The 57,671-nt window shown below is 58.4% G+C and carries 49 protein-coding genes, 2 tRNA genes and 1 other RNA gene (1 of these 52 running past the window's edge); 21 read left to right on the top strand and 31 right to left on the bottom strand.

The features are described from left to right. From GIW48_RS20865 to GIW48_RS20815, 11 genes are all read left to right on the top strand, one after another. A protein-coding gene (locus GIW48_RS20865; RefSeq protein ID WP_017139235.1) for a sensor histidine kinase crosses the window boundary here: on the top strand, positions 1–1,045 show its final stretch. Its footprint begins 1,910 nt before the window's first position; only the last 1,045 of its 2,955 coding nucleotides appear in the window; its start codon lies beyond the left edge, outside the window; it ends in the stop codon at positions 1,043–1,045. 22 nt (positions 1,046–1,067) lie between these two features. Continuing rightward, on the top strand, positions 1,068–2,498 hold the full coding sequence (locus tag GIW48_RS20860; protein ID WP_017139236.1) for a sigma-54-dependent transcriptional regulator: 1,431 nt from the start codon (positions 1,068–1,070) through the stop codon (positions 2,496–2,498). 708 nt (positions 2,499–3,206) lie between these two features. Then, entirely contained in the window at positions 3,207–4,610 is a 1,404-nt protein-coding gene (locus tag GIW48_RS20855) for a polynucleotide adenylyltransferase PcnB (RefSeq protein WP_017139237.1), read from the top strand. Between the two features lie 2 nt (positions 4,611–4,612). Further along, positions 4,613–5,098, top strand: coding sequence for a 2-amino-4-hydroxy-6-hydroxymethyldihydropteridine diphosphokinase (gene folK, locus GIW48_RS20850; protein ID WP_017139238.1), 486 nt, complete (start codon positions 4,613–4,615; stop codon positions 5,096–5,098). A gap of 315 nt (positions 5,099–5,413) precedes the next feature. After that, positions 5,414–6,214, top strand: coding sequence for a 3-methyl-2-oxobutanoate hydroxymethyltransferase (gene panB / locus GIW48_RS20845; RefSeq protein WP_017139239.1), 801 nt, complete (start codon positions 5,414–5,416; stop codon positions 6,212–6,214). Continuing rightward, entirely contained in the window at positions 6,211–7,062 is an 852-nt protein-coding gene (gene panC / locus GIW48_RS20840; RefSeq protein ID WP_236460797.1) for a pantoate--beta-alanine ligase, read from the top strand. The genes panB and panC overlap by 4 nt, the downstream gene beginning before the upstream one ends. Before the next feature lie 224 nt (positions 7,063–7,286). Beyond that, positions 7,287–8,951 carry a glucose-6-phosphate isomerase gene (gene pgi / locus GIW48_RS20835; protein WP_017139241.1) on the top strand — a complete coding sequence of 555 codons (1,665 nt, stop codon included), beginning with the start codon at positions 7,287–7,289 and terminating at the stop codon, positions 8,949–8,951. Between the two features lie 105 nt (positions 8,952–9,056). Continuing rightward, the gene (acs, locus tag GIW48_RS20830) at positions 9,057–10,994 is read left to right on the top strand and encodes an acetate--CoA ligase (RefSeq protein WP_236460798.1); all 1,938 of its coding nucleotides are present in this window, start codon (positions 9,057–9,059) and stop codon (positions 10,992–10,994) included. Positions 10,995–11,012: 18 nt separating this feature from the next. Continuing rightward, positions 11,013–11,882 (top strand): oxygenase MpaB family protein, encoded by an 870-nt coding sequence (locus tag GIW48_RS20825; protein ID WP_099547641.1) that lies wholly within the window; start codon positions 11,013–11,015, stop codon positions 11,880–11,882. Between the two features lie 56 nt (positions 11,883–11,938). Next, entirely contained in the window at positions 11,939–12,955 is a 1,017-nt protein-coding gene (locus tag GIW48_RS20820; RefSeq protein WP_170038181.1) for a class I SAM-dependent rRNA methyltransferase, read from the top strand. Positions 12,956–13,042: 87 nt separating this feature from the next. Continuing rightward, positions 13,043–15,976 carry a DUF748 domain-containing protein gene (locus GIW48_RS20815; protein ID WP_236460800.1) on the top strand — a complete coding sequence of 978 codons (2,934 nt, stop codon included), beginning with the start codon at positions 13,043–13,045 and terminating at the stop codon, positions 15,974–15,976. Positions 15,977–16,313: 337 nt separating this feature from the next. Here the strand turns inward: GIW48_RS20815 and GIW48_RS20810 are convergent, their stop codons facing one another. From GIW48_RS20810 to rlmE, 16 genes are all read right to left on the bottom strand, one after another. Further along, positions 16,314–16,913: a BON domain-containing protein gene (locus GIW48_RS20810; RefSeq protein WP_017139246.1), complete on the bottom strand. Its 600-nt coding sequence runs from the start codon at positions 16,911–16,913 to the stop codon at positions 16,314–16,316. Positions 16,914–17,209: 296 nt separating this feature from the next. Continuing rightward, entirely contained in the window at positions 17,210–19,315 is a 2,106-nt protein-coding gene (pnp, locus tag GIW48_RS20805; protein ID WP_017139247.1) for a polyribonucleotide nucleotidyltransferase, read from the bottom strand. 195 nt (positions 19,316–19,510) lie between these two features. Further along, positions 19,511–19,780 (bottom strand): 30S ribosomal protein S15, encoded by a 270-nt coding sequence (rpsO, locus tag GIW48_RS20800; protein WP_003176135.1) that lies wholly within the window; start codon positions 19,778–19,780, stop codon positions 19,511–19,513. 115 nt (positions 19,781–19,895) lie between these two features. Beyond that, on the bottom strand, positions 19,896–20,813 hold the full coding sequence (gene truB / locus GIW48_RS20795) for a tRNA pseudouridine(55) synthase TruB (RefSeq protein ID WP_017139248.1): 918 nt from the start codon (positions 20,811–20,813) through the stop codon (positions 19,896–19,898). A 3-nt stretch (positions 20,814–20,816) separates the two neighbouring features. Next, complete coding sequence (gene rbfA, locus GIW48_RS20790; protein WP_003176137.1) at positions 20,817–21,212, bottom strand: 30S ribosome-binding factor RbfA; 396 nt, start codon at positions 21,210–21,212, stop codon at positions 20,817–20,819. A 159-nt stretch (positions 21,213–21,371) separates the two neighbouring features. Beyond that, entirely contained in the window at positions 21,372–23,891 is a 2,520-nt protein-coding gene (gene infB / locus GIW48_RS20785) for a translation initiation factor IF-2 (RefSeq protein ID WP_017139249.1), read from the bottom strand. Between the two features lie 27 nt (positions 23,892–23,918). Then, complete coding sequence (gene nusA, locus GIW48_RS20780; protein WP_017139250.1) at positions 23,919–25,400, bottom strand: transcription termination factor NusA; 1,482 nt, start codon at positions 25,398–25,400, stop codon at positions 23,919–23,921. Positions 25,401–25,447: 47 nt separating this feature from the next. Beyond that, a complete protein-coding gene (gene rimP, locus GIW48_RS20775; RefSeq protein ID WP_236460801.1) occupies positions 25,448–25,906 on the bottom strand; it encodes a ribosome maturation factor RimP in 459 nt (152 codons plus the stop codon). Between the two features lie 140 nt (positions 25,907–26,046). After that, positions 26,047–26,123, bottom strand: a tRNA-Met gene (locus GIW48_RS20770). Positions 26,124–26,219: 96 nt separating this feature from the next. Continuing rightward, positions 26,220–26,305 (bottom strand) — tRNA-Leu (locus GIW48_RS20765). Between the two features lie 22 nt (positions 26,306–26,327). Then, positions 26,328–26,711: a preprotein translocase subunit SecG gene (gene secG, locus GIW48_RS20760; RefSeq protein WP_010206600.1), complete on the bottom strand. Its 384-nt coding sequence runs from the start codon at positions 26,709–26,711 to the stop codon at positions 26,328–26,330. A gap of 4 nt (positions 26,712–26,715) precedes the next feature. Next, on the bottom strand, positions 26,716–27,471 hold the full coding sequence (tpiA, locus tag GIW48_RS20755; RefSeq protein ID WP_003194193.1) for a triose-phosphate isomerase: 756 nt from the start codon (positions 27,469–27,471) through the stop codon (positions 26,716–26,718). 66 nt (positions 27,472–27,537) lie between these two features. Continuing rightward, positions 27,538–28,875 carry a phosphoglucosamine mutase gene (gene glmM, locus GIW48_RS20750; protein ID WP_017139252.1) on the bottom strand — a complete coding sequence of 446 codons (1,338 nt, stop codon included), beginning with the start codon at positions 28,873–28,875 and terminating at the stop codon, positions 27,538–27,540. Positions 28,876–28,890: 15 nt separating this feature from the next. Next, positions 28,891–29,742, bottom strand: coding sequence for a dihydropteroate synthase (gene folP / locus GIW48_RS20745; protein ID WP_017139253.1), 852 nt, complete (start codon positions 29,740–29,742; stop codon positions 28,891–28,893). A gap of 8 nt (positions 29,743–29,750) precedes the next feature. Further along, the gene (gene ftsH / locus GIW48_RS20740) at positions 29,751–31,661 is read right to left on the bottom strand and encodes an ATP-dependent zinc metalloprotease FtsH (RefSeq protein WP_032865933.1); all 1,911 of its coding nucleotides are present in this window, start codon (positions 31,659–31,661) and stop codon (positions 29,751–29,753) included. A 200-nt stretch (positions 31,662–31,861) separates the two neighbouring features. Then, entirely contained in the window at positions 31,862–32,512 is a 651-nt protein-coding gene (gene rlmE / locus GIW48_RS20735) for a 23S rRNA (uridine(2552)-2'-O)-methyltransferase RlmE (protein WP_017139255.1), read from the bottom strand. 105 nt (positions 32,513–32,617) lie between these two features. On the opposite strand from rlmE, the gene GIW48_RS20730 reads away from it, so the two are divergent. Next, on the top strand, positions 32,618–32,926 hold the full coding sequence (locus GIW48_RS20730) for a YhbY family RNA-binding protein (protein WP_017139256.1): 309 nt from the start codon (positions 32,618–32,620) through the stop codon (positions 32,924–32,926). A gap of 8 nt (positions 32,927–32,934) precedes the next feature. On the opposite strand, the gene GIW48_RS20725 is transcribed toward GIW48_RS20730, so the two are convergent. From GIW48_RS20725 to grpE, 8 genes are all read right to left on the bottom strand, one after another. Further along, complete coding sequence (locus GIW48_RS20725) at positions 32,935–33,339, bottom strand: MFS transporter (RefSeq protein ID WP_170038177.1); 405 nt, start codon at positions 33,337–33,339, stop codon at positions 32,935–32,937. Between the two features lie 28 nt (positions 33,340–33,367). After that, complete coding sequence (gene greA, locus GIW48_RS20720; RefSeq protein WP_170038175.1) at positions 33,368–33,844, bottom strand: transcription elongation factor GreA; 477 nt, start codon at positions 33,842–33,844, stop codon at positions 33,368–33,370. Continuing rightward, positions 33,841–37,062 carry a carbamoyl-phosphate synthase large subunit gene (gene carB, locus GIW48_RS20715; RefSeq protein ID WP_017139259.1) on the bottom strand — a complete coding sequence of 1,074 codons (3,222 nt, stop codon included), beginning with the start codon at positions 37,060–37,062 and terminating at the stop codon, positions 33,841–33,843. The genes greA and carB overlap by 4 nt, the downstream gene beginning before the upstream one ends. Positions 37,063–37,167: 105 nt before the next feature. Beyond that, a complete protein-coding gene (carA, locus tag GIW48_RS20710; protein WP_017139260.1) occupies positions 37,168–38,304 on the bottom strand; it encodes a glutamine-hydrolyzing carbamoyl-phosphate synthase small subunit in 1,137 nt (378 codons plus the stop codon). A gap of 258 nt (positions 38,305–38,562) precedes the next feature. Next, positions 38,563–39,369 (bottom strand): 4-hydroxy-tetrahydrodipicolinate reductase, encoded by an 807-nt coding sequence (dapB, locus tag GIW48_RS20705; protein WP_170038173.1) that lies wholly within the window; start codon positions 39,367–39,369, stop codon positions 38,563–38,565. A gap of 10 nt (positions 39,370–39,379) precedes the next feature. Next, the gene (gene dnaJ, locus GIW48_RS20700) at positions 39,380–40,504 is read right to left on the bottom strand and encodes a molecular chaperone DnaJ (protein ID WP_170038171.1); all 1,125 of its coding nucleotides are present in this window, start codon (positions 40,502–40,504) and stop codon (positions 39,380–39,382) included. 318 nt (positions 40,505–40,822) lie between these two features. Further along, positions 40,823–42,739 (bottom strand): molecular chaperone DnaK, encoded by a 1,917-nt coding sequence (gene dnaK / locus GIW48_RS20695; RefSeq protein WP_236460802.1) that lies wholly within the window; start codon positions 42,737–42,739, stop codon positions 40,823–40,825. A gap of 102 nt (positions 42,740–42,841) precedes the next feature. Beyond that, positions 42,842–43,402 (bottom strand): nucleotide exchange factor GrpE, encoded by a 561-nt coding sequence (gene grpE / locus GIW48_RS20690; RefSeq protein WP_017139264.1) that lies wholly within the window; start codon positions 43,400–43,402, stop codon positions 42,842–42,844. Positions 43,403–43,656: 254 nt separating this feature from the next. Between grpE and recN the strand changes: the two genes are divergently transcribed. Next, positions 43,657–45,330, top strand: coding sequence for a DNA repair protein RecN (gene recN / locus GIW48_RS20685; protein WP_099547634.1), 1,674 nt, complete (start codon positions 43,657–43,659; stop codon positions 45,328–45,330). A 98-nt stretch (positions 45,331–45,428) separates the two neighbouring features. Here recN and fur read toward each other — a convergent pair whose 3' ends face one another. Then, on the bottom strand, positions 45,429–45,833 hold the full coding sequence (gene fur / locus GIW48_RS20680; protein ID WP_017139266.1) for a ferric iron uptake transcriptional regulator: 405 nt from the start codon (positions 45,831–45,833) through the stop codon (positions 45,429–45,431). Between the two features lie 98 nt (positions 45,834–45,931). Between fur and GIW48_RS20675 the strand changes: the two genes are divergently transcribed. Then, positions 45,932–46,459: an outer membrane protein assembly factor BamE gene (locus GIW48_RS20675; protein ID WP_017139267.1), complete on the top strand. Its 528-nt coding sequence runs from the start codon at positions 45,932–45,934 to the stop codon at positions 46,457–46,459. A gap of 63 nt (positions 46,460–46,522) precedes the next feature. Here the strand turns inward: GIW48_RS20675 and GIW48_RS20670 are convergent, their stop codons facing one another. Both GIW48_RS20670 and GIW48_RS20665 read right to left on the bottom strand, forming a co-directional pair. Then, positions 46,523–46,825 (bottom strand): RnfH family protein, encoded by a 303-nt coding sequence (locus GIW48_RS20670; RefSeq protein ID WP_186617072.1) that lies wholly within the window; start codon positions 46,823–46,825, stop codon positions 46,523–46,525. Continuing rightward, positions 46,818–47,252 carry a type II toxin-antitoxin system RatA family toxin gene (locus GIW48_RS20665; RefSeq protein WP_005791512.1) on the bottom strand — a complete coding sequence of 145 codons (435 nt, stop codon included), beginning with the start codon at positions 47,250–47,252 and terminating at the stop codon, positions 46,818–46,820. Before GIW48_RS20665 ends, GIW48_RS20670 begins: the two co-directional genes overlap by 8 nt. A gap of 167 nt (positions 47,253–47,419) precedes the next feature. Between GIW48_RS20665 and smpB the strand changes: the two genes are divergently transcribed. After that, the gene (smpB, locus tag GIW48_RS20660) at positions 47,420–47,902 is read left to right on the top strand and encodes an SsrA-binding protein SmpB (protein ID WP_003176160.1); all 483 of its coding nucleotides are present in this window, start codon (positions 47,420–47,422) and stop codon (positions 47,900–47,902) included. Positions 47,903–47,929: 27 nt separating this feature from the next. On the opposite strand, the gene GIW48_RS20655 is transcribed toward smpB, so the two are convergent. Beyond that, positions 47,930–48,697, bottom strand: a complete 768-nt coding sequence (locus GIW48_RS20655) for a GntR family transcriptional regulator (protein WP_017139269.1) — start codon at positions 48,695–48,697, stop codon at positions 47,930–47,932. A 252-nt stretch (positions 48,698–48,949) separates the two neighbouring features. Here GIW48_RS20655 and GIW48_RS20650 point away from each other — a divergent pair, with 252 nt between their 5' ends. The 5 genes from GIW48_RS20650 (at position 48,950) to GIW48_RS20630 (ending at position 55,076) form a co-directional block, all read left to right on the top strand. Beyond that, positions 48,950–50,644 carry a lactate permease LctP family transporter gene (locus GIW48_RS20650; protein WP_017139270.1) on the top strand — a complete coding sequence of 565 codons (1,695 nt, stop codon included), beginning with the start codon at positions 48,950–48,952 and terminating at the stop codon, positions 50,642–50,644. A gap of 70 nt (positions 50,645–50,714) precedes the next feature. Beyond that, entirely contained in the window at positions 50,715–53,537 is a 2,823-nt protein-coding gene (locus tag GIW48_RS20645; protein ID WP_236460803.1) for an FAD-binding and (Fe-S)-binding domain-containing protein, read from the top strand. A gap of 125 nt (positions 53,538–53,662) precedes the next feature. Continuing rightward, on the top strand, positions 53,663–53,941 hold the full coding sequence (locus tag GIW48_RS20640; RefSeq protein ID WP_138454159.1) for a hypothetical protein: 279 nt from the start codon (positions 53,663–53,665) through the stop codon (positions 53,939–53,941). 104 nt (positions 53,942–54,045) lie between these two features. Further along, positions 54,046–54,442: a transfer-messenger RNA gene (gene ssrA / locus GIW48_RS20635) on the top strand. A gap of 373 nt (positions 54,443–54,815) precedes the next feature. After that, positions 54,816–55,076, top strand: a complete 261-nt coding sequence (locus GIW48_RS20630; RefSeq protein WP_236460804.1) for a DUF6124 family protein — start codon at positions 54,816–54,818, stop codon at positions 55,074–55,076. Positions 55,077–55,333: 257 nt separating this feature from the next. Here GIW48_RS20630 and GIW48_RS20625 read toward each other — a convergent pair whose 3' ends face one another. Next, positions 55,334–55,774, bottom strand: coding sequence for an Lrp/AsnC family transcriptional regulator (locus GIW48_RS20625; RefSeq protein WP_236460805.1), 441 nt, complete (start codon positions 55,772–55,774; stop codon positions 55,334–55,336). A gap of 40 nt (positions 55,775–55,814) precedes the next feature. After that, a complete protein-coding gene (locus GIW48_RS20620) occupies positions 55,815–55,967 on the bottom strand; it encodes a hypothetical protein (RefSeq protein ID WP_236460806.1) in 153 nt (50 codons plus the stop codon). Between the two features lie 57 nt (positions 55,968–56,024). On the opposite strand from GIW48_RS20620, the gene GIW48_RS20615 reads away from it, so the two are divergent. Then, positions 56,025–56,387 carry an ASCH domain-containing protein gene (locus GIW48_RS20615; protein ID WP_099547629.1) on the top strand — a complete coding sequence of 121 codons (363 nt, stop codon included), beginning with the start codon at positions 56,025–56,027 and terminating at the stop codon, positions 56,385–56,387. A gap of 153 nt (positions 56,388–56,540) precedes the next feature. Here GIW48_RS20615 and GIW48_RS20610 read toward each other — a convergent pair whose 3' ends face one another. Further along, positions 56,541–57,170 carry a LysE/ArgO family amino acid transporter gene (locus tag GIW48_RS20610; RefSeq protein ID WP_236460807.1) on the bottom strand — a complete coding sequence of 210 codons (630 nt, stop codon included), beginning with the start codon at positions 57,168–57,170 and terminating at the stop codon, positions 56,541–56,543. Between the last annotated feature and the right edge of the window lie 501 nt (positions 57,171–57,671).

Here is a 57,671-nt window from a genome sequence, read left to right as displayed (position 1 = left end):
CCTTCAAGAACTGCCGATGGGCGTGTGTTCCCTGGCCAAGGATCAAGAGATCCTGATGTGGAACAAGGCGATGGAAGAACTCACCGGCATCGCCGCACAACGTGTTGTGGGTTCACGCCTGAACACCTTGGGCGACCCTTGGAAAGAACTGTTGCAAGGCTTTATCAACCTGCCCGACGAGCACTTGCACAAACAGCACCTGGCGCTGGACGGCCAGACCCGCTGGCTCAATCTGCACAAAGCGGCGATCGACGAGCCGCTGGCGCCGGGCAACAGTGGCCTGGTGCTGCTGGTGGAAGACCTGACCGAAACCCAGATGCTCGAAGACAAGCTGGTGCACTCCGAACGCCTGGCCAGCATCGGTCGCCTGGCTGCGGGTGTGGCCCATGAAATCGGCAACCCGATCACCGGTATCGCGTGCCTGGCGCAAAACCTGCGGGAAGAGCGCGAAGAAGACGCTGAAATCACCGAAATCAGCGGGCAGATCCTCGAGCAGACCAAGCGCGTGTCACGCATCGTGCAGTCGCTGATGAGCTTCGCCCACGCCGGCGCGCATCAGAACCATGACGAAGCGGTGTGCCTGGCGGAAGTGGCGCAGGATGCCATTGGGCTGCTGGCCTTGAACCGGCGCAATTTCGAAGTACAGTTTTTTAACCTGTGCGACCCGGACCACTGGGTTGACGGCGACTCCCAACGCTTGGCGCAGGTGCTGATCAACCTGCTTTCAAACGCCCGTGACGCAACGCCCGCCGGCAGTGCGGTACGCGTCAAGAGCGAGGCTTTCGAGCACACGGTCGACCTGATCGTGGAGGACGAAGGCAGCGGTATTCCACAGAACATCATGGATCGATTGTTCGAACCTTTCTTCACCACCAAGGACCCGGGTGAAGGTACCGGTCTGGGCCTTGCACTGGTCTATTCCATCGTTGAAGAGCATTATGGACAAATCACCATCGACAGCCCGGCTGACACCGAAAGCCAACGCGGCACCCGTATTCGGGTGACCTTGCCGCGTCATGTCGAAGCGACGTCCGCTGTGAACTGAGACCGTCGAGAGAATTGAATCAATGCCGCACATTTTGATCGTCGAAGACGAAACCATTATCCGCTCTGCCTTGCGTCGCCTGCTTGAACGTAATCAGTACCAGGTCAGCGAAGCCGGCTCGGTGCAGGAAGCCCAAGAGCGTTTCAGCATTCCCACGTTCGACCTGATTGTCAGCGACCTGCGCCTGCCGGGCGCGCCGGGGACCGAGCTGATCAAGCTTGGCCAGGGCACGCCCGTGCTGATCATGACCAGCTACGCCAGCCTGCGCTCGGCGGTGGACTCGATGAAGATGGGCGCGGTGGACTACATCGCCAAGCCTTTCGATCACGACGAAATGCTCCAGGCCGTGGCGCGCATTCTGCGTGACCGTCAGTCGGCTGGCAGTGCGCCGGCCGAACAGCGTCCTGCCGGCAAGGCTGCCGAGAAGCCGGGGGTCGACAACAGCAATGGCGAGATCGGCATCATCGGCTCCTGCCCACCGATGCAGGATCTGTACAGCAAGATCCGCAAAGTGGCGCCGACCGACTCCAATGTATTGATCCAGGGCGAGTCGGGCACCGGTAAAGAGCTGGTGGCCCGCGCCCTGCACAACCTGTCCAAACGTGCCAAAGCGCCGATGATTTCGGTGAACTGCGCGGCGATTCCCGAATCCCTGATCGAGTCCGAACTGTTCGGGCACGAGAAAGGCGCATTTACCGGCGCCAGCGCCGGGCGTGCGGGGTTGGTCGAAGCGGCGGACGGCGGCACCTTGTTCCTCGACGAAATTGGCGAACTGCCCCTGGAAGCCCAGGCGCGCTTGCTGCGCGTGTTGCAGGAAGGCGAGATTCGCCGTGTCGGTTCGGTGCAATCACAGAAGGTCGATGTGCGCCTGATCGCCGCGACCCACCGTGACCTCAAGAGCCTGGCCAAGATCGGCCAGTTCCGGGAAGACTTGTATTACCGCCTGCACGTAATCGCCCTCAAGCTGCCGGCCTTGCGCGAGCGTGGCGCCGACGTGAATGAGATCGCCAGCGCGTTTCTGCTGCGCCAGAGCGCGCGCATCAACCGTACCGACCTCAAGTTTGCCGCCGACGCCGAGCAGGCGATTCGGCATTACTCGTGGCCGGGTAACGTCCGCGAACTGGAGAACGCGGTCGAGCGTGCGGTGATTCTGTCGGAGAGCCCGGAAATTTCTGCCGAGCTGCTGGGTATCGATATCGAGCTGAGCGACCTGGAAGACGACGACTTCATCGGCCTGGCCCCGCAACAGGGCGGTGGCAGCAATACCAGCCATGAGCCGACCGAAGACCTGTCACTGGAAGACTACTTCCAGCACTTCGTGCTTGAGCATCAGGACCATATGACCGAGACCGAGCTGGCTCGCAAGCTGGGCGTAAGTCGCAAATGCCTGTGGGAACGGCGCCAACGCCTGGGCATTCCACGGCGCAAGACCGGGGTGGCCAGCGAAAGCTGAGGGCGCACCCCCACAGGTAACACCCTCAGATGTGAAAAAACTGTTACCGCAGCTTTTTCACGTAACAGAAGCCGGGGCTTACGGTAACGAAGCCCCGGCTTTTTTTCGCCCTTCCAAAAGCCAGAACCAGCTCAAACCCCCGGTTTTGCTGGGCGGCACAAAAGTTGGCACGCACCCTGCTATATGCTTAGTACAAAAACAATAACAAGCTTTGTACAAGACAATAAAAATAAGACGAATCGACTCACGCATAACAAAAACAACACGGCGGAGGCGCAGCTAACTGATTCTTTTGGAGAGGCGTTGCATTTGGGGCTTGCCCCGCAACCAGGCCGAGAACAACAAAAACTGCCCTAAGGCAGAGCCTGAACTGGTTGGATCGTAGATCAGCAACACAGCGACCAAAGCAATCCGTTTGCTCTTGGCTCCCTATTGGGAGTGTCATGAAGGTGAAACTTCATGGCGAGGGCGATCAACAAAAACAAAAAGCCCGCAACCATAATAAAAATAGAGCACGCAACTACTTCTGGGGGAGCTTCGGCTCCCCTTGTAGTTTCCGGCATTTGACCCGCTCACACCCTTCTTTAAGCTTCTGGCTCAAGCCTTGCAGCTTGTTCCTACACCATCCCTCGACTAAATGCTAGAATCCCGGCCCATCATGCGGTCATTCTTCGTTATGGCCGAACATTCCTTCAAACAGTGCATCCCATGCTGAAGAAGTTGTTCCAGTCATTCCGTTCCCCCTTGCGTCGTACGCAACACATTCGCAGCACGCCTGAAGTGCTTAACAGCAATCAGCATTCATTGCAGCGCGCTCAATTCAGCCGCTATGCAGTGAACATCGTCGAACGTTTGCAGAACGCCGGCTACCAGGCTTATCTGGTGGGCGGCTGCGTACGTGACATGCTGCTCAATATCACGCCCAAGGATTTCGACGTCGCCACCAGCGCCACGCCGGAGCAGGTGCGTGCCGAGTTTCGCAATGCGCGAATCATCGGTCGCCGCTTCAAGTTGGTGCATATCCACTTTGGTCGCGAAATCATCGAGGTCGCGACGTTCCGCGCAGGCCATCCGCAAAACGATGATGAGGAAGACACCAATCAGTCTTCCCGCAACGAGAGCGGCCGCATCCTGCGTGACAACGTGTACGGCACCTTGGAAGAAGACGCGCAGCGCCGCGACTTCACCATCAACGCCCTGTATTACGACCCGGTCAGCGAGCGCATTCTCGATTACGCCAACGGCGTACACGACATTCGCAACAACCTGATCCGCCTGATCGGCGACCCGACGCAGCGTTACCAGGAAGACCCGGTACGCATGCTGCGCGCCGTGCGCTTTGCCGCCAAGCTGAACTTCGGCATCGAGAAACACACCGCCGCGCCGATTCGCGAGCTGGCGCCGATGCTGCGGGAAATTCCTTCGGCACGCCTGTTCGAAGAAGTGCTGAAGTTGTTCCTCTCGGGTTATGCCGCCGATACGTTCGAAATGCTGGTCGACCTGCAACTGTTCGACCCGCTGTTCCCGGCCAGCGCCGAGGCACTGGAATACAACCCCACGTACACCCACACGCTGATCAGCGAAGCGTTGATCAACACCGACTTGCGCATCAAGCAGAACAAACCGGTAACGCCGGCGTTCCTGTTTGCCGCCCTGCTGTGGCCTGCCCTGCCCAAGCGCGTATTGCGCCTGCAAGACCGTGGCATGCCGCCGATTCCGGCCATGCAGGAAGCCGCACATGAGCTGATCGCCGAGCAGTGCCAGCGCATCGCCATTCCCAAACGCTTCACCATGCCGATCCGCGAGATCTGGGACATGCAGGAGCGCCTGCCACGCCGCAGTGGCAAGCGCGCCGACCTGTTGCTGGACAACCCGCGCTTCCGTGCCGGTTACGACTTCCTGCTGCTGCGCGAAAGCGCCGGCGAGCAGACCGACGGCCTGGGCGAATGGTGGACCGACTACCAGGATGCCAATGACAGCCAGCGCCGCGAGATGATTCGCGACCTCGGCAGCAAAGGCGATGGCGAAGGCACTGGCCCGAAAAAACGTCGTCGCAGCGGCACCAAGCGCAAACGCAGCGCGGCCGATGCCTCGGGCGCTGCGGGCGAATAAACGTGGAACGTGTCTACATTGGCATGGGCAGCAACCTGGCTGCCCCGGACCAGCAATTGCGCAGCGCTGTCGAAGCCCTGGCGCAATTGCCCGGCACGGCCCTCGTTGGCGTGTCGGCGTTCTATCAAAGTGACTCCCTGCTCCCGGGCCAACCGCGCTACACCAATGCGGTCGCCGCCCTGGACAGCGATCTTGCGCCACTGGATTTACTCGATGCCCTGCAAACCATCGAGAACGACCAGGGCCGCGAGCGCCTTGAACGCTGGGGCCCGCGCACCCTGGACCTGGATATCCTGTTGTTTGGCGACCGCCTGATCGACACGCCGCGGCTGAAGGTGCCGCACTATCAGATGCATTTGCGCGCGTTTGTGCTGTACCCGCTGGCAGAGCTGGCACCCGCCGACCTGCAACTGCCCAATGGCCAAACACTTAGCGACTTGCTGGCCGCCTGCCCGTTTGTTGGCCTGGAGCGCGTGCCCCGAGACTGACTCGGTCAATGTGGGACCCGGCTTGCCTGCGATGCGGGCAACTCGGTACACCCGCTATTGCGCGATGCTGCCATCGCAGGCACGCCAGCTCCCACCCGTAACAGGGGTAACACCCCACTCGTAACAATGCGGTAACACATCCAATTGACTTCCCGTGTCCTCATCACGACTATAGGCGTCCCGCTGCCGCCAACCCGGCGCTGAAGGGCGCAATCCAGGCCTTATAAGCACTGCTCTCAAGACAGTGCGCCTGTATAAACGAAGACTCACGCGCGTTACTCGCTGTTTCCAAGCGCCTGAACGAGGACCCTTTCCATGCCAGACATTACCCTGACCACCTTGCAGAGCCTGAAGCTCAAAGGTGAAAAAATCACCATGCTGACCTGCTATGACGCCACCTTCGCCCACGCCAGCTGTGAGGCCGGGGTTGAAGTGCTGTTGATTGGCGATTCACTGGGCATGGTTCTTCAAGGGAATGACAGCACCCTGCCGGTCACCACTGACGAACTTGCGTACCACACGGCCAGCGTCAAACGCGGTAACAACGGCGCCTTCATCATCGCTGACCTGCCGTTCATGGGTTACGCCACCCTTGAACAAACCTTCCAGAACGCCGGCAAGCTGATGCAAGCCGGTGCACACATGATCAAAGTCGAAGGCGCGGTATGGCTGGCGGAGTCGATCCGGCTGCTGGCTGAGCGCGGCGTTCCAGTGTGCGTGCACATGGGCCTGACACCGCAGTCGGTGAACATCTTCGGCGGCTACAAGGTGCAAGGCCGCAATGAAGCCCAGGCGCGCCAGATGCGTGCGGATGCCATTGCCCTGGAGCAAGCCGGCGCCGCGATGATCCTGCTCGAATGCGTGCCCAGCGAACTGGCGGCAGAAATTACCCAGGCAGTCAAAGTGCCGGTGATCGGCATTGGCGCAGGCTCGGCCACCGACGGCCAAGTGCTGGTGGTACACGACATGCTCGGCCTGTCGCTGACCGGCCGTGCGCCCAAATTCGTGAAAAACTTCATGGCAGGCCAGGACAGCATCCAGGCAGCCCTGGCCGCCTACGTGAGTGAAGTCAAAGCCGTGACGTTCCCTGGCGAAGAACATGGGTTCTCTGCATGAACACCGTTAAAACCGTAAGAGAACTACGCGCCGCCGTCGCCCACGCGCGCAGTGCCGGCAAACGCATTGGCTTTGTGCCCACCATGGGCAACCTGCACAGCGGCCACGCCACCTTGGTGACCAAGGCAGCACAGCAATCGGACTTTGTGGTGGCGAGCATTTTCGTCAACCCGTTGCAGTTCGGCGCTGGCGAAGACCTGGACAAGTACCCGCGCACGCTGGCGGCCGACCAGGAAAAGCTGCTGCAAGCCGGTTGCAACCTGTTGTTTGCGCCCACCGTTGACGAAATGTACCCCGGCGGCATGACCGGCCAAACCCGCGTCAGCGTTCCGCAACTGTCCGAGGGCCTGTGCGGTGCCAGCCGCCCCGGGCACTTCGAAGGTGTGGCGACGGTGGTGAGCAAGCTGTTCAACATGGTCCAGCCGGACATGGCCGTATTTGGCCAGAAGGACTACCAGCAACTGGCGGTCATCCGCGCCATGGTGCATGACTTGAACATGCCCATCCAGATCATCGGCGAGCCCACCGTGCGCGCCGCCGACGGCCTGGCGCTGTCGTCACGCAACGGCTACCTCAACGAAGAACAGCGCGCGATTGCGCCGGTGCTCTACCGCAGCCTCAGCCAGATTGCGGCGGCTATAAAAGGCGGCGAGCAGGATTTCGCCAAGCTGCGTACCGAGCAGATCGCGCAGATTGAAGCTGCCGGGCTGCGCATGGATTACCTGGAAGTGCGCCAAGGCGTGCACCTGCGTGCGGCCACGCCTGTGGATCGGGATATCGTCATCCTCGTGGCGGCCTATCTGGGTGCGACACGCCTGATCGACAACCTGCATTTGACCCTCAACTGACCCCGCCAGGCACTTCGCCTGTTGCCCTGATCGCTGTGCCGGTATAAAAAAGTACCGGCAACAGCGCAGACAAAGCCAAGACATATCGACACGCTAGGTTTAATGTAATCGCCCTGCGCCATTGTTGGCGCTGACCGGACTCAAACGCCTGATGAAAGACTCAACGTTCCGGATTTAGAAGTGTCCTAAAGGCAAGTCCCCGTAATAAAAGGAAACCCGCAGCGATGGCGTACTACCGCACTCCTCATGACGTTACCGCTCTGCCCGCTTGGCAAGCGCTCAATCAACATCGCCAAGCCATGCAGGATTTCAGCATGCGCGACGCGTTCAATGCCGATCCCCAGCGCTTTTCCCAGTTCACCTTGAGCAGCTGCGGGCTTTTCCTCGATTACTCGAAAAACCTGATCACCAGCGAAACCCGTGACCTGCTGGTGGGCCTGGCCAAAGAAGTCAACCTTAAAGCCGCGATTGACGCGCTGTACGCAGGCGAGCCGGTCAACTCTTCCGAAGGTCGCCCCGCCCTGCACACCGCGCTGCGCCGCCCAGTGGGCGACAAGCTGTCGGTCAACGGCGTAAACATCATGCCGGACGTGCACAAGGTGCTGAACCAGATCACTGACCTGGTCGGCCGCATCCACGACGGCCTGTGGCGTGGTTACACCGAGAAGCCGATCACTGACGTAGTGAATATCGGCATCGGTGGTTCGTTCCTCGGCCCGGAGCTGGTCTCCGAGGCATTGCTGTCCTACGCCCACAAAGGCGTGCGCTGCCACTACCTGGCAAACATCGACGGCAGCGAGTTCCACGAACTGACCCAGAAGCTGCGCGCCGAGACCACGCTGTTTATCGTTTCGTCCAAATCCTTCAACACCCTCGAAACCCTGAAAAACGCCCAGGCCGCCCGCGCCTGGTACCTGGCCCAGGGTGGCTCGGAAGCCGAACTGTACCGTCACTTTATCGCCGTATCGAGCAACAACGCGGCGGCCGTGGCGTTCGGTATCCGTGAAGAAAACATCTTCCCGATGTGGGACTGGGTCGGCGGCCGTTACTCGCTGTGGTCGGCCATTGGCTTGCCAATCGCCCTGGCCATCGGCATGTCCAACTTCAAAGAACTGTTGTCCGGTGCCTACACCATGGACCAGCACTTCCAGAACGCGCCGTTCGAGCAAAACATGCCGGTGCTGCTGGGCCTGCTGGGCGTGTGGTACGGCAACTTCTGGGGTGCGCAGAGCCATGCGATCCTGCCGTATGACCACTATCTGCGTAACATCACCAAACACTTGCAACAGCTGGACATGGAGTCCAACGGCAAAAGCGTGCGCCAGGACGGCACACCGGTGTCTACCGATACTGGCCCCGTTATCTGGGGCGGTGTCGGTTGCAACGGTCAGCATGCTTACCACCAGTTACTGCACCAGGGGACTCAACTGATCCCGGCCGACTTCATTGTGCCGATCGTCAGCTTCAACCCGGTGTCCGACCATCACCAGTGGCTGTACGCCAACTGCCTGTCCCAGAGCCAGGCACTGATGCTCGGCAAGACCCGCAGTGAAGCCGAGGCTGAGTTGCGCGAAAAAGGCCTGCCGGAAGCCGAAGTGCAGAAGCTGGCGCCTCACAAGGTGATCCCGGGCAACCGTCCGAGCAACACCATCGTGGTCGAGCGCATCAGCCCACGTCGCTTGGGCGCACTGGTCGCCATGTATGAACACAAAGTGTTTGTACAAAGCGTGGTCTGGGGCATCAACGCCTTCGACCAATGGGGCGTGGAGCTGGGCAAAGAGCTGGGCAAAGGTGTCTACAACCGCCTGACCGGCGCCGAAGAAACCCTGGCTGACGATGCGTCGACCCAGGGCCTGATCAACTACTTCCGCGGTCGTCACCGCGGCTGAGGCCGGTACACCAAGGCCAACGTCCGTTTGGACGTTGGCCTTGAACCCTCTCCCCACAGCGTGCATCTTTATGCCTTGTCGCTAAAACAAGAATAAGGACCGCTCATGTTCGATATCCGCACATTCCCCAACGCCGATGCCGTCCGCCAGGCCGCGCAGCTCAGTCAAGACGAGTACCAGCGCCTCTATCGCCAATCCATTGAGCAACCCGATACCTTCTGGGCCGAGCAGGCCAAGGACTTTCTCGACTGGATCAAACCCTGGCACACCGTGCAGCACTCGGACATCACTACCGGCGCAGCCCAGTGGTTTGCCGGCGGCCAACTGAACGTCAGCTACAACTGCATCGACCGTCACCTGGCGCAACGCGCCGACCAGCCGGCCTTTATCTGGGAAGGCGATGATCCTGCAAAGTCCTCCAAAATTTCCTACCGCCAACTTCATCAAAACGTCAGCCGCCTGGCCAATGTGCTGAAAAGCCGTGGGGTGAAAAAAGGCGACCGGGTGTGTATCTACATGCCGATGATCCCGGAAGCCGCCTACGCGATGCTGGCCTGCACCCGGATTGGCGCGGTGCACTCGGTGGTGTTCGGCGGCTTCTCTCCGGATGCCCTGCGCGACCGCATCCTCGATGCCGACTGTCGCACCGTGATCACCGCCGATGAAGGCGTGCGCGGCGGCAAGCCGGTGGCCTTGAAAAAGAATGTCGACAAAGCCCTGGCCAGTTGCCCGAACGTCAGCACGGTACTGGTGGTGGAGCGCACGGGGGCGAAACTTGACTGGGTAGAAGGCCGCGACCTCAAGTATCAAGCCGCCCTGGACGCCGCCAGCGCTGATTGCCCGCCCGAGCCGATGGACGCCGAAGACCCGTTGTTTATCCTCTACACCTCCGGCAGCACCGGCAAACCCAAAGGCGTGCTGCACACCACCGGTGGCTACCTGCTGCAAGCGGCGATGACCTTCAAGTACGTGCTCGACTACCGTGACGGCGAAGTGTTCTGGTGCACCGCCGACGTGGGCTGGGTCACCGGCCACAGCTATATCGTGTACGGCCCGCTGGCCAACGGTGCGACGTCACTGATGTTCGAAGGCGTGCCGAGCTACCCGGACAGCTCGCGTTTCTGGCAGGTCATCGATAAACACCAGGTGAATATCTTCTACACCGCGCCCACCGCATTGCGCGCGCTCATGCGTGAGGGCCACGGGCCACTGCAGAACACCTCGCGCGCCAGCCTGCGCCTGCTGGGCAGCGTCGGCGAGCCGATCAACCCAGAGGCCTGGGATTGGTACTTCAACGCCGTGGGCGAGCAACGTTGCCCGATTGTCGATACCTGGTGGCAGACCGAAACCGGCGGCATCATGCTCAGCCCGCTGGTCAGCGCCCAGCGGATCAAACCCGGCTGCGCGACTCAACCGATGTTTGGTGTGCAGCCAGTGCTGCTGGATGAACACGGCAAGGAGTTCAACGGCGCCGGCAGTGGCGTGCTCGCCATCAAGGCCAGTTGGCCAGGGCAGATACGCAGCGTCTACGGCGACCCGCAGCGCATGCTCGACACCTATTTCAAACCCTACCCCGGCTACTACTTCACCGGCGACGGTGCGCGCCGCGATGAGGATGGCGACTATTGGATCACCGGCCGCATTGACGACGTGATCAACGTGTCCGGCCACCGCATCGGCACCGCCGAAGTGGAAAGCGCGCTGGTGCTGCATGACCAAGTGGCCGAAGCCGCTGTGGTCGGTTACCCCCACGACGTCAAAGGCCAGGGCATCTATGCGTTTGTCACCCCAATGAATGGCGTCGAGCCCAGCGATGAGCTGAAAAAACACTTGCTGGCGCTGGTCAGCAAGGAAATCGGCAGCTTTGCCAAGCCGGAACTGATCCAATGGGCGCCCGCCTTGCCGAAAACCCGCTCGGGCAAGATCATGCGGCGCATTTTGCGCAAGATCGCCTGCAACGAACTCGACAGCCTCGGCGACACCTCGACCCTGGCCGACCCGAGCGTGGTGGACGGCCTGATCGATAAACGCCTGAACCGATAGGAGCCACCCAGAGTCGCCATGGAATTTATCCGCAGCCGTATCGAAACCCAGTTGATGAGCCTCACCGGCTTGTCACTCGGCCAACTGGACCTGGAAAACCCCAAGGGCGACCCCGGCCTGTTCGGGCCGGACTCTGTGAGCTGGCAGGTGCATGGCGACTTCAGCAGCATGCTGATCGGCGGCATCAGCGCGTTGATGCTGCAAGCCTTGCACCCGCTGGCCCTGGCCGGCGTGTGGGACCATTCCAACTTTCGCCAGGACATGCTCGGGCGCCTGCGCCGCACTTCGCAGTTTATTTCCGGCACCACGTTCGGCTCGCGCCAGGACGCCGAATGGCTGATTGAGAAGGTGCGCACCATCCACCTGCAAGTGGTCGGGCATGCGCCGGATGGGCGAGCCTATGCGGCCAGTGACCCGGAGCTGCTGACGTGGGTACACGTGGCGGAGGTCAGCAACTTTCTGGCGGCACACCTGCGTTATCGCAACCCGCATCTGTCTGGGCGCGACCAGGACCGCTACTACAGTGAAATTGCCTTGGTGGCCGAGCGATTGGGCGCACGCCACGTGCCGCGTTCACGCCAGGAAATTTCCGATTATCTGGCGCGCATTCGTCCACAACTGCTGTGCGACGATCGCAGCCGCGAAGTGCTGCGCCTGCTGGTCAATGCACCTGCGCCCAGCACCTTGGCCAAACCCTTTGGCAGCTTGATGATGCAGGCCGGCATCGACCTGTTGCCGGACTGGGCCAGCGCTATGCTCGGGCAACACCAAAGCTCGATGCAACGCTTGGTGATCCGCGCGGGTGTGAAGCGCAGCGCGCCCTTGCTGCGCTGGGCGATGCGCAACGGTTCGGTGCAACGCGCCCAGCGGCGGATGGGGTTGATGTAGACGGCGGCCCATAGCTGTTAAACTTCGCGCCCTCTTTTACCCGCAAGGCGCGCTCCATGACTCCCTTGAATCAGGCGCTGCGCGCCGCTCTCAACCATCGCCAAGACCTGATCAACGAGTTGCACGCCCAAGGCACCGACTGCTACCGGCTGTTCCATGGCAGCCAGGAAGGCGCCGGCGGCTTGACCATTGACCGTTACGGCCCGCAATTGCTGGTGCAAAGCTTCCACCAGTCGCTGCAAACCGAGGAGCTGCTGGACCTGCATCAACAGGTCAACCAGTTCATGGGGCTGGAATTGCAGCTCGTGTACAACGACCGCTCCCGTGGCAACTCGCGCATCGACCGTGAAGACACGGTGTACCGCGCCGAGCCTGCGGCATTGGCAGATCAGGTCGGCCACGAATGGGGCCTCAACTACCGTGTACGCGGCCGCCATGCCGGGCAAGACCCGCTGCTGTTCCTGGACCTGCGCAACACCCGTGGCTGGGTCAAGGACCACAGCGCCGGCAAAAGCGTGCTGAACCTGTTCGCCTACACCTGTGGCGTAGGCTTGAGCGCCGCAGCCGGGGGCGCAAGCGAGGTGTGCAACCTGGACTTCGCCGAAGGCAACCTGGCGGTCGGGCGCGAAAACGGCCTGCTCAACCCGCACTTGCCGACCATGGAATTCGTGCAGTCCGACTACTTCCCGGCGATTCGCCAACTGGCCGGTTTGCCGATCACCCAGCGTCGTGGCCAGAAGCTGCCGAGTTATCCACGCCTTGAGCAGCGCCAGTTCGACCTGGTGCTGCTCGACCCACCGGCCTGGGCCAAGAGTGCTTTCGGCACCGTCGACCTGTTGCGCGATTATCAGAGCCTGCTCAAGCCCGCACTGCTGACCACCGCCGACAATGGCGTGTTGATCTGCTGCAACAACCTGGCAAAAGTCAGCATGGATGACTGGCGTGAGCAGGTGCTGCGTTGCGCCGAAAAAGCCGGCCGCCCGGTACGCGAGTGGCAAATCATGACGCCTGGGGCTGACTTCCCGTCCCTGGATCAGCAGCCACCGTTAAAAACACTGATCCTGCAGTTGTAGTACTTTTCCCAAGGAGTCCAGTACTTCGGAACCGAAAACCCGTGCCATACTCCAAGGCACTCTCGTTCTACATAGATGGCGTCACTCATGCCCAAAGGATTGATCCGCGCCGCTGGCGCCTTGTTGACCGCCCTGGCTCTGTACAGCTTGCTGGGCTTTCTGATTCTGCCGGGCATTGCCCTTCGCATTGCCAACCAACAACTGGCCAATTACGCCACGGTGCCGGCCCGTATCGAGCGTATCGAGCTCAACCCGTTCAGCCTGGAACTGACGGTGTGGGGCCTGAAGCTCGGCGAGCCAAGTAAGGAGCAAGTCGGTTTCGAGCGCCTGTACGCCAACCTGCAGATCGACAGCCTGTGGACGCGCGCGCTGCACCTGGCAGACGTACAACTGGACCAGCCGAAGACCGAAGTGCTGTTCGACAAAACCGGCCAGTTGAACCTGGCGCAGCTGTTCAAGCTGCCGCCGAGTGAGCCGACCCCGGTCGACCCGAATGCCAAGCCGTTCCCGCTGCGCATCGACAGCATCAAGCTGGCCGGCGGCTATGTGTATTTTCGCGACCTGCGCCCCAGCGAGCCAATCGAATTTCTTTACGACAAGCTCGACTTCGAGCTGAAAAACCTCAGCACGTTGCCCGAAGACAATGCCGACATGACCCTGGTGGCGGCCGGCCCAGAGGGCGGTCAGATCGATTGGAAAGGCAATTTCAGCCTGGTGCCGATCACTTCCGAAGGCACCTTGAAAGTCACCGATGGCAAGATGAAAGCCTGGTGGCCCTATGTGCGGGATGCCCTGCCGCTGGTACTTGAAGACGGCGTGTTGAACTTCAGCACCGACTATAAATTCAGCCTGGCCAAAGAAACCGAACTGAACCTGACCAACACCGCCGCCAGCATCGCGCCCTTTGCGATCAAGGCGCCGGATGGCCGGCCACTGGTGCGCCTGGAGCGCCTGGACGTCAGCGACACCACGGTGGACCTGGCCAAGCAGCAAGTGGTGGTCGGCAAGATCCGCAGCAACAAACTGGAAACCTGGGCCGCCCGCGAAGCCGATGGGCAACTGGACTGGCAGAAACTGTTTGCCAGCCAACCGAGCAAACCGGCCAAGGAACTCAAGCCTGCCAGCGCGCCTGCAACCGCCGATACGCCAAACGCCCCACCTGCCGCACCGAGCAAACCCTGGCAAGTGCTGCTCAAGGACGTGCAACTGCGCAACTATCAAGTACACCTGGCGGACCGAGCTGCCAAACCGGCAGTTGCATTGGAGCTAGGCCCGCTGAATGTCGATATGCAGAACTTCGACAGCCTCAACCGCAGCCCCTTTACCCTGAAGGTCGACTCCGGCCTGGGCAAGCAAGGCAAGATCAGCGCAACCGGCGAGGTCAACCTCAACCCGGTCAGCGCCAAGTTGAAAGTGAACACCCAGGACATCGACCTGCGCGTCGCGCAATCCTATATCAGTCCGTTTATTCGCCTGGAGTTGCGCAGCGGTATGCTGGGCAGCAACCTCGATGTGAACCTCAAAAGCACCGAGCCTTTGGCCCTGCAGGTCACCGGCCGCGCTCAGGTCGACCAGTTGCACACCCTGGACACCCTCAAGACCCGCGACTTCCTCAAGTGGCAGCGTCTGGTACTTGAAGGTGTGAACTACCAGCACGGCGACAGCCTGTCGATCGACAAGGTCAACCTGCTGCAGCCGTATGCGCGCTTTATGATCAACGATGACCGCACCACCAACATCGATGACTTGTTGATCCCGCAACCGGCCGACAGTGGCGCCAAGTCGGCAACCAAACCGGCGGCGAGCAAAGACAAGCCATTGGGCATTCATATCGGGCAGATTGCGATCAATGACGGCTCGGCCAACTTCGCCGACTTCAGCCTCACGCCCAACTTCGCCACGGCTATCCAGCAACTCAACGGGCAGATTGGCACTATCGACAGTCGCCAGGCCAAACCGGCCAGCGTCGACATCAAGGGCAAGGTGGATCGCTACGCGCCGGTCACTATCAAGGGAAGCGTCAACCCGTTTGACCCGATGGCGGCGCTGGATATCGCCACCAGCTTCAAGCGTGTCGAACTGACCACGTTGACGCCATATTCCGGCAAGTTCGCGGGTTTCCGCATTCGCAAAGGCCGTCTAAACCTCGATTTGCACTACATGATCACCAAAGGCCAGTTGAAGGCTGAAAACAAGGTGGTGGTTGAGCAATTGCAACTGGGTGAGAAGGTCGACAGTGCCGATGCCGTCGATTTGCCGATTCGCCTGGCCATTGCGCTGCTCAAGGACACTGACGGCAAGATCTCCATCGAACTCCCCGTGACCGGCGACTTGAATAACCCGCAGTTCAGCGTCATGCCGATTGTGTGGCAGACCCTGCGCAACCTGGTGGTGCGCGCAGCCACGGCGCCGTTCAAGTTTATCGGCGGGCTGGTCAGCGGTGGCGGCTCGGAAGACCTGGGTAACGTGTCGTTTGCCGCAGGGTCCAGCGAACTGAACAAAGAGGCCGAGGGTGCTCTGAACACCTTGGCCAAGGCACTGAAAGAGCGCCCTACCCTGCGCCTTGAGATTGAAGGCACGGCAGCGGCCAGCAGCGATGGTCCGTTCATCGCCGCAGATCGCCTGGAGCGTGAATACCAGTACAACTACTACAAAATCCTCCAGCGTCGCGGCGACAAGGTGCCAGCCCAGGCGTCATTGCTGGTGGTGCCGGAGAAGGAAAAAGCGCCATTGCTCGAAGGCATCTACCGCACCCGTCTTAAGCAACAACCACCGGCCGAATGGAAAGACCTGAGCAGCGATGACCGCACTGCGAAGCTGCGTGATGGCTTGATCAAGTTCTGGGGCGCCAGTGATGTACTGCTGCGCCAACTGGGGCAGGACCGTGCCAGCACTATCAAGGACTACCTGGTGGACAAAGGCCAGTTGGAAGATGACCGGGTGTACTTCATTGACGCCAGCCTGGGGCAGGCGGAGAAGGATGGCAGAGTGGTAACGCCGATGCATCTGGATGCCGAGTAACCCCTAAGGCCCTATCAAAATGTGGGAGCTGGCTTGTGTGGGAGATAGATTGTGTGGGAGCTGGCTTGCCTGCGATAGCATCACCCGGGTTTAACTGAATAACCGAGGTGTTTGCATCGCAGGCAAGCCAGCTCCCACACAAGCCAGCTCCCACAGTTGAACGTCAGCTGCCCTGCGCAATCCTATTCCCCACACAATAGAACAGGCCCCGACACAAGTGCCGGGGCCTGTAATGACCACATCCGTGTGGTCGGTCGCATGAACTTTAGAGGTGCATCGGGTGGATAACTAACTCACCCTAAGCCGCCGCCGTCTAGCTCAGACGATTCTTTTAGCGTTACTGAACGGTCAGACCATCAGCCGATACAGATTTAACGCCTTTGATTTTCTTGGTGATCGCAACTGCGGTGTCTTTCTGAGACTGGGTCACAGCAGCAGTCGACGACAGCGACACTACACCGTGGTTGGTTTCGACTTTGATGTCGGTACCAGGAATGCCTTTCTCAGTAACCAGATCGGATTTCACTTTAGTGGTGATCCAGGTGTCCGAAGTGCTGGTCTTGGCTTTGTCGACGTTGTCGGCTTTAGCTACGCCGCCAGCCATCAGGCCGTCAGCAGAAACAGCGGTAACACCTTTGATTTTCTTGGTGATCGCTACAGCCGTGGCTTTCTGGGAATCAGAGATAGCGACGGTGGAGGACAGGGAAACCACGCCTTTGTTGGTTTCAACCTTGATGTCCGAACCAGGAATGCCTTTCTCGGTCAGCAGATCAGCTTTTACTTTGGTGGTGATCCAAGTGTCCGAAGTGGACTCTTTAGCCTTGGTCATTTCACCGGCCGCCAGGGTCATTGGGGCTTGGGAAGTCTGAGCAAAGGCTACGTTAGCACCCATGGCCAGAGTCAGAGCGGTAGCAGTAGCGAGAGCGAACTTCTTCATACGAGTAACTCCTGTTTTATTAAAAGTCTGCAGCGTGTAAACCTTGATGCTGCAGCGTTAACAGGGTTATTGCAGGCAGTGTGCCAAGTCGCGAAATCGGAATAACCCCTTTATAAACAACAACTTATAAAAACAGGCAATTTTCGAAATCGTGCAACTTGCATGAAGTCGATCGTGCCTGCATGCAAGTTGCGGCTTTTAGAGTTTACTAAGCGACTGATTTCCCGCTACTTTCCTGTGGGCATAAAAAAAGGACTCCGAAGAGTCCTCTTTTTCAGCGTAAAGCCTGCGGGTGATTAAACGCCCGAAGCCTTGGCTGCTGCTACGTCCTTGATGGACAGCTTGATACGGCCGCGGTTGTCCACGTCCAGTACCAGCACTTCCACTTCCTGGCCTTCTTTGAGAATGTCGGTCACTTTCTCAACGCGAGCGTCACTCAGCATGGAGATGTGCACCAGACCGTCTTTGCCCGGCAGGATGTTGACGAATGCGCCGAAGTCGACGATGCGCTCAACCTTACCCACGTAGATCTTGCCGATCTCGGCTTCAGCGGTGATGCCCAGAACGCGCTGACGTGCAGCTTCAGCAGCTTCCTTGGTTTCGCCGAAGATCTTGATCGAGCCGTCGTCTTCGATATCGATCGAAGCCTTGGTTTCTTCACAGATCGCACGGATGGTCGCGCCGCCTTTACCGATAACATCACGGATTTTGTCGGTGTCGATTTTCATCGCGATCATGGTCGGAGCATTTTCCGACAGTTCGGTGCGCGACTGACCAATGATCTGGTTCATCTGACCGAGGATGTTCAGGCGCGCTTCCAGGGCTTGGCCCAGGGCGATTTCCATGATTTCTTCGGTGATGCCCTTGATCTTGATGTCCATCTGCAGCGCGGTAACACCTTTGGCGGTACCGGCTACTTTGAAGTCCATGTCGCCCAGGTGGTCTTCGTCGCCCAGGATGTCGGTCAGGATGGCGAACTTCTCGCCTTCTTTAACCAAGCCCATGGCGATACCGGCAACCGGTGCCTTCATCGGTACACCAGCGTCCATCAGTGCCAGGGAAGCACCGCAAACGGAAGCCATGGAGCTGGAACCGTTGGACTCGGTGATTTCCGACACAACACGGATGGTGTACGGGAACACGTCAGCAGCAGGCAGCATCGCGGAGATCGAACGACGAGCCAGGCGGCCGTGACCGATTTCGCGACGACCAGCGCCACCCATGCGACCACACTCGCCCACCGAGAACGGAGGGAAGTTGTAGTGCAGCATGAACGGGTCTTTTTTCTCGCCTTCCAGGGTGTCCAGCAGCTGTGCATCACGGGCAGTACCCAGTGTTGCAACGACCAGAGCCTGGGTTTCGCCACGGGTGAACAGCGCCGAACCGTGAGTCTTCGGCAGAACGCCGACTTCGATGTTCAGTGGGCGCACGGTGCGAGTGTCGCGACCGTCGATACGTGGCTTGCCGTTAACGATGTTTTCGCGAACGGTGCGGTATTCGATTTCACCGAAGGCCGCTTTGACTTCGCTGGAAGAAGGCTGGCCTTCTTCACCGGACAGCTTGGCTACAACCTGATCCTTCAGCTCGCCCAGGCGCGCGTAACGGTCGGCCTTGACGGTGATGGTGTAGGCGTCGGAGATGGCAGCACCGAACTCGGAGCGGATAGCGCCCAGCAGTTCAGTCGCTTCAGCCTGTGGAGCCCAGGCCCACGTTGGCTTGGCAGCTTCGGCAGCCAGTTCTTTAACGGCCTTGATCACGGACTGGAACTCGTCGTGAGCAAACAGTACAGCGCCCAGCATCTGGTCTTCGGTCAGCTCTTTGGCTTCCGATTCAACCATCAATACGGCTTCAGAGGTACCGGCAACGACCATGTCCAGGCTCGACGCTTTCTGTTGCTCGTAAGTCGGGTTCAGCAGGTAGCCGGTGCTTTCATGGAAAGCAACGCGCGCAGCGCCAATCGGGCCATCGAAAGGAATGCCGGAGATGGCCAGGGCAGCCGAGGTACCGATCATCGCAGCGATGTCCGGATCGGTCTTCTTGCTGGTGGAAACGACGGTGCAGACAACCTGCACTTCGTTCATGAAGCCTTCTGGGAACAGCGGACGGATCGGACGGTCGATCAGTCGGGAAGTCAGGGTTTCTTTCTCGGAAGGACGGCCTTCACGCTTGAAGAAACCGCCAGGGATCTTACCGGCAGCGTAAGTCTTTTCCTGGTAGTGAACGGACAGAGGGAAAAAGCCTTTGCTCGGGTCTGCGGTCTTTGCGCCAACAACGGTCACCAATACGGTAACGTCGTCGTCAACGGTAACCAGCACTGCGCCGGAGGCTTGACGGGCGATACGGCCTGTCTCGAGGGTAACGGTCGACTGACCGAACTGGAATTTTTTGATAACCGGGTTCACGGTGTCCTACCTTCTTTGTGGCTCTTGGGGGAACTTGTCTTCTTGCGAAATTCTTGGGCAATGCCGGGAATCGGCCCGACGCTCGTCCAGGGTAAAACGTGTATCCAGATAAAACTTGAGGCTGGGAGCCTGCCATGGGCCAGCGGAAATCCCACTGACACACGGCAGACAACCAACCTCTAGCGCAATCGCTTATTAGCGACGCAGACCCAGGCGACCGATCAGAGCCTGATAACGACCCAGATCCTTGCCTTTCAGGTAGTCCAGCAGCTTACGGCGCTGGTTTACCATGCGGATCAGACCACGACGGGAGTGGTGATCTTTACCGTTGGCCTTGAAGTGACCTTGCAGCTTGTTGATGTTGTGGGTCAGCAGTGCAACTTGCACTTCTGGCGAACCAGTGTCACCAACAGCTTGCTGATAGTCAGCAACGATTTGTGCTTTTTCTTGAACGTCGAGAGCCATGAGGCAATCCTTTTTTCAGGAAACCACCCAAAGGGCAGTTTCAACAGGCCAGGGACAAATCCCTGTATCTAAAAATGAGTGTTGACCGTGCCTGTTAACAGCCACACTCGTTCGGTCATTCTGACCGAATCAGTCGACGCGGCGCTATACGCCCGTCTTCGCTCACTTCACCGATACCGATAAAGCGACCGTTATGATCCTGTACCCGCACCATACCGAACTTCGGAGCGTCCGGGGCACGTACCGGCTGACCGTTTAGCCAGTAGAACGCGCTGTGCTCCGAGAAGTGCAGCAATGGCCAATCCAGCAAACCGCTGTCCGAGGGCATCAGGAAGCGATCAACCGCTTCATTGCCGCCTTCGGCATGTACCGCTTCCAACTCTTCCAGCGTGACCGTCTGGGCCAGGGTGAAAGGTCCGGCTTGAGTACGTCGCAGCTCTGCAACGTATGCACCACAGCCCAGTTGCTCACCGATATCTTCCACCAGTGTACGAATATAGGTGCCTTTGCTGCAGTCCACCGACAATCGTGCGGTGTCGCCTTCACTGGCGAGCAATTCAAGCCGCGCAATAGTAACAGAACGCGGTTCACGCTCCACTACTTCGCCCGCACGTGCCAGCTTGTAAAGAGGCTGGCCATCACGCTTGAGCGCCGAGTACATCGGCGGTATCTGACTGATTTGCCCACGAAAAGCGGGTAAAACGGCCTCGATATCAGCACGACCAACGGTCACGTCGCGAACCTGCAGAACATCACCTTCGGCATCGGCCGTGGTGGTGGTCTTGCCCAGTTGCATGAGGGTTTCGTAACCCTTGTCGGAATCGAGCAGGTATTGCGAGAACTTGGTGGCCTCGCCAAAGCACAACGGCAGTACACCGGTGGCCAATGGGTCGAGGCTGCCGGTGTGCCCGGCCTTCTCGGCATTGAGCAGCCAGCGAACCTTCTGCAGCGCGGCATTGGAGGTAAAGCCAATGGGCTTGTCGAGCAGAATGATGCCGCTGACGTTGCGACGGATACGTTTGACCTGAGCCACCGCTTACTCCTTGGCGTCTTCAGGTGTGGACGGGTGCTGGCTGTCTTCAGCCACAGCGCGCTCGATCAATGCCGACAGGTGCGCACCACGCACGACGCTTTCGTCGTAGTGGAAGTGCAACTGGGGAACACTGCGCAGCTTCATTTCACGGGCCAACTGCATGCGCAGGAAGCCTGCAGCCGAGTTGAGCACCTTGATGCTTTGCGCGATTTCTTCGCTGTTGTCCTGCCCCATCACGGTGATGAAGATCTTGGCGTGACCCACGTCACGGCTCACTTCAACGGCGGTGATGGTGACTAGGCCAACGCGCGGGTCTTTGACTTCGCGACGGATCAGTTGGGCCAGCTCACGCTGCATCTGATCGCCGATACGTTGGGTACGGCTGTATTCTTTTGCCATGTCTTGTTACCTGTTACTGCCACACGGTGAAACCCGTGGGGTCTGAAAGCGGCAAACGCCCGGCCTGACAAAAGCCAGACCGGGCGTTGCGTTTAGAGTCCGTACGCTGCGCGGGGCATTTGCATGCCCACACGCGGCGTGGCTCCGGAAGTGCGCGAGTTAGAGGCTGCGAGCAACCTGGACCTTCTCGTAGACTTCGATCTTGTCGCCAGCCTTGACGTCGTTGTAGCTCTTGACGCCGATACCGCATTCCATGCCGGCACGTACTTCGGAAGCGTCATCCTTGAAGCGGCGCAGGGATTCCAGCTCGCCTTCGAAGATAACGATGTCTTCACGCAGTACACGGATCGGACGGTTACGGTACACAGTACCTTCGATAACCATGCAACCGGCGATCGCACCGAATTTCGGCGAGCGGAACACGTCACGCACCTCGGCAACACCCAGGATGTTCTCCCGGACATCGCTGCCAAGCATGCCGGTAAGGGCTTTCTTGACGTCTTCGATGATGTCGTAGATGACGTTGTAGTAACGCATGTCCAGGCCTTCCTGCTCGACGATCTTGCGAGCGCCAGCATCGGCACGCACGTTGAAGCCGAACAGTACAGCGTTGGAAGCCAGTGCCAGGTTGGCGTCGGATTCGGTGATACCACCGACACCGCCACCCACAACGCGCACTTGCACTTCGTCGTTACCCAGGCCGTTCAAGGCGCCGTTCAACGCTTCGAGGGAGCCACGAACGTCAGATTTGAGGACGATGTTAAGCGTCTTCTTCTCTTCCTGGCCCATGTTCTCGAAGATGTTTTCCAGCTTGCCTGCGTGAGCACGGGCCAGCTTGACTTCGCGGAACTTGCCTTGACGGAACAGAGCCACTTCACGGGCTTTCTTCTCGTCGGCAACTACGCTCATCTCGTCGCCAGCGTCCGGGGTACCGTCCAGGCCGAGGATCTCGACCGGGATAGCCGGGCCGGCTTCCTTGATTGGCTTGCCGTTCTCGTCGAGCATGGCACGTACACGGCCGTAGTTCGAACCAACGAGCACCATGTCGCCTTGGCGCAGGGTACCGTCTTGAACCAGAACGGTCGCAACCGGGCCACGGCCCTTGTCCAGACGCGATTCCACCACAACACCACGACCAGGGGCCGATGGAGTAGCGGTCAACTCAAGTACTTCGGCTTGCAACAGAACAGCTTCGAGCAGTTCGTCAACGCCAGTACCCATTTTTGCGGATACCGACACGAATGGCGTCTCGCCACCCCACTCTTCAGAAGTCACGCCGTGAACCGACAGTTCGCTACGGATGCGATCGAGATCAGCGCCCGGCTTGTCGATTTTGTTCACTGCAACCACCAGCGGTACGCCAGCCGCTTTCGCGTGCTGAACGGCTTCGATGGTTTGCGGCATCACGCCGTCGTCCGCTGCAACTACCAGGATCACGATGTCGGTAGCCTTGGCACCACGGGCACGCATTGCGGTAAACGCAGCGTGACCAGGGGTGTCGAGGAAAGTCACCATGCCACGCTCGGTTTCAACGTGGTACGCGCCGATGTGCTGGGTAATGCCGCCGGCTTCGCCTGCAGCAACCTTGGCACGACGGATGTAGTCGAGCAGGGAAGTTTTACCGTGGTCAACGTGGCCCATTACGGTCACAACCGGTGCACGGGAAACAGCCTCACCTTCAAACTTCAGGGACTCAGCCAGGGAATCTTCCAGGGCGGTGTCGCTGACCAGGGTCACTTTGTGGCCCAGCTCTTCAGCAACCAGCTGGGCAGTTTCCTGGTCCAGTACCTGGTTGATGGTGGCTGGAGTGCCCAGCTTGAACATGAACTTGATGATTTCAGCTGCCTTGACCGACATCTGCTGGGCGAGATCGCCAACAGTGATGGTCTCGCCGATCTTCACTTCACGCACGACAGGGCCGGTTGGGCTCTGGAAACCGTGGGCGTTGCGTTTTTTCAGCTTGGCCTTGCCGCGACCACCACGACGGAAGCCATCGCTTTCTTCGTCGGTAGTACGTGGGGCAACGCGTGGAGCAGGCGCTTTCTCTTTGACCGAAGCACGATGCGGAGCGTTTTTACGCTCACCATCGCCACCACCACCGCGACGATTGTTATCGTCGGCACGTGGTTTGTCCGGACGACGAGGTTCGTCGCGCTTGCGAGCGTCAGCTGCGGGAGCTGCGGCAACCGGGGCGGCCTCACGCACAGCTTCAACTGGCGCGCTAGGCGCAGCGGCTGCTTCAGTGGCAGCAGGTTGCGCAGCAGCAGGCTGGCGACGCGCTTCTTCTTCGGCGCGACGCTTGGCTTCTTCTTCAGCCTTCTGACGAGCAGCATTTTCTACTGCGCGACGTTCTTCCAGCTCGCGCTTGCGCTCGGCTTCGATTTCTTCCGGGCTGCGCTGTACGAAGACTTTCTTCTTGCGCACTTCAACGCTGATGCTTTTGCTACCAGCAACACGCAGGGTGCTGGTGGTTTTGCGCTGCAATGTAATCTTGCGCGGTTCTTCCACTTTCGCCTTGTGGCTGCTCTTCAAGTGAGTCAGCAAAGACTGCTTCTCACTATCGCTCACACCTTCATCGGCGGCGGTGTGCGGCAGACCTGCCTCACGCATCTGCTGCAACAGGCGCTCTACCGGTGTTTTGACCTCATCGGCCAGTTGTTTCACCGTGACTTGCGTCATGCACTTCTCTCCTCAGGCCGCGCCTAGTTACTCGAACCAATGGGCTCGGGCGGCCATGATCAACTTGCCGGCACGATCTTCGTCAATGCCGTCGATGTCGAGCAGATCGTCAATAGACTGCTCGGCCAGGTCTTCGCGGGTAATTACGCCGCGCACCGCCAGTTCCATCGCCAAATCCTTGTCCATACCCTCAAGCGAGAGCAGGTCTTCGGCCGGATGGGCGTCTGCCAGCTTTTCCTCAGTAGCGATGGCTTTAGTCAACAAGCGATCCTTGGCTCGAGCGCGAAGCTCGTTGACGGTGTCTTCGTCAAAGCCGTCGATGTTGAGCATTTCTTCCAACGGTACGTAGGCAATCTCTTCCAGGCTGGTGAAGCCTTCATCTACCAGCACCTGCGCCAGGTCTTCGTCGACTTCCAGCTCGTCGATGAAGTTGCGCAGGATGTCACCGGTTTCAGCTTGCTGCTTAGCCTGGATGTCCGATTCGGTCATCACGTTCAGGGTCCAGCCGGTCAGTTGGCTGGCCAGACGCACGTTCTGACCACCACGACCAATGGCCTGAGCCAGATTGTCTGCGCCAACGGCGATGTCCATTGCATGGGCATCTTCGTCAACGATAATTGCCGCCACTTCAGCTGGCGACATGGCGTTGATCACGAACTGCGCCGGGTTATCGTCCCACAGCACGATATCCACACGCTCACCGCCCAACTCGCCCGACACTGCCTGGACGCGCGAACCGCGCATACCAATGCAAGCGCCCTGCGGGTCGATGCGTTTGTCCTTGGAGCGGACCGCGATCTTGGCGCGCGAACCCGGGTCGCGGGACGCAGCCATGACTTCGATCAGGCCTTCGGCGATTTCCGGCACTTCGATGCGGAACAGTTCGATCAGCATTTCCGGCGCGGTACGCGACAGGATCAACTGAGGGCCGCGGTTCTCGGTGCGGATTTCCTTGAGCAGCGCACGCAGACGCACGCCGACACGGAAGGTTTCGCGAGAGATGATGTCTTCGCGGGCCAGCAACGCTTCAGCGTTGTTGCCCAGGTCAACGATCACATTGTCACGAGTAACTTTTTTCACGGTGCCGGAGATGATTTCACCCAGGCGCTCGCGATAAGCGTCAACGACTTGAGCGCGCTCAGCTTCGCGAACCTTCTGCACGATGACTTGCTTGGCAGTCTGTGCAGCAATACGGCCGAATTCGATCGACTCGATCTTTTCTTCGACGACATCACCGACCTGGGCGCCCGGATGCGTTTGCGCAACCTTGCTCGGCCAGGTTTCGATGGCCGGATCATCAAGATCGGCTTCTTCGACGACCGTCCAGCGACGGAAAGTCTCATAGGCACCGGTGTGGCGGTTGATTTCCACACGCAGATCAACTTCGTCTTCAAAACGCTTTTTGGTAGCAGTGGCCAGGGCCAGCTCCAGCGCTTCAAAAATCACGTTTGCCGGTACGCCTTTTTCATTGGATACCGACTCAACAACCAGCAGTACTTCTTTGCTCATCGTACGCCTCGCCTTTCGCAAGCCATTGGATCCGCGGGATCCGCGTCTCAGTCAAAACTGGGAATAATGTTGGCCTTGTCGATCATATCGATCGGCAACAGGAACTCATGGTCTTCTACCTGCACCACGACATCCTGTTCTTCTACACCGCGCAGAAGGCCCTGAAAGTTGCGTCGCCCTTCAAAGGGTGAGCGCAGCTTGATCTTCACTTGTTCACCGGCAAATTTTTCAAACTGATCAATAGTGAACAGTGGGCGTTCCATGCCTGGCGAGGAAACTTCGAGGGTGTATTCAACGGCGATTGGATCTTCAACATCCAGCACACCGCTGATCTGACGGCTGACAATGGCACAATCGTCCACCAGCACGCCGCCCTCTTTATCGATATAAACGCGCAACATTGAGTGGCGACCTTGAGCCGAAAACTCAATACCCCAGCATTCATAGCCTAGGGCCACGACCACCGGGGCCAGCAAGGCCTGCAACTCTTCTAGCTTGCTCGACACCTGAACCCCCTCGTGCATGTATGTGCATGCTGTGCAAAATAAAAAAATGGGCGAAACGCCCATCCTTGAAACGCCGTCGAACAGCGGCGTTGAAAGTGTCCAGCTAACAAAAAGCCCCTTAAAAGGGGCTCCGCTAAAACTGGTTGCGGGGGCCGGATTTGAACCGACGACCTTCGGGTTATGAGCCCGACGAGCTACCAGACTGCTCCACCCCGCGACAAAGCTGGGGCGGAAGTATACGACCGATCCCTTACAGGGTCAATGTAACCTTCCACCTACAAGAAAGCCCGCAACAGCGGGCTCTCCTGATAATTGGTACCGAGAAGGGGACTCGAACCCCTACACCCTATGGGCACAACCACCTCAAGGTTGCGTGTCTACCAATTCCACCACCTCGGCAATACAGCGTTTACAACCCTTCTTACTTCTGCTCTTGAGCTGGAGGTACGTCAGTCGCTGGAGTAGCCGACTTTTGCTCTTGAAGCACCGGGACATCATCAGAAGCCGGTTTTGCTTTTGGTACTTCCAAAACTGCTGGGTTTGGGAGACCTACCTGAGTCAGCACATGAGCTTTCTCTTTAGCAAAGTAACCTAACCCCAAGCTGGTTATGAAGAAACCGGCGGCAAGTATAGCAGTAAACTTACTAAGAAAGGTAGAGGAACCTTGGCTTCCGAACACAGTATTTGAAGCACCTGCACCGAAAGACGCACCAGCATCCGCACCTTTACCCTGTTGCAACAAAACCAGGGCAACTACGCCCAGGGCAGCCAACAGATGAAAAACGACCACGACTGTTTCCAGCATTTTTTCAGTTTCCCGCGGCGCGACAGATCGCACCGAACTCATCTGCATTCAGGGAAGCTCCACCAATGAGCCCCCCATCGATATCCGGCATGCCGAACAGTTCGACCGCATTGGCCGCCTTCACGCTGCCGCCGTATAGAAGCCGCACACCTTGCGCGACTTCAGAATTCTCTGCCGCTAACTGCGCGCGGATGGCTGCATGCACATCCTGCGCTTGTTGCGGTGTAGCAGTCAGCCCGGTGCCAATGGCCCAGACCGGCTCGTAAGCAATTACTGCCTTTGCAAATGCACCAACACCCAGCTCCTCGATGATGCTGCCCAGCTGACGCGAGACAACTTCAAGAGTCTTGCCCGATTCACGCTGCTCCAGGGTCTCCCCTATGCACAACACTGGAATCAAGCCACAAGCCTGTGCCGCTGCGAACTTGCGATTGAGTGTCCCATCACGCTCGCCCATCATCTGACGGCGCTCGGAGTGCCCGACAAGCACATAGGAACAACCCGCATCAACCAGCTGACTCGGTGAAATCTCACCGGTCAACGCACCTTGCATGGGTTCCACCGCAGAGTTCTGCGCGCCGACCTGAATCGACTTGCCTTTCAAACCATCAACCACCTGGTTGATATGCAAGCAAGGCGGGAAAACCGCAACATCAACACCGCTAGGCAAGGCCAAGTGACGAAGGCCATTGATCAGCTCAGCGACACTGGCGCGGGTACCGTGCATCTTCCAGTTACCAGCTACCATAGTGCGACGCATGCTGTACCTCGTCGGTCAAAGTGGGCGCAGATGTTACCCAACCACACCATCACTGGCAAGCCGAATTCAGGCGCAAATTTCAGTTACCAGTTTTGCCAGGTCTTCGGCGTGGCCGCGAACCTGTGTTTCGTCCTCGCCTTCGACCATGACACGCACCAGCGGCTCCGTGCCGGACTTGCGCAACAACACGCGGCCACGCCCAGCCATTGCAAGGGTCACACGCTCGCAGGCGTCTTTGACAGCAGGGTGCTCGATAGGGTTTTCGCCACCGGCAAAGCGCACATTCAGTAGAACCTGCGGGCACTTGCGCAGCGCCTGGCGCGCTTGAGCCAGACTCTCTTTGCGACGACGCAAGGACAGCAATACCTGCAGCGCAGCAATAATGGCATCGCCCGTGGTGGTGTGCTGGAAGCAAACCACATGCCCCGAGTTCTCTCCGCCCACCAGCCAGTTACGCTCCAGCAGCTCGGCGATGACATAGCGGTCACCGACATTGGCGCGTACAAACGGAATCCCAAGCTCGGCCAAGGCCAACTCAAGCCCGAGATTGCTCATCAGCGTGCCAACCACACCGCCTTGCAGCTTGTCACGCTCATGCAGGTCGCGGGCAATGATGAACAATAGCTCATCGCCATCAACCACCGCACCGGTGTGATCCACCATCAATACGCGGTCACCGTCGCCATCGAAGGCAATACCGAGGTCAGCGTGCTCGGCCAGGACAGCAGCCTGCAGCTGCTCCATATGCGTCGAGCCGCAGTTATCGTTGATGTTCAAACCATTTGGCTGGGCCGACAGCACCGTCACATCGGCACCCAGCTCCTTGAATACGCTGGGCGCCACTTTGTAGGTTGCACCGTGAGCACAGTCGACAACAATTTTGAGGCCGGCAAAGTTGGTGCTGGTCGGCACACTGCTCTTGCAGAACTCGATGTAACGGCCTGAGGCGTCATTGATACGCGAGACCTTGCCCAGCTTGCTGGACTCAACCACGGTCATCGGCGCGTCCAGCAACTCTTCGATCATCAGCTCGATCTCGTCCGGCAGCTTGGTGCCCTGGCCCGAGAAGAACTTGATGCCGTTGTCATCATGGGGATTGTGCGAGGCACTGATCACGATACCGGCTTCAGCGTGGAAGGTACGTGTCAGGTAAGCGATTGCCGGCGTCGGCATGGGCCCCAGCAGCATGACATCGGCGCCTGCGGCAGACAGCCCCGCCTCCAGCGCAGATTCGAACATGTAACCCGAGATGCGAGTGTCTTTGCCCACCAGGATGCGGCAAGCGCCCATGCTGCGGAACGCCATACCTGCGGCCCAGCCCAGCTTAAGCATAAAGTCAGGAGTAATCGGGAATTCGCCGACCCGACCACGAATACCGTCGGTGCCAAAATATTTTTTAGTCATAAGTGCTCCATCGTTCTATTCGGCTGATTCTACCGCGGCCAGCATGCGCACCACATCAACCGTCTCGGCGACATCATGCACCCGCAAAATACGCGCGCCCTTGGTCACGGCAAGTGCCGCCAACGCCAGGCCACCGTACAACCGCTCACCCACAGGGCGATTCAGGGCCAGCCCTATCATGCTCTTGCGCGACACGCCGACCAACAAGGGTCGACCAAGGGCGTGCAAAGCTTCCATATGCTTGAACAGGCTCAAGTTGTGTTGCAGGGTCTTGGCGAAGCCAAACCCGGGATCCAGGATAATCTTTTCGGCTGCGATGCCCACCTTGGCGCATTGAGTCATTCTTTGCGCAAGAAACCCACTCACCTCACCAACCAGATCATCGTAATGCGGGCTGTCCTGCATATTGCCGGGTTCTCCCAACATATGCATAAGGCACACCGGCAGTCCGGTTGCCGCCGCCGCATCCAGCGCGCCATCACGCTGAAGGGAGCGCACATCGTTGATCAGCCCCGCACCGAGGCGCGCTGTCTCGCGCATTACTGCGGGAGTCGAGGTGTCCACCGAGATAATCACATCCAGCTCACGGGCAATCCGCTCGACGATTGGCGCGACCCGCTCCAGCTCCTCCAAGGGAGAAACCACGCGAGCGCCCGGTCGAGTTGACTCACCACCGACATCAATCAAGGTCGCGCCAGCCGCCACCATCGCCTCGGCATGACGCAACGCGGCATCCTGCTGATTGAAGCGGCCGCCGTCAGAAAAAGAATCGGGGGTTACATTAAGAATGCCCATGACATGCGTATGGGCCAAATCAAGAACCCGGTTGCCGCAAGGCAACCGGGTGGAGGACAGCGCAGAAGTCATTTCAAACCTTAGTGGTCAGCTGCGGGGCCGCCGATCGGGGCTTCAGGACGTTCGTTCTGTACCACAGGCGGGGTGCCCGAAGTGCCCGAACCACCTTCCCAATCACGAGGCTCACGCGGTGCGCGACCCGCCATGATGTCGTCAATCTGATCGGCATCAATGGTTTCGTACTTCATCAGCGCATCAGCCATTGCATCGAGCTTGTCGCGGTTATCCGTCAGGATCTGCTTGGCCGTGCCGTAGCACTGGTCAATGATGCTGCGCACTTCGGAGTCGATCAGCTTGGCCGTCTCACCCGAGAAGCTGGCAGCTTGACCGCCGCCACCACGACCCAGGAACACTTCGCCTTCTTCCTCGGCATACATCAAAGGACCGAGTTTTTCCGACAACCCCCACTTGGTCACCATGTTCCGCGCAATCTGGCTGGCACGCATGATGTCGTTTGAAGCACCGGTGGTCACACCGTCGAAGCCAAGCGTCATCTCTTCAGCAATCCGGCCGCCATACAGAGAACAGATCTGGCTGATGAGCGCACGCTTGGAGAGGCTGTAACGATCCTCTTCCGGCAGGAACATGGTCACACCCAGCGCACGGCCACGAGGAATGATCGACACTTTGTAGACCGGGTCATGCTCAGGCACAACGCGACCAACAATGGCGTGACCGGCTTCGTGATAAGCGGTGTTCTGCTTCTCTTTCTCGGACATGACCATGGATTTGCGCTCGGCACCCATCATAATCTTGTCTTTGGCCAGTTCGAACTCTTTCATTTCCACAATGCGCTTGCCGGTACGGGCAGCGAACAACGAAGCCTCGTTGACCAGGTTGGCCAGGTCGGCACCGGAGAAGCCTGGCGTACCACGGGCAATCACGGCCGGAGCCACGTCGTCACCCATTGGCACTTTGCGCATGTGTACTTTCAGGATCTGTTCGCGACCGCGAATATCCGGCAGCCCCACCACAACCTGACGGTCGAAACGGCCCGGACGCAGCAACGCTGGGTCGAGCACATCCGGACGGTTAGTCGCGGCGATGACGATGATGCCGTCATTCATTTCAAAGCCGTCCATCTCAACCAGCAATTGGTTGAGGGTCTGCTCACGCTCATCGTGACCGCCACCCATGCCGGCGCCACGATGGCGACCCACGGCGTCGATTTCGTCGATGAAGATGATGCACGGTGCGTGCTTTTTGGCCTGTTCGAACATATCGCGAACACGGCTGGCACCAACACCGACGAACATCTCGACGAAGTCAGAACCGGAAATGGTGAAGAACGGCACCTTGGCTTCACCGGCAATCGCCTTGGCCAGCAAGGTTTTACCGGTACCCGGAGGACCGACCATCAGCACGCCGCGAGGAATACGGCCGCCCAGGCGCTGGAACTTGCCCGGATCACGCAGGAACTCAACCAGCTCACCGACTTCTTCCTTGGCTTCATCACAACCTGCGACGTCAGCCAGGGTGGTTTTCACCTGATCTTCAGAGAGCAGGCGCGCCTTGCTCTTGCCGAAGCTCATCGGCCCGCCCTTGCCTCCCGCACCACCTTGCATCTGGCGCATAAAGAACATGAACACGGCGATAATCACCAGGATCGGGAAGCTCGCTACCAATAGCTGAGTCCAGATGCTCTGCTGTTCAGGCTGCTTGCCTTCAACCACTACGTGGTTATCCACCAAGTCGCCGATCAGACCGTTGTCCTGGATTGCCGGACGAATGGTCTTGAAGCTGTCGCCATCGTTGCGCTTGCCGGTGATCACGTAGCCATCAACCGCTACACGCTCGACCTTGCCATCCTTAACTTGCTGGATGAAGTCGGAATAGTTGAGGGTCTGCGGCTCGTTAGGGCTGGAGAAGTTGTTCATCACCGTCACCAGGACAGCCGCGATGATCAACCACAGGATCAGATTCTTTGCCATATCGTTCAATTAACTACCCTCTGAAGCAAGCTCCGCTACTGGCGCGCGCTTCGCATGATATTCACCGGCCTAACTTACTACATTACCTACAACTCTGGCAGGCGCCGTCTGTAACCCTTTGTGAAACTTTGACTACACAATATTCGTAAAGCTTCGTGACGAAAGCGATATAAAAAAACCTATCGCCCTCCTCGAATTCCTCAAAAACGCTCTTCGCTCTCCGCCCCTTCGACACCACGGAAGCCGCGGCACAGCAGGTATTGCTCGCGTGACCGGTCTCGCGAAGAGTCTGGTTTGCGCGTCTGTACCTTGTCGAACAATTTGCGAATGTTCTTGTGGTACTCGTCAAAACCTTCGCCCTGGAAGACTTTCACCAGGAAATCACCACCGGGACGCAAAACCCGACCCGCCAGATCCAGTGCCAACTCGCACAGGAACATGGCCCGCGGCATATCAACGGCCGGTAATCCACTCATATTGGGGGCCATGTCGGAAATCACAAGGTCTACCTGCGAATTTCCCACAGCCTCAAGGATCTCGGCCAACACCGTGTCCTGGGTGAAGTCGCCGTGTACAAAGGTCACATCCGGGATGCTGTCCATCTCAAGGATGTCTGAAGCGATCAATCGACCTTGCCCACCAATCAGACGACTGGTCACTTGGGACCAGCCACCAGGGGCTGCGCCAAGGTCGATAACGCTCATGCCTGGACGAATCAATTTATCCTTGTCCTGGATCTCCAGCAGTTTGTAGCTGGCCCGGGAACGGTAGCCGTCCTTTTGCGCCTTTTTGACGTAAGGATCGTTGAAATGTTCTTGTAGCCACTTAAGGCTGGTTTTGGAACGGGCCACGGGCCACCTCGAAAATAAAACGGGTCGTGATTAACTGGGCGGTCCCGGACTCGCTCGGGTAAACTGGCCGCCGCTTTTTACAAGATCAGACGCAGGGGTCAGATTATGCCGCTCACTCAAGAGCAGAAGAAACAGTACAAATCCATTGGCCACCATCTGAAACCAGTTCTGATTGTGGCAGACAACGGTTTGACTGAAGGTGTGTTAGCCGAACTGGAACGCGCATTGGGCGATCATGAACTGATCAAGATCAAGGTCAACATCCTTGACCGCGAAGCGCGTTTGGCCGCCATTGCAGAACTGTGCAAGGTCGGCAAAGCGGACCTGGTACAGGTCATCGGCAAGATGGCACTGCTGTATCGCAAGAACTTCAGCGTCAACAAGCAGCTGTCGAACGTACACCGCTTCAAGTAATACAAGGGTCACGGGCGTGCTTCGCGCGCCCCGCCGCTCCATCCCGGTGCCGGCTGTATAACCAGCACCAGGCCGGAGAACCCTAGCACAAGATAGCTGAATAGCTGCCAGCGCAACGCTTGCGGCAGCCACACATGCACCACGCAAAACATTGCGCACGCATACAGCGCCATCAACAGCAATTGGCCGCGAATATCCCGCCACAAGCTCCTCAAACCCTCGGTCTTGACCAGCACCAATGCCTGGAGCGTCACGCACGCCGCTGCAAAACCCACCAGCAGCGCACTCAGCATTCCGTTGAGCTCATCGATCAGCAGCGGTGCCAGGCCAATCAGGCCCAACACCGGCAGCACACCGATGTGCAACAACCATAGGCCACCCACCCAAAGCATCTGGGCGAGCTGCCAAAGCATGGCGCCCGCACGAAGCGGGCGCCGCCTTTCAGACGTGACGAACTTCAACAATCTCGTACTCGGTAACGCCACCTGGCGTCTTAACGGTCACCACATCACCCTCTTCCTTGGCAATCAAGGCGCGGGCCAGTGGCGAGCCAACAGAGATTTTACCGAGTTTGAAGTCAGCCTCGTCTTCACCGACGATGTGGTAAACCACGCGCTCGTCAGTTTCGACGTTGGCGATTTCTACGGTCGTGCCGAAAATCACTTTGCCGGTCTTCGGGATGGTCGTGACATCGATGATGACCGCATTCTGCATGCGACCCTCGATATCACGGATCCGCGCCTCGACCATACCTTGCTGCTCACGAGCAGCGTGGTATTCGGCGTTTTCCTTCAAGTCACCCAGCTCGCGGGCCGTACCGATGTCCTGGCTCAGCTTCGGGCGGACGACCTTGGTCAGATGGGCGTGTTCTTCTTCCAGGGCTTTGGCGCCCTGGACGGTCATTGGGTATTTGGTCATGCCTTCAATCCTGCGTGTAGATCCTGCAAGCGACGCACGGTCTTTTCCGGACCGAACTTGAGCGCTTCGCAGATGGCTTCGCCAGCAGCAATGGTGGTGGTGCAGTAGATCTTGTGCTGCAAGGCATTACGACGAATGGAATAGGAGTCCGCGATCGACTGGCGACCTTCGGTGGTGTTGATGATCAGCGTGACTTCGTCATTCTTGATCATGTCGACCACGTGCGGACGGCCTTCCGTCACCTTGTTCACGCGACGTACTTTCAGGCCGGCAGCTTCGATCAGCTTGGCGGTCCCGGCAGTTGCCACGACTTCAAAGCCCAAGTTGATCAGATCACGGGCCACGCCTGCAACCAGTGGTTTGTCATCATCACGCACGCTGATAAACGCAGTACCGCCGGTCGGCAGCACTTCGCTGGCGCCCATCTGGGCCTTGGCGAATGCTTCACCGAAAGTGTCACCCACACCCATCACTTCACCGGTGGACTTCATCTCTGGGCCCAGGATCGGGTCCACACCAGGGAATTTGGCGAATGGGAACACCGCCTCTTTCACGCTGTAGAAGTTAGGAATGATTTCCTTGGTGAAGCCGATTTCCTTCAGGGTCTTACCCGCCATCACGCGGGCAGCGATCATGGCCAGGGACACACCGATGCACTTGGAAACAAATGGCACGGTACGCGAAGCACGCGGGTTCACTTCGATGACGTAGATGTCTTCGCCTTGCAGCGCCAACTGAACGTTCATCAGGCCGACCACGCCCAGTTCCAAGGCCATTTTCTTGACCTGTTCGCGCATCTCGTCCTGGATGTGCGCTGGCAGCGAGTACGGCGGCAGCGAGCAAGCGGAGTCACCGGAGTGAACGCCAGCCTGTTCGATGTGCTGCATGATCGCGCCGATGACTACGTCGGTACCGTCGCACACCGCATCCACGTCCATTTCGATGGCGCAGTTGAGGAAGTGGTCCAGCAGCACCGGGCTGTCGTTCGACACTTTCACCGCATCACGCAGGTAGCGCTTGAGTTCTTCTTCTTCGTAGACGATTTCCATCGCCCGGCCACCCAATACGTAGGACGGACGCACCACCAGCGGGTAGCCAATCTTGCTGGCGGCGCGGATGGCTTCGTCTTCGCTGCGCACGGTGGCGTTTGGCGGCTGACGCAGGTTCAGGCGCTCGACCATTTGCTGGAAGCGCTCACGGTCTTCGGCACGGTCGATGGCGTCAGGGCTGGTGCCGATGATCGGCACGCCGGCCGCTTCCAGGGCACGCGCCAGTTTCAGCGGGGTTTGGCCGCCGTACTGCACGATCACGCCTTTCGGCTTCTCGACGCGGCAGATTTCCAGCACGTCTTCCAGGGTTACCGGCTCAAAGTACAGACGGTCGGAAGTGTCGTAGTCAGTCGAAACAGTTTCCGGGTTGCAGTTGACCATGATGGTCTCGTACCCGTCTTCGCGAAGCGCGAGGGCGGCGTGTACGCAGCAGTAGTCGAACTCGATACCCTGGCCAATACGGTTCGGACCGCCGCCCAGGATAATGATCTTGTCGCGGCCCGACGGCGCGGCCTCGCACTCTTCCTCGTAAGTGGAGTACAGGTACGCGGTGTCGGTGGCGAACTCGGCCGCGCAGGTATCAACGCGCTTGTAGACCGGGAAGATTTCCAGCTTGTGGCGGTGGGTGCGCAGGTTCTTCTCGGTCACACCCAGCAGCTTGGCCAGACGCTGATCGGAGAAACCTTTGCGCTTGAGGCGGAACATCAGGTCGCGGTCGATAGAGGACAGACCGAGGGTCTTGACCTTCTCTTCTTCCTTGATCAGATCTTCGATCTGCACCAGGAACCACGGATCAATCATGTTCATGCCGAAGATCTGTTCGACGGTCATACCCGCGCGGAAAGCATCGGCCACGTACCAGATACGCTCGGCGCCCGGCACGGTCAGCTCGCGCTTGAGCACGCTCATGCTTTCCGGGTTGCTCAGGTCGAGCTTTTCATCCAGGCCGCAAACACCCACTTCCAGGCCGCGCAGGGCTTTCTGCAGGGATTCCTGGAAGGTCCGGCCGATGGCCATTACTTCGCCAACCGACTTCATCTGAGTGGTCAAGCGTGCGTCGGCCTTGGCGAACTTCTCGAAGGCAAAGCGCGGCAGCTTGGTCACGACGTAGTCGATGGACGGCTCGAAAGACGCCGGCGTAGCGCCGCCCGTGATTTCGTTTTGCAGCTCGTCCAGGGTGTAACCGATCGCCAACTTGGCGGCGATGCGCGCAATCGGGAAGCCGGTCGCTTTCGAAGCCAGTGCCGAAGAACGCGACACACGCGGGTTCATCTCGATGACGACCATGCGGCCAGTGTCCGGGCAGATGCCGAACTGAACGTTGGAACCGCCGGTTTCAACGCCGATCTCACGCAGTACCGCCAACGAGGCGTTACGCATGATCTGGTATTCCTTGTCCGTCAGGGTCTGCGCCGGAGCAACGGTGATCGAGTCGCCGGTGTGCACGCCCATCGGGTCGAAGTTTTCGATGGAGCAGACGATGATGCAGTTGTCCTTTTTGTCGCGGACAACCTCCATCTCGTACTCTTTCCAGCCGATCAGGGATTCGTCGATCAGCAGCTCTTTGGTCGGCGACAGGTCCAGGCCACGGGCGCAGATTTCTTCGAACTCTTCACGGTTGTAAGCAATACCGCCACCGGTGCCGCCCATGGTGAAGGACGGACGAATGATGCACGGGAAGCCCAGCTTTTCGAGAACCGCGTTGGCCTCTTCCATGCTGTGGGCAATGCCGGAGCGCGGGCAGTCAAGGCCGATGGACTTCATGGCCTTGTCGAAACGCGAACGGTCTTCAGCCTTGTCGATGGTGTCGGCGTTGGCGCCAATCATCTCTACGCCGAACTTCTCCAGAACGCCTTCGCGCTCCAGGTCCAGGGCGCAGTTGAGTGCGGTCTGGCCACCCATGGTCGGCAGCAGCGCGTCGGGACGCTCTTTTTCGATGATCTTGGCAACGGTCTGCCACTTGATCGGTTCGATGTAAGTGGCGTCGGCCATGTCCGGGTCGGTCATGATGGTGGCCGGGTTGGAGTTCACCAGGATGACGCGGTAACCCTCTTCGCGCAGGGCTTTACAGGCCTGGGCGCCGGAGTAGTCGAATTCGCAAGCCTGGCCGATCACGATCGGGCCAGCGCCGAGAATCAGGATGCTTTTTATGTCTGTACGTTTTGGCATGGGTTTGTCACTCAAATCCGCAGGTCAGTCGGCAAGCCGTCTTGAACAATCGTTGAAGAGCCTGCGGGGGCCACCGAGGTTCGGGGCCGCCCGCAGGCCTCTCAGTCAGCGTCGCTTGGCCATCTCATTGATGAAACGGTCGAACAGCGGCGCTACGTCGTTCGGGCCAGGGCTGGCTTCAGGGTGGCCCTGGAAGCTGAACGCGCTCTTGTCGGTGCGCTCGATGCCTTGCAAGGAGCCGTCGAACAGCGACTTGTGAATGGCGCGAACGTTGCTCGGCAAGGTTGCTTCATCCACCGCAAAACCGTGGTTCTGGCTGGTGATCATCACAACGCCGGTGTCCAGGTCTTGTACCGGGTGGTTGGCACCGTGGTGGCCGTGGCCCATTTTCAGGGTCTTGGCGCCGGACGCCAGGGCCAGCAGTTGGTGACCGAGGCAGATGCCGAATACCGGAATCTCGGTTTCCAGCACGTCCTTGATTGCCTGGATGGCGTAGTCGCATGGCTCAGGGTCACCCGGGCCGTTGGACAGGAACACGCCGTCCGGTTGCAGGGCCAGCACATCGCTCGCAGGCGTTTGCGCCGGCACCACGGTCACGCGGCAGCCGCGCTCAACCAGCATGCGCAGGATGTTGTACTTCACGCCGTAGTCGTAGGCCACAACATGGTATGGCAGCTCGCTGGCGTCGATGGTCGCGTGACTGTCGGTCTTCAAGTCCCAGACAGTGGAGCGCCACTCGTACTTCTCTTTGACGCTGACAACTTTCGCCAGGTCCATGCCCTTCAGGCCAGGGAAGCCTTGGGCAGCGGCAATCGCCGCCTCTTCGGAGATATTGTCACCGACCATGATGCAGCCGTTCTGCGAGCCTTTTTCACGCAGGATGCGTGTAAGGCGACGCGTATCGATACCGGCGATCGCCACAACATTGTTGGCTTTCAAGTAATCGGACAGCGACATCGTGTTACGCCAGTTGCTCGCAACCAGTGGCAGATCACGAATGACCAGACCGGCCGACCAGACACGATCAGACTCGACGTCTTCCGGTGTAGTACCGGTGTTGCCGATGTGCGGATAGGTCAGGGTAACGATTTGCTGGGCGTAGGAAGGATCGGTAAGGATTTCCTGATAGCCGGTCATGGCAGTGTTAAACACTACCTCTCCAACGGTTTGACCGTCGGCTCCAATGGCTTCGCCGCGAAAAATGCTGCCATCAGCAAGGGCGAGTATGGCTGGCTTAGTCAAGAAGACCTCCCGTAAATAAAGCCTGAAAGGGCGATCGCAGGTTGTAAAAAAGCGGAGTGACGTATGGACACGTCACCCCGCTTCTTCACTGAATTATTCTGCGCGCTTTTAGTGGACACACTAAAGCTGTAGCTTACAGAAAAAGGCTTTTTTGGTCCACCGCTAATGAGCCTTAAAGGCAGGGGAATGCGACAGGACGTCGCCTAGCGGGTAAAAACGGGGCCTAAGCATAAGCTTGAGGCCCGGTTTTGGCTACTCTTAGTGCAGATCCAGCACGTCGCGCATGTCATACAGACCAGGCTCACGACCTTCCAGCCAGAGCGCCGCACGCACCGCGCCCTTGGCAAATGTCATGCGGCTGGAGGCTTTGTGTGTGATCTCCAGGCGCTCGCCTTCACTGGCAAACAGAACGGTGTGATCACCCACCACATCACCACCGCGCACAGTGGCAAAGCCGATGGTGTCATGGGCACGCGCACCGGTATGGCCTTCACGCCCGTAAACAGCGACTTTAGACAGGTCGCGCCCCAGGGCATCGGCAATCGCCTCACCCATGCGCAGCGCAGTACCCGACGGCGCATCGATCTTGTGGCGATGGTGGGTCTCGATGATCTCGATATCCGCCTCATCACCCAACACGCGCGCGGCCAGGTCCAGCAACTTGAGCGACAGGTTCACGCCGACGCTGAAGTTGGCGGCGAAGACGATCGGAATATCCTTGCCCGCCTCCACCAGCAACTGCTTCTGCTCGGCATTCAAGCCTGTGGTGCCGATGACCATGGCCTTGCCCGTCTTGCGGCAGAACGCCAGGTTTTTCAGCATCACTTCCGGCAAGGTGAAGTCGATCAGCACATCAAACTCGTCAGCCACCTGCTCCAGGTTGCCCGACAACGAAACGCCGATGCGACCCAGCGAGGCCAGCTCACCGGCGTCCGCACCGATCAGCGTGCTGCCGGGGCGAACAATCGCCGCCGTCAGCCCGGAGGCCGGCGAGCGCTGCTGCACCGCCTCGACCAAGGTCTTGCCCATGCGCCCAGCAGCGCCCATTACGGCTATACGTCGCATATTCACGTCCTTACAAGTCGCCGAAGAAGCGCTTCACGCCATCGAAGAAGCCGGTGGTTTTCGGCGAATGGGAGTCATCGCCTTCCAACGAGCTGCGGAACTCTTCAAGCAGGTCGCGCTGACGACGGCCGAGGTTGACGGGCGTTTCCACCGCCACACGGCACATCAAGTCGCCAGCACCGCCACCGCGCACCGGCGCAACGCCTTTGCCACGGATACGGAACTGCTTGCCGGTCTGGGTGCCTTCCGGGATCTTGAGCTTGACCCGACCATCAAGGGTCGGAATTTCCAGCTCTCCGCCCAATGCCGCGTCGACAAAGCTGATCGGCACCTCGCAGAACAGGTGTTTGCCATCACGCTGGAAGATCGAGTGCTCACGCACATTGATCACCACGTACAGGTCGCCCGTCGGGCCACCTTGAGTGCCCGCCTCGCCTTCGCCAGACAGGCGAATACGGTCACCGGTATCAACACCCGCCGGCACTTTCACCGAAAGGGTCTTGTACTCTTCGACACGACCTTCGCCGTGGCAGGAGTCGCACGGATCGGAAATGATCTTGCCCTGGCCATGGCAGCGCGGGCAGGTCTGCTGCACCGAGAAGAAGCCCTGCTGCATGCGCACCTGGCCAATACCGCCACAGGTCGGGCAGGTAATCGGCGAGGACCCCTTCTTGGCCCCCGAACCGTCGCACGGCTTGCAATTGACCAGTGTCGGTACACGGATATTGACCGTGGTACCGCGCACAGCCTCTTCCAGGTTCAGCTCCAGCGTGTAACGCAAGTCACTGCCACGCTGGGCACCGCCGCGCTGACCGCCACGGCCGCCACCAAAGAAGTCGCTGAAAACGTCGCCGAAAATATCGGAGAAGTTCTGACCACCAAAACCGGCACCGCCGCCACCCATGCTCGGGTCGACACCGGCATGACCATACTGGTCGTAGGCCGCGCGTTTACTGGAATCAGACAAGCATTCGTAGGCTTCATTGGCCTCTTTGAACATCTCTTCGGATTCTTTGCTATCCGGATTACGGTCCGGGTGGTGCTTCATCGCCAGGCGACGGTAAGCCTTTTTCAGGTCCGCCTCGCTGGAGCCGCGCTCCACACCCAACACTTCGTAATAGTCACGCTTTGCCATAAGTCTTTGCACTCTTAAGGACGTTCAGCCCGGCCCTCCTGAGCCTTGCCGAACTCGTTGAGCCCCAATACAGGCCCGGACCCAACTCACGTCAATTCAACGATCCTGGTCATAACTACTTTTTAGCCAGGGACCCGGCCAAAAATGCGGTATTTACTGCTCGGAAAGCAGGAGCATTCCCGATCACACCGCCAGCACCCGAACCTTGTCGCATGCTGTAAAAATTCACATACCCCAGACACGCCAACGCGGGAGCAAGCTCCCGCGCGGCGACATCCTACCAGTCACCGCTTGATAGCGGTCAACCGGGCAACCAACTTACTTCTGCTCTTTGACTTCTTCGAACTCGGCATCGACAACATCATCGTGCTTGGCTTCAGGCCCTGCGTGCTGTGCAGCGCCTTCTGCCGGCTGGCCTTGCTCGGCGTACATTTTCTGGGCAACCGGTGCGGAGACTTTCGACAGCTCCTCAACCTTGGCTTCGATGGCAGCCTTGTCGTCGCCTTTAATGGCGGTTTCCAGGGCAACCACAGCTGCTTCGATCGCGGTCTTCTCTTCGGCGGTCACTTTGTCGCCTGCTTCGGAGACCATTTTACGCGTCGAGTGAACCAGGGCATCGCCTTGGTTACGTGCACCGGCCAGCTCAGCAAACTTGGCATCCGCATCAGCGTTGGCTTCAGCATCACGAATCATCTGTTGAATTTCTTCATCAGACAGACCGGAGTTGGCCTTGATGGTGATCTTCTGCTCTTTGCCGGTCGCCTTGTCTTTGGCACCTACGTGCAGGATACCGTTGGCATCGATGTCGAAGGTCACTTCAATTTGCGGCACGCCGCGTGGTGCTGGTGGAATCTCAGCCAGGTCGAACTTGCCCAGGGACTTGTTCTGAGCGGCTTGCTTACGCTCACCTTGCAACACGTGAATGGTCACAGCGCCCTGGTTGTCGTCGGCAGTCGAGAACACTTGCGATTTCTTGGTAGGAATCGTGGTGTTTTTCTCGATCAGCGCGGTCATCACGCCACCCATGGTTTCGATACCCAGGGTCAGCGGGCTGACGTCCAACAGCAGAACGTCTTTCACGTCGCCGGCCAATACCGCACCCTGGATCGCAGCACCCATGGCAACCGCTTCGTCCGGGTTCACGTCTTTACGTGCTTCTTTACCGAAGAACTCGGTGACCAGCTTCTGAACCAGTGGCATACGGGTCTGACCGCCAACCAGGATCACGTCGTTGATCGAGCCAACATCGATACCGGAGTCTTTCAGCGCAATGCGGCAAGGCTCGATGGTGCGTTGTACCAGGTCTTCAACCAGCGCTTCGAGCTTGGAACGCGAGATTTTCACGTTCAAGTGCTTAGGACCAGTGGCGTCTGCAGTGATGTAAGGCAGGTTCACGTCGGTCGACTGAGCCGAAGACAGCTCGATCTTGGCTTTTTCAGCGGCTTCTTTCAGGCGCTGCATCGCCAGCGGGTCACCCTTAAGGTTCATGCCGCTTTCTTTCTTGAATTCGTCAACGAGGTAGTCGATCAGACGAATGTCAAAGTCTTCACCACCCAGGAAGGTGTCGCCGTTGGTGGCCAACACTTCGAACTGGTGCTCGCCATCAACTTCAGCAATCTCGATGACGGAGACGTCGAAAGTACCACCACCCAGGTCATAAACGATCACGGTGTGGTCGCCCTTGGCCTTGTCCATACCGTAGGCCAGAGCGGCTGCGGTGGGTTCGTTGATGATACGTTTTACGTCCAGGCCAGCGATGCGGCCGGCGTCTTTGGTCGCCTGACGCTGGCTGTCGTTGAAGTAGGCCGGAACGGTGATCACCGCTTCAGTCACGGCTTCACCGAGGTAGTCTTCGGCGGTTTTCTTCATCTTTTTCAAGATTTCAGCCGAGATTTGCGGCGGCGACATTTTCTGGCCGTTTACTTCAACCCAGGCGTCACCGTTGTCAGCCTTGGCGATTTTGTAAGGGACCATCTTGATGTCTTTCTGTACGACTTCTTCGTCGAACTTACGACCGATCAGACGCTTAACCGCGTACAGGGTGTTGTGCGGGTTGGTCACAGCCTGACGCTTGGCCGACTGACCTACGAGGATTTCACCGTCGTTGGCGTAAGCAATAATCGACGGCGTGGTACGCGCGCCTTCGGCGTTTTCGATAACTTTAGCAACGCCGTTTTCCAGCACGGAGACGCAGGAGTTGGTAGTCCCCAGGTCGATACCGATAATTTTGCCCATGATTTACTCTCCCGAAACTTTAATTAGGTTGCCGCAGCAGTGGTGGCTAACTGCGGTAGCACTTAAACGCTTGACTTATAGATGGGGCCGTTACGACTGATTTCAAGCCTGCTCATCAATAGAAGGTGCAACGGGTGCAGGAGCCTTGCTCACCACTACCATCGCCGGGCGCAGCAAGCGACCGTTGAGCTGATAACCCTTCTGGAACACTTTCAGTACACTGTTGGGCTCCAGGTCATGGCTTTCCTGCATGGCCATGGCTTGGTGATGCTCAGCATTGAACGGCTCACCGCCTTGCGGATCGATGGCTTCCAACTGATAACGCTTCAGGGTGTCCTGGAACATTTTCAGGGTCAGCTCGATCCCTTCGCGCATCGGACGGATGTTTTCGTCATCCGGGTTGGACAACTCAAGGCCACGCTCCAGGCTGTCGATAATCGGCAGCAGGTCGTTGGCGAATTTTTCCAGCGCGAATTTGTGAGCTTTCTCGACATCCTGCTCGGCACGGCGGCGGACGTTCTGCAGATCGGCGGCAACACGCAAAGATTGATCCTGCGCAGCGGCCAATTGCTCTTCGAGCACTTGCACACGAGTTGCCAGTTCATCACCGGCAGCCGAATTGGCGTCTGGAGTTTGCGTATCCTGCGTCTGTTCGTCAGCCATAGATTTCTCCTTTCAAAATCATGCGCGAACTCAACTCGCGCTTCTGTTCCGGTATATGGGGCCACAATTTTCAGGTTCAAGGGCGCAGGCGTTACCAAAAGTCTTTCGCTTGCTCTGGATCAATTCCGGCAGCGTCATTGCGCTTTGCGCTAAAAAATCCGCGCACTCAAGCAAATTGAGCTAAGCACCAGGATTGCCAGCCCTGAATAAAACACTGTATAAATAACCAGACCTAAAGCCTGGGAGCGGCCGTCATGCTGGTGCACCTGTCCGTACATAACTACGCCATCGTCGAACACCTGGATCTCGAACTGGATCGCGGGATGAGCGTAATCACAGGCGAAACCGGCGCCGGCAAATCGATCATGCTCGACGCCCTGGGCCTGACCCTGGGCGACCGCGCCGACAGTGGCGTGGTACGCCCCGGCGCAGACAAGGCCGACATTCTGGCCACGTTCGACCTGGCCGATATTCCCGAAGCCGAGGCCTGGCTGGCCGAGCGCGACCTTAATAATGAAGGCCCGTGCATCCTGCGCCGCGTCATTACGGCGGAAGGTCGTTCACGCGGCTACATCAATGGCACGCCCTGCCCGCTTGGCGATTTAAAGGCACTGGGCGAGTTGCTGATCGATATCCACAGCCAGCACGAACACCAATCCTTGCTCAAAACCGACACTCATCGCCGCCTGCTCGACGAATACGCCGGCGCCACAGACCTGGCGCGCCAGGTGCAGCTTGCCGCCCAGCGCTGGAGGCAAACCCGCCAGGAATTGGAGCGACTCTCCAATTCCGGCGATGAACAACGCGCTCGCCATCAACTGCTCAGCTATCAGCTTGAAGAGCTGGAGAGCCTGGGCCTTGGCGAAACCGAGCTGGAGCAACTGGAGCAGGAACACAAGAACCTGACCAACGCCGAAACCCTGCTGGGTATCTGCCGCCAAGTGGTGGAGCAATGCAGCGAAAGTGATTCGGGCAATGTACTGAACGCACTGACCGCCAGCCTCAATCGCCTATCGAGTGTGAACAGCGGGTCGGGCTCCTTGAGCGAGGCCACCACCCTGCTGACCAGTGCGCAGATCCAGGTAGAAGAAGCCGTTGGGGAACTGAATCGCTTCCTGGACCACTTCGACGCCGACCCCGCGCGCCTGCAAGAAATCGAAGAGCGTCTGGACACTATCTATACCCTGGCGCGCAAACACCGCATCCAGCCGACCGAAGTCGCGACGATGCAGCAAAAGCTGCTGGATGAGATCGAAACCCTCAACGCCAATGATGAATCCATTGAACGGCTGGGCGACGAACTCGCCTCCTTCGCCCGCCATTACCAGGAAAAGGCCCGCGAGCTCAGCCACCTGCGCCAGCAAGCCGCTACCAGCCTGGCCAGTGCCGTGGAGCAGGAAATTCAACGCCTGGGCATGCCTGGCGGGCGCTTCACCATTGAGCTGCACGCCAACACCAGCAACGAGCTGCAACCCCATGGCCTGGAACAGGTGGAGCTGCTGGTCAGCGCCAACCCTGGCCAGCCGCTCAAGGCACTGGCGAAAGTGGCGTCCGGCGGTGAGCTGTCGCGGATCAGCCTGGCGATTCAGGTCATTACCGCCCAGACCTCGCGGGTACCCACGCTGGTATTCGACGAAGTGGACGTGGGGATTGGCGGGCCGACGGCGGAGATTGTCGGCCAACTGCTGCGCCGCCTTGGGGAGCGTGGCCAGGTGCTCACCGTGACTCACTTGCCGCAAGTGGCCGCCCAAGGGCATCAGCATTTATTTGTACACAAAGTGCGCGGCAGCGATGCGACGCATACGGCCGTGTCCAAGCTGAACAAATCGGAGCGGGTAGAAGAAGTGGCGCGGATGTTGGGCGGCATCGACCTGACGAAAGAGTCCCTGGCCCACGCGAAGAAGATGGTAGTGGCAGCCAAGGCTTGAACCGAGCTTTTTTCGCTCTATTTTCTCTCTTATAGAAAGCACGAAGGCGACCCTAGGGTCGCCTTCTATCGTTTCACAGAGCAAATCTGTGTCGATTTTTACTTTTTCTTACGGATGTACAGGACCAGATTATGGTCCACCAAATCGAATCCATGCTGCTCAGCGATCTGGTGCTGGAGCTTCTCGATTTCCGGGCTGGTGAACTCGATAACCTCATTGGTATCCAGGTCAACCATGTGATCGTGATGACCACCGTCAGCCAATTCGAACACTGCATGACCGCCGTCGAAATTATGACGAACCACCAGCCCTGCGGCTTCAAACTGGGTCAGCACACGGTAAACCGTGGCTAGGCCAACGTCCTCGTTAGACTCCATCAGCGCCTTGTAAACATCCTCGGCACTCATGTGGCGCTGCTCAGCAGAATCGAGCATTTGTAGAATCTTGACTCGTGGCAGAGTCACTTTAAGACCGGCTTTGCGTAGTTCGCTATTTTCAACCATGGTTAGCTTTCTCGCGGATGCTGCTTCGCAGCTTCTCTTAATACGGGTATGATCGGCGTTTACGTTGTCCCAGCCAAGATAGTGGAAGTCGCCCACCGATGCAAAACACCAAGCTCTTGCTAACCAGTTTCACCCTTGTGGGACTGCTCGCACTCGCCGGTTGTTCATTCCCCGGGGTTTACAAAATCGACATCCAGCAGGGCAATGTCGTCACGCAGGACATGATAGACCAGTTACGCCCGGGAATGACCCGACGGCAAGTACGGTTTATTATGGGCAACCCCCTGCTGACCGACACTTTTCATGCCGATCGCTGGGATTATCTCTACAGCATCCAGCCAGGTGGCGGTGAGCGCCAGCAGGAGCGCGTCAGTGTCATCTTCAATGGCAATGACCAGCTTGTGAGCCTGTCCGGTGACTTCATGCCCGGCGTAAGCCGTGATGAAGCCTTGCTCGGCAAGGACAACGGCACCAATGTGACTGCGCCAGCGCAGGAAGCAGAGAAGCCTAAGTCCGAAGTACCGGCCAAGCCTGGCTCCTTGCTGGATCAGATCCAGAAGGACGTCGACGGCGTGCAGACCGTTCCTGTCCCGACGCCACAGCCTCTGGACACCAGCCCGCAGTAATTTTGCGGCGCTCGATAAAAAGCCCGGCATGCCGGGCTTTTTGTTGCCTGCCGATTGGCAGCCTTATGGGTTCTGCTGCCGCGCCAAGGCCGCCTTGGCCGCACGCAGCCTGCGCACTTCCTTGGGGTCTGCCAGCAAGGGCCGATAAATCTCAATTCGATCACCTGGCTGCGCAACACGCACGTGCGCATCGGTGACCACTCTGCCAAATATGCCCAGTTGGCAATCCGCCAATATCAAGTCTGGAAATTGCTCAGCAATCCCCGACGCCAGCACCGCGGCCCTCAGGCTGGTGCCCGCAGGCACCGTCACCGCCAGCAAGACCTGGCGATCCTCAGCGGCGTACACCACTTCAATCTCAACCATGCAGTTGTTTGGCCCGCTGACAGAATGCATCCACCAGGGTGTTGGCCGCCTGGTTGAACAAAGGCCCCAAGGTCGCCCGCACAATCGGGCCGGCGTAATCAAAGGACAGGTCCAGGCTGATCTTGCAGGCCTTGTCGGTCAGCGCCTTGAATACCCATACCCCATGCAACTGGGTGAACGGCCCTTCCTGCAGGTTCATCTCAATGGATTTGCCCGGCACCAGCACATTGCGCGTAACAAAATGCTGGCTAAGCCCACCCTTGGCTACCCCGACACTGGCGACCATATGCTCATCACTGCTTTCCAGCACTTCGGCGGTTGAGCACCAAGGCAGGAATTCCGGGTAACGCGCTACGTCATTGACCAGGTCATAGAGCGCCTGAGCCGGATAAGGCAATAAAGCCGAACGTTGAATATGCGTCGTCATGTGAGCGTTACTTCCACTGCTTGAGGCAAACATCGCGAAAGAACAGCCCGATCCGCGAGAGAAAAAAACCAGAGAACTGCCGGTATTGTCCGGGATTCGTCCAACACGCTCAAGCACGCAGGTTGACCGTAGCCGATACGCTCGCAACTCCCTATAATGCCGCCCCTATGGCTAAACAAAAGAAACACCCCACAGGGACCATCGCGCAAAATAAAAAGGCGCGACACGATTACTTCATCGAACATCGGTTCGAGGCTGGTCTGGTCCTGGCCGGCTGGGAAGTAAAAAGTCTGCGCGCCAGCAAGCTGCAACTGGTCGACAGCTACGTATTGCTCAAAGATGGCGAGGCATGGCTGCTGGGCAGTCATATCACCCCGCTGACCACCGCGAGCACCCACGTGATTGCCGACCCGGTGCGCACGCGCAAGCTGTTGCTCAACGCCCGCGAACTGGAAAAGCTCGCTGCCGCCGTACAGCAGAAAGGCTATGCCTGTATCTGCCTGTCCTGGTACTGGAGCAAGCACCTGGTCAAGTGCGAGATCGCGCTGGGCAAGGGCAAGAAGGAATACGACAAGCGCGATACCGAGCGTGAGCGCGACTCCAACCGTGAGTTGCATCGCGCCGTGCGCAACAAGGGCAAGGAAGAGTAATCCTTGTGACGGTGTAGCCCACGCGGGCTACATCCCTTTACGTCGCTCCGCCCTAGCCACGCGCTGAACTTCCTGCCGCACCTCCTCCAACACTTCCTGCACATACAGCAGGTGACGTGTTGAGACTTCCCGCGCCTGTTCGGCTCGCCCTTCGATAATTGCCAAATACAAATCCCGATGCTGACTGATGAGCATGTCGCGGGTTTCTGTACGCTGCTGGTACATGCCGCCGATATTGGTCACCACGTTACGCTTGAGCAAATCGAACAGCCCACGAATGGTGTGCAGCAACACGGCGTTATGGCTGGCCTCAGCGATGGCCAGGTGAAAGCGCGCATCCGCTGCGCCCTCTTCCAGCCGGCTAACTTCATCGGCGCGGGTGTAGCAATCCTGCAGCGCCTCAAACGCTGCGGTCAGCCGCTCGCGGTCGACCTCAGTAGCACGCAATGCGGCGTAGTAAGCACAGGACGCTTCCAGGGTCTGACGAAACTCCAGCAAATCCCGCTGAGCCTCCGGGTTATTTTCCAGCAGGTGCAGCAGTGGATCACTGAACGTCGAACCCAAAGAGTCCGCCACATAGTTACCGCCGCCCTGACGGCTGACCAACAACCCCTTGGCCGCGAGTTTCTGGATCGCCTCCCGCAGCGAAGGGCGCGACACGCCAAACTGTTCAGCCAAAGCGCGTTCGGCTGGCAAGCGTTCGCCCGACTTGAGCGTGCCCTCAAGGATCATGCCCTCAAGCTGCTCGACAATATCGTCAGACAAACGGCGCTGACGCACCTGATCAAACCCCATAACTCACTCTCCACAAACCCGACCACTCGCCAGGCCCTCTATTCTCGCCTATCGCCGCGCTTGCGGCACCTATCAGAACGCCTTCGATTTACCCAACCAGAACGACTCACCTACACCGCTACGACCAAAGTTTCGTGGGCGGCAAATTGACACACCCCTGCCAAGGCTTTTACTCTAGCCAACAGCGACTGTAAATTGGTATTACCAATTATCCAAGCTGACCAAACAACAACAATCAGGGGCCACCCCATTATGCAAACCTGGCAACAGCTCTACAGCCCACTCGGCAGCCTTGGCCTGTCCGCACTGGCCGCCGTTATCCCGATCGTATTTTTCTTCCTGGCACTGGCCGTGTTCCGCCTAAAAGGCCACGTGGCAGGCAGCATCACCCTGGCGCTGTCGATCCTGGTGGCGATTTTCGCGTTCCAGATGCCGGTAGACATGGCGCTGGCCGCCGCCGGTTACGGGTTTGCCTATGGCCTGTGGCCCATCGCCTGGATCATCGTCGCTGCCGTATTCCTCTACAAACTGACGGTCAAGAGCGGGCAGTTTGAAATCATCCGCAGCTCGGTCCTGTCGATTACCGATGACCAGCGCTTGCAGGTGCTGTTGATTGGCTTCTGCTTCGGCGCCTTCCTCGAAGGCGCGGCCGGTTTCGGCGCACCCGTGGCAATTACTGCCGCGCTGCTGGTAGGCCTGGGTTTCAACCCGCTGTACGCCGCCGGCCTGTGCCTGATCGCCAACACCGCGCCTGTAGCGTTCGGCGCGCTGGGCATCCCGATCATCGTCGCCGGGCAAGTCACCGGTATCGATTCGTTCAAGATCGGCGCCATGGCCGGCCGCCAGTTACCGCTGCTGTCGTTGTTCGTGCCGTTCTGGCTGGTGTTCATGATGGACGGCCTGCGCGGCGTTCGCGAAACCTGGCCAGCCGCACTGGTAGCGGGCCTGAGCTTTGCCGTCACCCAATACTTCACCTCCAACTTCATCGGCCCGGAACTGCCGGACATCACCTCGGCCCTGGCCAGCCTGGTAGCGCTGACGCTGTTCCTGAAAGTCTGGCAGCCCAAACGCAGCGCCGGCGCACAAATTGCCGGCGCCACCTCCGCCGCAGCGGTCACCGCCAGCGCAGGTGGCTTCGGCCAGCCACGCCAAACCGTCGCCTCGCCTTACAGCCTGGGGCAGATTTTCAAAGCCTGGTCGCCGTTCCTGATCCTCACCGTGCTGGTCACTATCTGGACGCTCAAGCCGTTCAAAGCGATGTTCGCCGCCGGCGGTTCGATGTACAGCTGGGTGTTCAACTTCGCGATCCCGCACCTGGATCAACTGGTGATCAAGGTCGCCCCGATCGTCACCAACCCCACGGCGATTCCGGCCGTGTTCAAGCTGGACCCGATTTCAGCCACCGGCACCGCGATTTTCTTCTCTGCACTGATTTCGATGCTGGTGTTGAAAATCAACCTCAAGACTGGTCTTACCACTTTAAAAGAGACCTTCTACGAACTGCGCTGGCCGATCCTGTCCATTGGCATGGTGCTGGCGTTTGCCTTCGTCACCAACTACTCCGGCATGTCCTCGACCATGGCCCTGGTATTGGCCGGCACCGGCGCTGCCTTCCCGTTCTTCTCGCCGTTCCTCGGCTGGCTGGGGGTTTTCCTGACAGGCTCCGACACTTCGTCCAACGCCCTGTTCAGCTCGCTGCAAGCCACCACGGCGCATCAGATCGGCGTCAACGACACCTTGCTGGTAGCAGCGAACACCAGCGGCGGTGTGACCGGCAAGATGATCTCGCCACAATCAATCGCGGTGGCCTGCGCCGCCACCGGCCTGGTGGGCAAAGAGTCCGACCTGTTCCGCTTTACCCTCAAGCACAGCCTGTTTTTTGCCACCATCGTCGGGCTGATCACGCTGGCGCAGGCCTACTGGTTCACCGGTATGCTGGTGCACTAAAACCTGCGCGTAACAGGGTAAGAATCGACGCCGGACAACGATGCCGGCGTCAGCTATTTCTGGAGGACCGATGAGCCTGCCTGCTGCTTTCCTGAGCGACGTCGCACAACTGATCCCGAAAGATCGTCGCTTCGACGACCCTCTTTCCACCCTCGCCTTCGGCACTGACGCCAGCTTTTACCGACTGATCCCACAGCTGGTGGTTCGCGTGGAGTCAGAAGACGAAGTCGTGGCGCTGCTGCATCTGGCCCAGCGCGACCGCGTACCCGTGACCTTCCGCGCAGCCGGCACCAGCTTGTCCGGTCAGGCCATCAGCGACTCGGTGCTGATCGTGCTGGGCGACAATTGGAATGGCCGCGAAATTCGTGGCCAAGGCACGCAGATCCGCCTGCAACCCGGCGTGATCGGCGCCCAGGCCAATGCGTGGCTGGCGCCGTTCGGGCGCAAGATCGGCCCCGACCCGGCCTCGATCAACGCCTGCAAGATCGGCGGCATCGTCGCCAACAATGCCAGCGGCATGTGCTGTGGCACCGCGCAAAACACGTATCACACCCTGGCCGGCATCCGCCTGGTGCTGGCTGATGGCAGCCGGCTGGATACCGAGGACGCGGCCAGTGTCAGCGCCTTTCGCCAACAGCATGGCGAGCTGCTGGAGCGCCTGGCCACGCTGGGCCGGGAGACGCGGGCAAATGCCGAACTGGCTGCAAAAATCCGCCACAAATACCGTCTGAAAAACACCACCGGCCTGTCACTCAACGCCTTGGTGGATTTCGATGAACCTCTGGATATCCTCAGCCATCTGCTGGTGGGCTCCGAAGGCACCCTTGGTTTTATCAGCGCAGTGACCTACGACACGGTGATCGACCACCCGAACAAGGCCTCGGCGCTGATTGTGTTCCCGGATGTGGAAACCTGCTGCAATGCTGTAACGGTGCTCAAAACCCAGCCCGTCTCCGCCGTTGAGTTGCTGGACCGGCGCAGCATGCGCTCGGTGCAGGACAAACCCGGCATGCCGGCTTTCGTACAGCAGCTATCGGAAAACGCCTGCGCGCTGCTGATCGAATCCCGTGCCGCATCACCTTCATTACTCCAGGAACAACTGGCGCTGATCATGGCGTCCCTGGCCGCCTTCCCGGTAGAAAAACAGGTCGACTTCACCCAGGACCCACTGGAAAACGCCCGCCTGTGGGCCATCCGCAAAGACACGTTCCCGGCCGTCGGCGCCGTGCGTAAAACCGGCACCACGGTGATCATCGAAGACGTGACCTTCCCGGTCGAGCAACTGGCCATCGGCGTAAACCGCTTGATCGAGTTGTTCGACAAACATCACTACGACGAAGCAATACTTTTCGGACACGCACTGGAAGGCAATCTTCACTTTGTCTTCACTCAAGGCTTCAACAGCGCGGAAGAAGTCGCACGCTACCAGGCGTTCATGGACGACGTGGCGCAGTTGGTAGCCGTGGAGTTCGGTGGCTCGCTGAAAGCCGAACACGGCACCGGCCGTAATATGGCGCCTTTCGTCGAGCTGGAATGGGGCAGCGATGCCTACCAGTTGATGTGGCAGCTTAAACGCCTGCTCGACCCCAACGGCATCCTTAACCCCGACGTGGTGCTGAGCGAAGACCCGCAAATCCACCTTAAGCACCTTAAGCCGCTGCCTGCGGCCGACGAGCTTGTGGATAAGTGCATCGAGTGTGGTTTTTGTGAGCCCGTGTGCCCTTCCAAAGGCCTGACGCTCAGCCCGCGCCAGCGCATCGTGATCTGGCGCGATATCCAGGCAAAGAGACGCGCAGGCGTCGACACCACCGAACTGGAAGCGGCCTACCATTACCAAGGCATCGACACCTGCGCCGCCACCGGGTTGTGTGCGCAACGCTGCCCGGTCGGCATCAATACCGGCGACCTGGTGAAAAAGCTGCGTGCTCGCGACGCCGACCGTACGAAAACCGCCGACTGGCTGGCCGGCCATTTCGCCACGGCCATGCAAGGTGCGCGCTTTACCCTGCATGTCGCCAATGGCGCGCGCATGCTGCTGGGCGCGCCTCGCCTGGCGAAGCTGTCGGCAAAAATCACACAGCTGTCCAAGGGGCAGATCCCGCAGTGGAGCAATGCCATGCCACAGCCGGAAAAAGCCATACGCTTCAGCCCGGCAGTTGAAGACGAGCGCCCGCGCGTGGTTTACCTGGCCGCCTGCGTCTCACGCGCCATGGGCCCATCAGCCGACGATAAAGAGCAGATGTCGCTGTACGACAAAACCCGCGGCCTGCTGGAAAAAGCCGGTTACCAAGTCGTGTTTCCCGACAACCAGGACAGCCTGTGCTGCGGCCAGCCGTTTGCTTCCAAAGGTTACGCCGACCAAGCCGAGCACAAGCGCCAGGAGCTGATCGGCGCCCTGCTCCACGCCAGCCGTGGCGGCCTCGACCCGATCTACTGCGACACCAGCCCCTGCACCCTGCGGCTAGTGCAAGACCTCGGCGAAACCCGCCTGGACCTCTACGACCCGGTGCGTTTTATCCGCACCCACCTGATGGACCGCCTCGACTTCACGCCACAGCAAGCCCCCATCGCCGTGCATGTCACCTGTAGCACCCAGCACCTGGGCGAAAGCCAGGCCTTGATCGACCTTGTGCGGCGCTGCGCCACCACCGTGGTGATCCCGGAAGGCATTCACTGCTGTGGCTTCGCTGGCGACAAAGGCTTCACCACCCCGGAACTCAACGCCCACTCACTGCGCTCGCTCAAGGACGCGGTGCAACATTGCAGCGAAGGCATTTCCACCAGCCGCACCTGCGAGATCGGCCTGAGCCAGTATGGCGGTATCGATTACCACGGCCTGGTCTACCTCGTAGACCGCGTCACCCAGGCCCGCGCCCATGAAACCTGCAAATAAAACAGAACCCCTGCGTGCCGGCGCAGTCACTTGAATAGGCCTCGGCGAACGAGGCTCACCCGTGACCTCGCTGGCTGCCCCGCTTCGGCGCAGCATCGAGCCTTATTTGCTCAAGGAGATACCCCATGAAGCGTACTGCTCTTGCTGGCTTGTTCATCACCGCCGTAATGTTGGCCTCGCCTGTTTTTGCTGCCGGCGAGACGGACCTGTGCAAAATCAACCTGGATAAAATCAACAACGGCCAAGCCCTGCTCGCCACCGACACCAGTGGCAAAAAGGGCGAAATCGACACCGCCGTGTCCCAGGCCAAAGCCGCGCACGCCGCTGGCGATGACAAAAAATGCATCGAGATCACCTCCAAGGCCCTGCAAGATCTGCAGAACGGCGACAAAGGCGGCCAATAAGCGGTTCACTCGCTGAGGGCCAACCTTCGGGTTGGCCTTCCGTGACGGTTTGGCGTACACTGCACAGGCTTGTCACTCACTAAGAAACAACGAGTTACAAGCACGGGGCCGTTTAGGATTCGACGCCGGTCGCGAAACTTTAGGTGCATGCCGAGTTGGTAACAGAACTCGTAAATCCACTGTTGCAACTTCTTATAGTTGCCAATGACGAAAACTACGGCCAGGAATTCGCTCTCGCTGCGTAAGCAGCCTTAGCCCTGAGCTTCTGGTACCTTCGGGTCCAGCAATCACCAGGGGATGTCTGTAAACCCAAAGTGATTGTCATATAGAACAGAATCGCCGTGCAGTACGTTGTGGACGAAGCGGCTAAAACTTACACAACTCGCCCAAAGCACCCTGCCCTTCGGGTCGCTGAGGGTTAACTTAATAGAAACGGCTACGCATGTAGTACCGACAGCGGAGTACTGGCGGACGGGGGTTCAAATCCCCCCGGCTCCACCAATTCGAAGCATCGACAAAACCCGCCTAGTGCGGGTTTTGTTGTTTCTGGAGGCTGGAAAGCCCAGCCAGCGGGCCTTCGGATTTTTCCTTCAAGATGTAGCGCCGTTGGTGAACTGTTCCCACTCCCCCTACACGGCTAACCTCCTCCTGTCGCTGCAAAATCAGCGACCGGGTTTAGCAGCTCGGTTAATATCAAGGCCTGCAACGCCACCATCCGTTCAGCATCAGCTGGACTGCGTTATGGCGGCTGTGCGTGGGGCACTTTCGGGTGCGCTGGGTTCCTTGATTCCTGGTCTGCTAACCCGCGTACAGTCGCCACCCTCTTCGTTTAGCAGCGATGCCTGGCGACTCCACCAATCAAGGAGTTTGCGCCATGAAAAAAATCACCCCAAATCCCCGAGCGAACCTTTTCACGGTCGCTCAAGATATCGACACCGAAACCCTCCTGATTCAAGCCAGCGAAACTCTGGCCTCGCTTAACGCTATCACCACCGATCTGGCCTTCGAGCTCGAAGGTGAAAACCGTCAGAAGCTTTTGGGAAGCCAACAATTGATCGTGCTGGGTGAGTTATTGATCGAGCGGGTGCTGTCCGTACTGCACCCCACAACCGCCACATCACCTTCCCCGCAGTAGTAAAAATCAAAAGGCCGATTTGCTACGCAGCAACTCGGCCTTAAGAACCTTCAATCCTCGGCGCACCTTCGTTCAAAACAAGCAGGCTATCGGCGGCCGTTGACCCGCTGGGCATAGCTCGAGGTATGGACTGCACATGACTGACGGCCAGTCATTCTCCTGCCACCACATAAACATCGCACCCGACTAAGGATCTGGCGGCACTGGCCTGGCACTCATCTTGGCATGCAGGAGGGTCCCCCCTTTGTAACCAGCTTCTATCTGTCGACGAGTATCAGTTTCCTTCTCTCGATTGGTACCGATAAAACGATGCTGGTGCGCGTTTCGCCATAGTTATTAATCTTCGCGATAACGCTCTCAATGTCTGCCATCGACTTGGCATAGATTCTAATAAGGTAAGAGTCATTACCCGTAACGTGCAGGCATTCAACGACCTCTGGGATGTCGTTGAGCGTCGCGATCAACTTGGATTTTGATGGTTTGAAGGTCGTCATGCCGACAACGGCTGATATGCCAAACCCCAGCTTCGCTGGATCAACCTGAGCACAATAGCCAGAAATGATTCCCCCATCCTCGAGCTTTCGCAGACGGTCAGTTGTGGCAGGAATGGAAAGGCCCGCGTGCTTTGACAATTCGGTAATGGAAATGCGCCCCAAATCTTGCACCACGCTCAAGATTTTGATGTCTATACGATCCATGAAGGTCTTCCGTGAAAAAAGGTGAAAATTTTAATGAAGCTCATACAATTTCCATTAAAAAATAATCCATCAAAAAAGTAGTAAGTGCTAGCCTATTTTCAGCCCATGAAAACTCTACAAAAAACAAACGACGAACTGCTTCATTTTTGAAACGCTGCCCAACAAAGTGAAGATTACCGAGCTTCTGCCGCATAAGTGGAATCCTGTCGAAGCGACTATTTTCCAAGCGTCTAATTTTTAGGAGAAAGCCATAAAGGCTTTATCAATTGTACGGCCCAGTGGCGGCCGAATCGCTTCTGGCGAGAAAATCCTCGAAGTCCGTCGTTGGCTTCCAGACTTAGATCCTTGCGAGGATCTCCTGATTGTGGAAAACGAGCGATTTCTCCATAACGATGGGGACGAAGACGATAACGGTATTGCCGTGGCAATTGTGCGCGTGAAAGCCGTGCGTCCCTTCATCCTCGCTGATATGCAAGCGGCCTGTGCAAGCTATTTTGAGGATGGCTGGCTCGCATGGGAGTTGAGTGACATAAGGCCAGTCACACCCCCTGTGACCATCCGTGCGGCACGGGGTATCTACGAGGTAGATTTCCTTCTCCCAGACAAACGCTGAACATTGAGCAAGATGTGTTGGACAGACGCTTACTTTTAGCAGTGCAACCGTATCAGACATCTATCTCGCGATAGGACGTTTGAAAGCCTATATCGAGTTAAAAATGCAGCCCCTAGCGCTTTAATAGGGGCCGCTGCACGCACCCTGTGGCCCTTATGCAGCAGCGGCAAGCATGACACCGGTGACCACTTGATACGCACCAAGGACGGTGATGGTCGATCCGGAAAAGTAGTTAATCAATTTGAGTTTTGACTTGGATATTCTGGTTTTGAATGCGGAGGAAAAACCGCTTAATCCAAGCCACCAAACCGCGGAACCTAGAAATATACCGGTCACCATTGGCCACACTGAAGGCTGGCCTTGGTCGCCGAACATGCCATCGCTCATTGACGCGAATATGGCGATGAACGACAAGATGGTCATCGGGTTCGATAAGGTCAAAAGCAATGTCGTCGAATAGGCTTTCATCATGCCGGCCCGTTCGCCCGACAAGGCGGTTGCAGGCTCCTTTGACTTTATCGTCTGGTAGCCGATGTACGCCAGAAAAAGCCCGCCGAAAATGCACAGCCAGGGTTTGAACATAATCAGTGTTGTGATAATCGCGGTGATCCCTAACGCGCCTATAAAGCCATACATTGCGTCGGCGGTTGCTGCCCCTAACCCTGTTGCAAAACCTGACCTCCAGCCTCGCATAAGGCTGCGCTGTATACATAAAAGGCCTATTGGGCCGACGGGGGCTGCTATGCACAGTCCGATAATCATCGACTTCATAAAGATCAACATAAATCCCCCTCCGTAAATGAGTTTATAGATTAGATGCTGAACGCACGCAGATGAATTAAATACTCAACTGCTTTTGACAAGTTTATATATATTTTTAAGGCATAAATAAAAAACAACCTTACTTATTAAGGAAATCAAAAAAACCCTTCACATAGCGAAATCATTCACTCATCGGGTCAATTGACGCCCCTCTGCTTCAGCAATAGACCTGCTGAACGCCACTCGACGAGAGCGCCAAAAAAGAGGTTCCGAGTCGATCCGTCTATTCTTGGAGCGCCCCCAGCAGAATGAACACTGCTTGATTTCACCCCTTCTTTGTGGCGAGAATTTTCGCCAAATGAAACATCCAATTTTAGTAAACCACCATACCTACAGCTCAACGGCATTTACGCCGAAGGCCCTTCAACAAAAAAGACGTCCACGGACGTCTTTTTTTGTACCTGAAATTCGCCGCCAATCACCCTCGCGCCGGCTCTCTGCGCAACGCCAACGTCCCCACAA

The organism is Pseudomonas sp. PA-6-3C, from assembly GCF_021605825.1.
Taxonomy (GTDB): Bacteria; Pseudomonadota; Gammaproteobacteria; order Pseudomonadales; family Pseudomonadaceae; genus Aquipseudomonas; species Aquipseudomonas edaphica.
The sequence above is the reverse complement of the archived record's forward strand: the minus strand, read 5'-3'. Positions and strand labels throughout refer to the sequence as shown.

Coding starts and splice junctions, on each gene's coding strand:
- pgi (WP_017139241.1), top strand. CDS start 7,287: ATGGCGTACTACCGCACTCCTCATGACGTTACCGCTCTGCCCGCTTGG.
- GIW48_RS20730 (WP_017139256.1), top strand. CDS start 32,618: ATGCCGCTCACTCAAGAGCAGAAGAAACAGTACAAATCCATTGGCCAC.
- GIW48_RS20630 (WP_236460804.1), top strand. CDS start 54,816: ATGAAAAAAATCACCCCAAATCCCCGAGCGAACCTTTTCACGGTCGCT.
- folP (WP_017139253.1), bottom strand. CDS start 29,742: ATGACTTCTGCGCTGTCCTCCACCCGGTTGCCTTGCGGCAACCGGGTT.
- fur (WP_017139266.1), bottom strand. CDS start 45,833: ATGGTTGAAAATAGCGAACTACGCAAAGCCGGTCTTAAAGTGACTCTG.
- dapB (WP_170038173.1), bottom strand. CDS start 39,369: ATGCGACGTATAGCCGTAATGGGCGCTGCTGGGCGCATGGGCAAGACC.
- GIW48_RS20655 (WP_017139269.1), bottom strand. CDS start 48,697: ATGGGGTTTGATCAGGTGCGTCAGCGCCGTTTGTCTGACGATATTGTC.
- GIW48_RS20625 (WP_236460805.1), bottom strand. CDS start 55,774: ATGGATCGTATAGACATCAAAATCTTGAGCGTGGTGCAAGATTTGGGG.
- GIW48_RS20725 (WP_170038177.1), bottom strand. CDS start 33,339: ATGCTTTGGCAGCTCGCCCAGATGCTTTGGGTGGGTGGCCTATGGTTG.
- rbfA (WP_003176137.1), bottom strand. CDS start 21,212: ATGGCAAAAGAATACAGCCGTACCCAACGTATCGGCGATCAGATGCAG.
- GIW48_RS20670 (WP_186617072.1), bottom strand. CDS start 46,825: ATGGTTGAGATTGAAGTGGTGTACGCCGCTGAGGATCGCCAGGTCTTG.
- acs (WP_236460798.1), top strand. CDS start 9,057: ATGTTCGATATCCGCACATTCCCCAACGCCGATGCCGTCCGCCAGGCC.
- GIW48_RS20820 (WP_170038181.1), top strand. CDS start 11,939: ATGACTCCCTTGAATCAGGCGCTGCGCGCCGCTCTCAACCATCGCCAA.
- ftsH (WP_032865933.1), bottom strand. CDS start 31,661: ATGGCAAAGAATCTGATCCTGTGGTTGATCATCGCGGCTGTCCTGGTG.
- GIW48_RS20825 (WP_099547641.1), top strand. CDS start 11,013: ATGGAATTTATCCGCAGCCGTATCGAAACCCAGTTGATGAGCCTCACC.
- dnaK (WP_236460802.1), bottom strand. CDS start 42,739: ATGGGCAAAATTATCGGTATCGACCTGGGGACTACCAACTCCTGCGTC.
- GIW48_RS20645 (WP_236460803.1), top strand. CDS start 50,715: ATGAGCCTGCCTGCTGCTTTCCTGAGCGACGTCGCACAACTGATCCCG.
- greA (WP_170038175.1), bottom strand. CDS start 33,844: ATGACCAAATACCCAATGACCGTCCAGGGCGCCAAAGCCCTGGAAGAA.
- carB (WP_017139259.1), bottom strand. CDS start 37,062: ATGCCAAAACGTACAGACATAAAAAGCATCCTGATTCTCGGCGCTGGC.
- grpE (WP_017139264.1), bottom strand. CDS start 43,402: ATGGCTGACGAACAGACGCAGGATACGCAAACTCCAGACGCCAATTCG.
- nusA (WP_017139250.1), bottom strand. CDS start 25,400: ATGAGCAAAGAAGTACTGCTGGTTGTTGAGTCGGTATCCAATGAAAAA.
- glmM (WP_017139252.1), bottom strand. CDS start 28,875: ATGACTAAAAAATATTTTGGCACCGACGGTATTCGTGGTCGGGTCGGC.
- tpiA (WP_003194193.1), bottom strand. CDS start 27,471: ATGCGTCGCACTATGGTAGCTGGTAACTGGAAGATGCACGGTACCCGC.
- panB (WP_017139239.1), top strand. CDS start 5,414: ATGCCAGACATTACCCTGACCACCTTGCAGAGCCTGAAGCTCAAAGGT.
- GIW48_RS20650 (WP_017139270.1), top strand. CDS start 48,950: ATGCAAACCTGGCAACAGCTCTACAGCCCACTCGGCAGCCTTGGCCTG.
- GIW48_RS20675 (WP_017139267.1), top strand. CDS start 45,932: ATGCAAAACACCAAGCTCTTGCTAACCAGTTTCACCCTTGTGGGACTG.
- GIW48_RS20640 (WP_138454159.1), top strand. CDS start 53,663: ATGAAGCGTACTGCTCTTGCTGGCTTGTTCATCACCGCCGTAATGTTG.
- rpsO (WP_003176135.1), bottom strand. CDS start 19,780: ATGGCTCTCGACGTTCAAGAAAAAGCACAAATCGTTGCTGACTATCAG.
- GIW48_RS20815 (WP_236460800.1), top strand. CDS start 13,043: ATGCCCAAAGGATTGATCCGCGCCGCTGGCGCCTTGTTGACCGCCCTG.
- GIW48_RS20855 (WP_017139237.1), top strand. CDS start 3,207: ATGCTGAAGAAGTTGTTCCAGTCATTCCGTTCCCCCTTGCGTCGTACG.
- GIW48_RS20860 (WP_017139236.1), top strand. CDS start 1,068: ATGCCGCACATTTTGATCGTCGAAGACGAAACCATTATCCGCTCTGCC.
- GIW48_RS20810 (WP_017139246.1), bottom strand. CDS start 16,913: ATGAAGAAGTTCGCTCTCGCTACTGCTACCGCTCTGACTCTGGCCATG.
- recN (WP_099547634.1), top strand. CDS start 43,657: ATGCTGGTGCACCTGTCCGTACATAACTACGCCATCGTCGAACACCTG.
- panC (WP_236460797.1), top strand. CDS start 6,211: ATGAACACCGTTAAAACCGTAAGAGAACTACGCGCCGCCGTCGCCCAC.
- GIW48_RS20610 (WP_236460807.1), bottom strand. CDS start 57,170: ATGTTGATCTTTATGAAGTCGATGATTATCGGACTGTGCATAGCAGCC.
- GIW48_RS20665 (WP_005791512.1), bottom strand. CDS start 47,252: ATGACGACGCATATTCAACGTTCGGCTTTATTGCCTTATCCGGCTCAG.
- smpB (WP_003176160.1), top strand. CDS start 47,420: ATGGCTAAACAAAAGAAACACCCCACAGGGACCATCGCGCAAAATAAA.
- GIW48_RS20620 (WP_236460806.1), bottom strand. CDS start 55,967: ATGCGGCAGAAGCTCGGTAATCTTCACTTTGTTGGGCAGCGTTTCAAA.
- dnaJ (WP_170038171.1), bottom strand. CDS start 40,504: ATGGCAAAGCGTGACTATTACGAAGTGTTGGGTGTGGAGCGCGGCTCC.
- secG (WP_010206600.1), bottom strand. CDS start 26,711: ATGCTGGAAACAGTCGTGGTCGTTTTTCATCTGTTGGCTGCCCTGGGC.
- infB (WP_017139249.1), bottom strand. CDS start 23,891: ATGACGCAAGTCACGGTGAAACAACTGGCCGATGAGGTCAAAACACCG.